The 45,712-nt window shown below is 47.8% G+C and carries 38 protein-coding genes; 28 read left to right on the top strand and 10 right to left on the bottom strand.

Annotated features, from left to right (window positions below):
- Positions 1-176: 176 nt before the first annotated feature.
- From DXA57_RS15525 to DXA57_RS15495, 7 genes are all read left to right on the top strand, one after another.
- Positions 177-1,769: an AAA family ATPase gene (locus DXA57_RS15525; RefSeq protein ID WP_117768174.1), complete on the top strand. Its 1,593-nt coding sequence runs from the start codon at positions 177-179 to the stop codon at positions 1,767-1,769.
- 5 nt (positions 1,770-1,774) lie between these two features.
- On the top strand, positions 1,775-2,458 hold the full coding sequence (locus DXA57_RS15520) for a carbon-nitrogen hydrolase family protein (RefSeq protein WP_199612747.1): 684 nt from the start codon (positions 1,775-1,777) through the stop codon (positions 2,456-2,458).
- A gap of 43 nt (positions 2,459-2,501) precedes the next feature.
- Positions 2,502-2,963, top strand: coding sequence for a GNAT family N-acetyltransferase (locus DXA57_RS15515; RefSeq protein ID WP_117768172.1), 462 nt, complete (start codon positions 2,502-2,504; stop codon positions 2,961-2,963).
- A 5-nt stretch (positions 2,964-2,968) separates the two neighbouring features.
- Complete coding sequence (locus DXA57_RS17650; protein WP_117768171.1) at positions 2,969-3,499, top strand: ATP-binding cassette domain-containing protein; 531 nt, start codon at positions 2,969-2,971, stop codon at positions 3,497-3,499.
- Positions 3,500-3,596: 97 nt separating this feature from the next.
- The gene (locus DXA57_RS15505) at positions 3,597-4,337 is read left to right on the top strand and encodes a peptidylprolyl isomerase (RefSeq protein WP_117768170.1); all 741 of its coding nucleotides are present in this window, start codon (positions 3,597-3,599) and stop codon (positions 4,335-4,337) included.
- A 65-nt stretch (positions 4,338-4,402) separates the two neighbouring features.
- Positions 4,403-5,428, top strand: a complete 1,026-nt coding sequence (locus tag DXA57_RS15500; RefSeq protein WP_117768169.1) for a transglutaminase domain-containing protein — start codon at positions 4,403-4,405, stop codon at positions 5,426-5,428.
- Between the two features lie 30 nt (positions 5,429-5,458).
- On the top strand, positions 5,459-7,333 hold the full coding sequence (locus DXA57_RS15495; protein ID WP_117768168.1) for a serine hydrolase domain-containing protein: 1,875 nt from the start codon (positions 5,459-5,461) through the stop codon (positions 7,331-7,333).
- Positions 7,334-7,403: 70 nt separating this feature from the next.
- Here DXA57_RS15495 and DXA57_RS15490 read toward each other — a convergent pair whose 3' ends face one another.
- Positions 7,404-8,585 (bottom strand): iron-containing alcohol dehydrogenase, encoded by a 1,182-nt coding sequence (locus tag DXA57_RS15490; protein ID WP_117768167.1) that lies wholly within the window; start codon positions 8,583-8,585, stop codon positions 7,404-7,406.
- A gap of 410 nt (positions 8,586-8,995) precedes the next feature.
- Between DXA57_RS15490 and DXA57_RS15485 the strand changes: the two genes are divergently transcribed.
- Together DXA57_RS15485 and DXA57_RS15480 are read left to right on the top strand one after the other, a co-directional pair.
- The gene (locus DXA57_RS15485) at positions 8,996-10,327 is read left to right on the top strand and encodes an aminopeptidase C (protein ID WP_117768178.1); all 1,332 of its coding nucleotides are present in this window, start codon (positions 8,996-8,998) and stop codon (positions 10,325-10,327) included.
- Positions 10,328-10,433: 106 nt separating this feature from the next.
- Positions 10,434-12,548: a glycoside hydrolase family 3 C-terminal domain-containing protein gene (locus DXA57_RS15480; protein ID WP_117768166.1), complete on the top strand. Its 2,115-nt coding sequence runs from the start codon at positions 10,434-10,436 to the stop codon at positions 12,546-12,548.
- 345 nt (positions 12,549-12,893) lie between these two features.
- On the opposite strand, the gene DXA57_RS15475 is transcribed toward DXA57_RS15480, so the two are convergent.
- Positions 12,894-14,246: an MATE family efflux transporter gene (locus DXA57_RS15475; RefSeq protein ID WP_117768165.1), complete on the bottom strand. Its 1,353-nt coding sequence runs from the start codon at positions 14,244-14,246 to the stop codon at positions 12,894-12,896.
- A gap of 241 nt (positions 14,247-14,487) precedes the next feature.
- Between DXA57_RS15475 and DXA57_RS15470 the strand changes: the two genes are divergently transcribed.
- The 6 genes from DXA57_RS15470 to DXA57_RS15445 all read left to right on the top strand — a co-directional run bounded on the left by DXA57_RS15470 (position 14,488) and on the right by DXA57_RS15445 (position 19,634).
- Complete coding sequence (locus DXA57_RS15470; RefSeq protein ID WP_117768164.1) at positions 14,488-16,335, top strand: DUF1002 domain-containing protein; 1,848 nt, start codon at positions 14,488-14,490, stop codon at positions 16,333-16,335.
- Between the two features lie 438 nt (positions 16,336-16,773).
- A complete protein-coding gene (locus tag DXA57_RS15465) occupies positions 16,774-17,253 on the top strand; it encodes a DUF2975 domain-containing protein (protein ID WP_117768163.1) in 480 nt (159 codons plus the stop codon).
- Positions 17,254-17,266: 13 nt separating this feature from the next.
- On the top strand, positions 17,267-17,500 hold the full coding sequence (locus tag DXA57_RS15460; protein WP_117768162.1) for a helix-turn-helix domain-containing protein: 234 nt from the start codon (positions 17,267-17,269) through the stop codon (positions 17,498-17,500).
- Complete coding sequence (locus DXA57_RS15455) at positions 17,490-17,951, top strand: hypothetical protein (RefSeq protein ID WP_117768161.1); 462 nt, start codon at positions 17,490-17,492, stop codon at positions 17,949-17,951. Before DXA57_RS15460 ends, DXA57_RS15455 begins: the two co-directional genes overlap by 11 nt.
- 133 nt (positions 17,952-18,084) lie before the next feature.
- Entirely contained in the window at positions 18,085-18,609 is a 525-nt protein-coding gene (locus DXA57_RS15450; protein ID WP_117768160.1) for an NUDIX domain-containing protein, read from the top strand.
- Entirely contained in the window at positions 18,606-19,634 is a 1,029-nt protein-coding gene (locus DXA57_RS15445) for a S66 family peptidase (protein ID WP_117768159.1), read from the top strand. The genes DXA57_RS15450 and DXA57_RS15445 overlap by 4 nt, the downstream gene beginning before the upstream one ends.
- 3 nt (positions 19,635-19,637) lie before the next feature.
- Here the strand turns inward: DXA57_RS15445 and DXA57_RS15440 are convergent, their stop codons facing one another.
- Genes DXA57_RS15440 through DXA57_RS15430 form a run of 3 tightly spaced genes read right to left on the bottom strand, consistent with a single transcriptional unit; the run spans position 19,638 to position 21,834 of the window.
- Positions 19,638-20,510, bottom strand: a complete 873-nt coding sequence (locus DXA57_RS15440) for a 4Fe-4S binding protein (RefSeq protein ID WP_442857679.1) — start codon at positions 20,508-20,510, stop codon at positions 19,638-19,640.
- Positions 20,494-20,643, bottom strand: a complete 150-nt coding sequence (locus tag DXA57_RS15435) for a CD1871A family CXXC motif-containing protein (protein ID WP_117768157.1) — start codon at positions 20,641-20,643, stop codon at positions 20,494-20,496. Before DXA57_RS15435 ends, DXA57_RS15440 begins: the two co-directional genes overlap by 17 nt.
- Positions 20,644-20,649: 6 nt before the next feature.
- The gene (locus DXA57_RS15430) at positions 20,650-21,834 is read right to left on the bottom strand and encodes a TlpA family protein disulfide reductase (protein ID WP_117768156.1); all 1,185 of its coding nucleotides are present in this window, start codon (positions 21,832-21,834) and stop codon (positions 20,650-20,652) included.
- A 167-nt stretch (positions 21,835-22,001) separates the two neighbouring features.
- Between DXA57_RS15430 and DXA57_RS15425 the strand changes: the two genes are divergently transcribed.
- Positions 22,002-22,838: an SDR family oxidoreductase gene (locus DXA57_RS15425; protein ID WP_158571344.1), complete on the top strand. Its 837-nt coding sequence runs from the start codon at positions 22,002-22,004 to the stop codon at positions 22,836-22,838.
- Between the two features lie 281 nt (positions 22,839-23,119).
- Positions 23,120-23,977: a glycerophosphodiester phosphodiesterase family protein gene (locus tag DXA57_RS15420; RefSeq protein WP_158571343.1), complete on the top strand. Its 858-nt coding sequence runs from the start codon at positions 23,120-23,122 to the stop codon at positions 23,975-23,977.
- An 80-nt stretch (positions 23,978-24,057) separates the two neighbouring features.
- Here the strand turns inward: DXA57_RS15420 and nagA are convergent, their stop codons facing one another.
- From nagA to DXA57_RS15405, 3 genes are all read right to left on the bottom strand, one after another.
- A complete protein-coding gene (gene nagA / locus DXA57_RS15415; protein WP_117768153.1) occupies positions 24,058-25,170 on the bottom strand; it encodes an N-acetylglucosamine-6-phosphate deacetylase in 1,113 nt (370 codons plus the stop codon).
- A 31-nt stretch (positions 25,171-25,201) separates the two neighbouring features.
- Complete coding sequence (gene nagB / locus DXA57_RS15410; protein ID WP_117768152.1) at positions 25,202-25,942, bottom strand: glucosamine-6-phosphate deaminase; 741 nt, start codon at positions 25,940-25,942, stop codon at positions 25,202-25,204.
- Between the two features lie 258 nt (positions 25,943-26,200).
- A complete protein-coding gene (locus DXA57_RS15405) occupies positions 26,201-27,679 on the bottom strand; it encodes a DUF1846 domain-containing protein (protein WP_117768151.1) in 1,479 nt (492 codons plus the stop codon).
- Between the two features lie 194 nt (positions 27,680-27,873).
- Here DXA57_RS15405 and ftsH point away from each other — a divergent pair, with 194 nt between their 5' ends.
- The 6 genes from ftsH (at position 27,874) to DXA57_RS15375 (ending at position 36,728) form a co-directional block, all read left to right on the top strand.
- Entirely contained in the window at positions 27,874-29,841 is a 1,968-nt protein-coding gene (ftsH, locus tag DXA57_RS15400; RefSeq protein WP_117768150.1) for an ATP-dependent zinc metalloprotease FtsH, read from the top strand.
- 75 nt (positions 29,842-29,916) lie between these two features.
- The gene (uvrC, locus tag DXA57_RS15395; RefSeq protein ID WP_117768149.1) at positions 29,917-31,797 is read left to right on the top strand and encodes an excinuclease ABC subunit UvrC; all 1,881 of its coding nucleotides are present in this window, start codon (positions 29,917-29,919) and stop codon (positions 31,795-31,797) included.
- 138 nt (positions 31,798-31,935) lie between these two features.
- Positions 31,936-32,877: an HPr(Ser) kinase/phosphatase gene (gene hprK / locus DXA57_RS15390; RefSeq protein WP_117768148.1), complete on the top strand. Its 942-nt coding sequence runs from the start codon at positions 31,936-31,938 to the stop codon at positions 32,875-32,877.
- Between the two features lie 2 nt (positions 32,878-32,879).
- Positions 32,880-33,815: an ROK family glucokinase gene (locus tag DXA57_RS15385; RefSeq protein WP_117768147.1), complete on the top strand. Its 936-nt coding sequence runs from the start codon at positions 32,880-32,882 to the stop codon at positions 33,813-33,815.
- Between the two features lie 157 nt (positions 33,816-33,972).
- Positions 33,973-34,911: an alpha/beta hydrolase gene (locus tag DXA57_RS15380; RefSeq protein ID WP_243005811.1), complete on the top strand. Its 939-nt coding sequence runs from the start codon at positions 33,973-33,975 to the stop codon at positions 34,909-34,911.
- Between the two features lie 5 nt (positions 34,912-34,916).
- Positions 34,917-36,728, top strand: a complete 1,812-nt coding sequence (locus tag DXA57_RS15375) for a DUF6320 domain-containing protein (protein WP_117768177.1) — start codon at positions 34,917-34,919, stop codon at positions 36,726-36,728.
- A 97-nt stretch (positions 36,729-36,825) separates the two neighbouring features.
- Here the strand turns inward: DXA57_RS15375 and DXA57_RS15370 are convergent, their stop codons facing one another.
- Complete coding sequence (locus tag DXA57_RS15370; protein WP_117768146.1) at positions 36,826-39,507, bottom strand: transglycosylase domain-containing protein; 2,682 nt, start codon at positions 39,505-39,507, stop codon at positions 36,826-36,828.
- Positions 39,508-39,666: 159 nt separating this feature from the next.
- On the opposite strand from DXA57_RS15370, the gene DXA57_RS15365 reads away from it, so the two are divergent.
- The 3 genes from DXA57_RS15365 (at position 39,667) to DXA57_RS15355 (ending at position 41,691) form a co-directional block, all read left to right on the top strand.
- Positions 39,667-40,323, top strand: coding sequence for a YigZ family protein (locus DXA57_RS15365; protein ID WP_117768145.1), 657 nt, complete (start codon positions 39,667-39,669; stop codon positions 40,321-40,323).
- A 108-nt stretch (positions 40,324-40,431) separates the two neighbouring features.
- Positions 40,432-41,259, top strand: coding sequence for a glutamate racemase (murI, locus tag DXA57_RS15360; RefSeq protein ID WP_117768144.1), 828 nt, complete (start codon positions 40,432-40,434; stop codon positions 41,257-41,259).
- The gene (locus DXA57_RS15355; RefSeq protein WP_117768143.1) at positions 41,260-41,691 is read left to right on the top strand and encodes a DUF1934 domain-containing protein; all 432 of its coding nucleotides are present in this window, start codon (positions 41,260-41,262) and stop codon (positions 41,689-41,691) included.
- 41 nt (positions 41,692-41,732) lie between these two features.
- Here the strand turns inward: DXA57_RS15355 and DXA57_RS15350 are convergent, their stop codons facing one another.
- Positions 41,733-42,347 carry a hypothetical protein gene (locus tag DXA57_RS15350; protein WP_330423286.1) on the bottom strand — a complete coding sequence of 205 codons (615 nt, stop codon included), beginning with the start codon at positions 42,345-42,347 and terminating at the stop codon, positions 41,733-41,735.
- 249 nt (positions 42,348-42,596) lie between these two features.
- On the opposite strand from DXA57_RS15350, the gene DXA57_RS15345 reads away from it, so the two are divergent.
- Positions 42,597-44,084, top strand: a complete 1,488-nt coding sequence (locus DXA57_RS15345) for a polysaccharide deacetylase (RefSeq protein ID WP_117768175.1) — start codon at positions 42,597-42,599, stop codon at positions 44,082-44,084.
- A gap of 83 nt (positions 44,085-44,167) precedes the next feature.
- Complete coding sequence (tig, locus tag DXA57_RS15340) at positions 44,168-45,481, top strand: trigger factor (protein WP_117768142.1); 1,314 nt, start codon at positions 44,168-44,170, stop codon at positions 45,479-45,481.
- The last annotated feature ends 231 nt before the right edge of the window (positions 45,482-45,712 follow it).

Here is a 45,712-nt window from a genome sequence, read left to right as displayed (position 1 = left end):
TATTCGCTTTCATCTCGGCAATTAAATTACCGAGGATTCCCGCTTATTTTCCTAAAATTGATGGAAACCATTGGGGACGCTAAAAAAGCCAAAAACACCGTCCCCAATGGTTCTTGTGATTATTGAGAGAATCAAGTATAATATCTTTTATGAAAATTTGACAGGGAGGGATTTGCATGGGAAGTTATCTGAATCCGGGAAATTTTTCATTTCGTGGAAGTCTTCGCTCTAAGATATATGTAGATAAAAGCAAATTGATTGCAAAGACAAATGAAGCTCTTTGTACAGAGCAGAAGTATATCTGCGTGAGCCGTCCGAGAAGATTTGGCAAATCCATGGCAGCCAATATGCTTGCCGCATATTATGATCGAAGTGAAAATACAGAAGACTTATTTCAGAATCTTGTAATCAGTGAAGACAAGTCCTACAAAGAAAATCTGAATCAGTACGATGTTATCAAAGTCAATATACAGGAATTTCTGAGTATGTCAGAAACGATAGAAGAAATGCTGAGCATGCTTAAAAACTATCTTGTTTCAGATTTTGAGGAAATTTACCCGAAAGTGCATTTTCGAGATGAAAAGAATCTGATTCAGGTTATGAAAGATGTATTTTCTTATACCAAGTGCCCGTTTGTCATTCTGATTGATGAGTGGGATTGTCTGTTCCGGGAATATAAACAGGATAAAGAAGCGCAGAAAAAATATCTGGATTTTCTTCGAGCATGGCTGAAAGATAAAGATTATGTTGCATTGGCCTACATGACAGGAATTCTGCCGATCAAGAAATATGGTTCTCATTCTGCATTAAATATGTTTACAGAGTATTCCATGACAGATCCCGGTGAGCTGGCAGAATATTTTGGGTTCACGGAGCAGGAGGTAGTTGTACTCTGTGAGAAATATGAAATGAGCTTTGAGGAAGCAAAAACATGGTACGATGGCTATCAGTTGATCACACATCGTCGGACGGGAAATGCATGTTACTCCATGTACAGCCCCAAATCCGTTGTGGAAGCCATGCTGCGTCACAAATTTGGAACCTACTGGAATCAAACGGAAACATATGAAGCACTAAAAGTTTATATTCAGATGGGCATGGATGGATTAAAAGATTCCGTGGTTCGAATACTTGCGGGTGAGTCTGTTCCGATTAACATTGGAACATTCAGCAACGATATGACTACATTTGCAACGAAAGACGATGTGCTGACCTTACTGGTACATTTGGGCTATCTGACTTACAACAGCATAGAGGGGACTGTGAGTATTCCAAATAAAGAGGTTTCTCAGGAATATGTCAATGCAATCAGTACGATGAACTGGTATGGAGTGACGGAGTCATTGGAATCTTCACGCAAATTGTTGGAATCTTTATGGGCAATGGATGCAGATGCGGTGGCTGTCGGAGTTGAAAAAACACATGAGGAAATTTCAATTCTTCAATATAATGATGAAAATTCTCTTAGTTGCACCATTCATCTCGCATTCTATTTTGCACGGGAATACTACACCATGATTCGGGAATTGCCGACAGGAAAAGGATTTGCTGATGTATGTATGATTCCGAGGAAGCGGCATTTGGATAAACCGGCAGTGATAATTGAATTAAAATGGGACAAGAGTACAATTGGTGCTCTGGAGCAAATCAAAGAAAAGAATTATGGAAGTGCATTGAAAGACTATCAGGGAAAGCTGCTACTGGTTGCTATCAATTATAATAAGAAAACGAAGAAACATGAATGTGCGATCGAGGTTATGGAAAAATAAAGAATATGAAACTCAAAATAGCTTTTTTACAACTGCTTCCTGGTGCAGCTATCGAAGATAATATAGAACTTCAAATGGCAATCGCGATCACACTGCTGGAAAAGCATGAGCCTAATCCCAGAAATACCGTCTGCCTCTTTGACCGGCATGGAAAGCTGGTTTATCGTTATTCCAAGGTACATATCTGTAACTTTGGAGAGGAGGATGATGAGAGCGTCCTTGACGCCGGAGATAACTTTTGTGTGGAAGACCTCGATACGGAAAAGGGTCTGATAAAAGTTGGTTCAATGATCTGCTACGATCGGGAATTTCCGGAAGCTGCCAGAGTCTTGATGATGAAAGGGGCGGAACTTCTTCTTGTTCCAAATGCCTGCCCGATGGAAATCAACCGCCTGTCTCAATTGCGCGGACGGGCCTATGAGAATCAGCTGGCGATTGCTACCTGCAACTATCCGGCTTTGCAGCGCGGCTGCAATGGCCATTCCACGCTATTTGACGGTGTGATATATGATATGGAAACGGGTCTTCCCCGCGATATGCTTGTGTGTGAAACAGGCGAAGAAGAAGGCGTGTTTCTGGCTGAGCTGGATGTAACGATGCTGCGTGAGTATAGAAAACGTGAGAGCTGCAATTTCAAAAACAGACGGCCAGAATTGTATGGGATGATTGCAAGGAAGATAGAAATCTGACCGGATTTTGATTTGCAAAAAGGAAATAATGGGGGAAACATTTATGGAGGTTAAGATTCGTTCGCCGAAACAGCAAGATTATGACAGATTTTCCAATATTATGGATCAGGTTCAGCTGCTTCATGTTGGCTGGAGACCGGATGTTTACAAACCGGCCACTCCTTTGATTACGAAGGAAATGTTTGAAGAAATTCTAAAGGGAGATAACTGGTATGTAGCTGAGGCAGATGGTAAGGTAGTCGGTGTTCTGGAATTAATTATATACCATATTGAGAATCCTTCTCAGGTAACCAGGGACATTTTATTTATCAGTTCCATGGCGGTTGATCAGGAATATCGGGGAAAAGGAATCGGACACCAGTTTTTTGAAAAAGTAAAGCAAATCAAAGAAGAGAATGGTTATGATTCTATTGAATTACAGGTAAATGTTAAAAACAAAATGGCATATGAAATGTATAAGAACTATGGGTTTACGGAAAAAACGATCAATATGGAATTGAAATAGAAATTATGGACGAAGAGACGCCGCTTTCACAACAGAAACAGGTGTCTTTTTTTCACGCCAATAAAAATTCTCAGCTTGCAGCAATCTTTACTTTTCTGGCCCAGCTTTTGAAAGGCTTGCTGGCATACCGGACGGCGGCAGCGGCGAGAACCAGCATGCGCCGGATGATCTTCAAAAAGGTGCTGGAACTGGATGCCGGAGGCATCGAGAAGATCGGGCCGGTGTCTGCCATCACGGCCTCTGTGGATGCGGTGGAGCAGATGCAGACCTATTTCAGTAGCTATCTGCCGAGCCTCATCTACAGCGTGCTCGCGCCAATCTATCTTTTTTTCCATTTAAAAGATATCTCCCTGCCGGTGGCGGCTCTGGTTGGTCTTTCGGGCTGTGGAAAATCCACAATCCTCCGGCTGCTTCTTCGGTTTTATGCGCCAACGGAGGGCGAGATCCTCATCAATGGGATTCCACTGGAAAAAATCAGTTTCCGGGAGCTTCATCAGTGCATTACTTTTCTGGAGCAGCACCTTCGCCGGCTGTGACCGGATCCTGAAAATGGTTGAGGCAAGAAAATAAAGCTGTTGTTTTTCTCCAGAGTCTGTTATACTTTTGGAAGAACAAGAAAAAAGGAGAACAACAATGGAAAACAAAGTATTAGCAACCGTAGCAGGTGAAGAGATCACAGAAGCAGAATTTGAAGCATTTTTACAGAATGTGCCGAGAGAGCAGCAGGCGTATCTTTCCAATCCGGCTATGAGAAGCCACTATCTGGATCAGCTGGTCGCGCTTCATCTTTTTGCAAAAGACGGAGCAGATCAGAAGCTGGATGAAACAGAAGAGTTCAAAAGTATGATCGCCAATGCAAAACGCGACATTCTGGCACAGCTGTCTATGGCAGAGGCTTTAAAGACTGCAACCGTTTCAGAGGAAGAGATCCGTACTTTTTATGAGGAAAATAAAAATCAGTTTGCAAAAGGCGGAACCGTCCGTGCGAAACACATCCTCACGGACAGCGAAGACAAATGTAAAGAGATCCTGGAAGAGATCGAAAATGGAACCAAAGCCTTCGAGATGGCAGCACAGGAGTATTCCACCTGTCCTTCCGGCCAGAAAGGCGGAGATCTTGGCGAATTCGGCAGAGGCCAGATGGTAAAAGAGTTTGAGGATGCAGCCTTTACAGGTGAGATCGGCAAAGTCATCGGACCGGTGAAAACACAGTTCGGTTATCACCTGATCAAGGTTGAGAGCCGCACAGAAGAAAGCATTGCTTCCTTCGATGAAGCAAAAGAATCCATCCGCAGAAATCTTCTGAATAGGAAGCAGAATACTGTTTATAATGAGAAGGTAAAAGCACTGAGAGAAAAATACAATGTAAAATAAGAAAAAACCTGTGGCGCAGTTTGGATGAAAACCTTCTGCGCCACAGGTGTAAAAAGGATGAAGTGATGAAACAGGAATACTATTTTCAACAGATGAACCGGGAAGAAAAACAGGTCTACCGGGCCATGTATGACGGTTTTACAGCTCTGGCGCCGGAATTTCCGGTTCTCCGTCTGGAAGGAAAAGAACTTGCGGAGATTTTTTTCAGGCTCCGGCTGGATCACCCCTCGATCTTTTATGTGAGCAGCTTCACATACCGTTTTTTTGATCAGGCGGATTCTGTTCATCTGATTCCGGAATACCTTTTTGAAAAGAAAAAGATCAAGGAGCACCAGAAGGCCCTGGAAGGGCGGATCACCAGACTGCTTCGTCCGATGCAGGAGCTGACGCCGGAGGAACAGGAGAAAAGCATTCATGATTTTATTCTGGAAAATGTGACTTATGACAAATTACAGAAGCAGTATTCGCATGAGATCATCGGTCCGCTCCAGCATGGAATCGGTGTCTGTGAAGGGATCGCCAAGACTGTGAAGCTTTTCTGTGACCGTCTGGGGATCGACTGCCTGATTGCTGTCAGCGAGGCAGACCCGGAACATGGCGTCCGCTATCGGCATGCGTGGAATCTGGTGAAGATCGGCGGAGACTGGATGCATCTGGATGCCACCTTTGACAATTCCCTGAAACGGTACGGGACAAAGAGATATGATTATTATAACCTGGATGACCGCCAGCTTTTCCGGGATCATCAGCCTCTGATCGCACCGGTACCGGCCTGCACAAAAAAAGATGCTTTTTATTACCGGGTCAACCGCCTGTCTTTGACAAAGACGGAAGAGGTGGGAAAAAGACTGAAAGCCGTCCTCCGGAAGAAACAGCCCTGTTTTGTATTTCACTGGCGGGGCGGTGCATGGAACCGTTCCATCCTGGAGGAGATTTTAAGAGAAGCGGAAGCACAGGCGGCAACAAAAGACAAACATGTGTGGCTTTCCGTCAATTACCAGCAGTCGGTCGTTCAGATCAATTTCACAGATCAGCCGGCAAGGGAAGAGATTCTGACAGAAGAAGCAAATGAGGGAGAGGAAAAAGCCTGAAAGGGCTATCGTTTATCAGGAGGGCAGACTATGGCAAAAGAAGCAGCAACCATTGAACTGATCTGGGATCTTATGAGAGGAAGAACGGAGGGGATCAGCCGGGTGGATTATGTTCCCCAGAAACCGGTTTTTCCGGAGGCACTTCCCTATGAACAGCCCTTTCCAAGGACTTCACCGGAGTCTCAGGGGATCCACTCCCGGCAGATCGAGGAGCTTTTCCGGGCACTTAAAGCCTCCAAAGAGCTTCATATGCATAATGTGATGATATTGAAGGGAGGAAAAGTCATCGGAGAAACGGCTTTTTATCCTTACCGGCAGGAGCTCTGGCATGCAACCTATTCCATGTGTAAAAGTGTGACTTCCATGGCTGTCGGTCTTCTGATATCCGAAGGAAAGCTTACGCTGGATACGAAGGTTGTGGACATTTTCCGGAAAAATGTGAGCCTTTTTGGCTTTATCCGGCAGAAAGATCTGACGGTGCGCCACCTCCTGACCATGACCAGCGGTGTTTCTTTTAACGAGACCGGTGCGATCTCCGGCAACGACTGGGTGAAGAGTTATCTGGAGGCTTTCTGCCATCATGAACCGGGAACGTTTTTTGAATACAACAGCATGAATACATATATGCTTTCTGCGATCCTCACGGAAATCACAGGAGAAACCGTACTGGAATATTTAACCCCCAGACTTTTTGCTCCCATGGGGATCACAAAAGTCTTCTGGGAAACCTGTCCAAAGGGAAATAATAAGGGCGGCTGGGGTCTGTTTCTCTGTGTGGAGGATATGGCCAAGCTGGGGCAGCTGTATTTGGATGCCGGAAAATGGAAGGGGCAGCAGCTCATTCCGGAGGACTGGGTGAGAGAGTCTGTTTCCTCTAAAGTAGTTCCGCCGGAAAATACCGGTTTTCCGGGCTACGGCTATCAGATCTGGACCTGCAAAAGAGCCGGACAGTTTGCATTCAACGGGATGCTGGGGCAGAATGTTTTCGTTTATCCGGATGTGGATATGGTGGTAGTGACCACAGCGGGAAATGAGGTGCTTTTTAACAGCAATGTGCTTCAGGATGTGCTGGAAGAGCATCTGCCATCGGAGAGTGCTTATCTTCCGCCGCTTCCGGAAGATAAAAAGGCATATCAGAGCCTGCTTACCTGTCAGCAGGAGCTTTCCGGTCCTTCCCCGGAGGCATCCATACTCAGGCATGGAGGCTGGAGCCGCAGGATGAGCGAAAGCCGCAGAGACTGCCGCAGCAGGAAAGATCGCAGCTTTCTTTTAAAAACAGAGCGTCAGGGCATGGAAATGGCATATCAGGCTCCGGGAGGAGCGGGCAAGCGCGGTATGGAGCCGGCTGATATCCGGCGTTTTCAGCATTTTCTGGACGGAAAACGCTATGTAATGATGACTCCTCAGGTGGGCTTATTCACCCTGATGGGGCAGGTCTTTCATAACAATTACACCGATGGGATCCGGGAACTTGGTTTTCATCTGGAAAAAAGCCGTTTTTTCCTGGATATCCGGGAGGGAGAGAAGAGCTTTTCCATCCCGGCAGGGTTTGAAAAAGCAGAATATTCCGTGATCGATTTTCACGGAGAACCTTATCTGGATGCGGCAGAAGGCCGCTTTGCTTTCGATGAAGACGGAAGACTGGTACTGGAACTGAACATTTATTATCTGGAAGACGCCATAAGAAGAAGGATCAAAATTTTCTTTGAGGAAGAAGAGACGGAAGTACACTTCAGTGAAGTGCCCGGAAAGAAAATCCTTCTGGATGGCCTGGAATCGCTTACCGCTGCTTTGTCGGAGAACACAGTGGTACGGAAGATACGGGAAAAAGGAAATGTAGATCTGCTCAGACTGGCGATGGAAACGACACTGGAACCGGTGGTGCGTGGAAAAAGGATTGTATAGAGTAAACAAAGGGGGGACGGCTCGTGATTTCGAGCCGTCCCCCCTTTAAGTTCCAGGAACTTACATAACTTTAAAAATCTACCTCGGTACCATAGAAGGTGCAGGTCAGCAGTTTTTCCATATTGGCCGGATCAATGGCTCTCGGGTTGGATCCTGTGCAGGCATCACCAACGGCCAGTTCAGCGATCTTGGCAACCTTTTCTTTGAATTCTTCTTCATTGATTCCGAAATCTTTCAGAGTCTTCGGAATGTTCAGTTTTACATTGAAGGAATCAATCTTTTCGCAGAGGCTGTTGATCAGAGCCTGCTGGGAAGTTCCTTCCAGACCCATTCTGCGTGCGATTTCAGCATAACGGGAGGCAGCAACCGGATCTTTTGCGTTGTATTTGATAACATACGGCAGATAAATAGCGTTCGCACAGCCGTGAGGAATATGTCCGGTAGAGAATGCAGCTCCGGTTTTGTGAGCCATGGAATGAACGATACCCAGGAGAGCGTTGGAGAAGGACATACCAGCCAGGCACTGTGCATAGTGCATCTGCTCTCTGGCAACTTTGTTTCCGTTGTAAGAAGCCGGCAGATATTCAAGAACCATTTCAATGGCCTGCAGAGCCAGCGGATCGGTGAACGGGCAGTTCAGGGTGGAAACATAAGCCTCGATGGCATGAGTCAGAGCATCCATACCGGTATAGGCAACCTGTTTTACAGGAAGTCCCATAACCAGATCCGGATCAACGATGGCAACATCCGGAGTGATGTTGAAGTCAGCCAGCGGATATTTGATGCCGCTCTGATAATCAGTGATAACGGAGAAAGCAGTTACCTCGGTAGCAGTACCGGAAGTAGAGGGGATGGCAGCGAATCTTGCCTTCTGTCTCAGCTCCGGGAAACCGAAGGGAGTGATAAGATCTTCAAATTTCGTATCCGGATACTCATAGAAAGCCCACATAGCTTTGGCTGCATCGATGGGGGAACCGCCGCCCATTGCCACGATCCAGTCCGGCTGGAACTCCTGCATCACTTTTGCACCTCTCATGACAGTCTCAACAGAGGGATCCGGTTCTACACCTTCGATCAGCTGCACTTCCATGCCGCCTTCTTTCAGATAGTTCACAGCGCGGTCAAGAAAGCCCTGACGCTTCATAGAGCCGCCTCCTACAACCAGAACAGCCTTTTTACCTTTCAGATTTTTCAACTCTTCCAGACATCCTGTTCCATGGTAAATATCTCTCGGTAAAGTAAATCTTGCCATGTTTGTCATCTCCTTAAAAAAATAATTTTAGTAAGCTTGATTAGTTGTTTGCATAGCTGTGCAGGTAAAAAACAAACCTGTAAGCTGTTTTTTCGAGAATCTGTTCTCTCGACGATTCTATTATAACTCTGTTAAATAATTAACGCAAGCGTTTTTTGTTTTTTTTTTAACAAAAAAATCACTACGAAAATTATTAACCTTTTTCGAGAAAGTATGCTAGAATAAAGGTACAATATTTTGTAACTGTTCAGAGCCAAGCAGATTTTCATGCAAAAGTGTGAATCATGCTTGTATGAATGAACACTTTTACATGGAAATCTATTTGGCGGATACGCCACACCGACGAAATGCGCAGCATTTTGGAGGTGGTTCTGAACAGTTACAATATTTTTACAAAGGAGATTCTGAAAATGGAAACAACAATTTCTATGGAAAGTCTGGAAACGTTCGAAAAAAACTTTGACGCCAATCGTGCCAATTCTCTGGCAATGAATGCAGTGACTGTAAATGGTGTGAACGCTTCCGCAAAAAATTATGAGACCGAGAGAAAGACGACTTTTGATTTTTCCATCAGCCTGGAGCAGGGAAAGATCACTAACCAGAAGAAGAGCGGCCGCTGCTGGATGTTTGCAGCTCTGAACTGCCTGCGTTTCCAGGTGATCCGGAAACGGAATCTGGAGAACTTCGAGCTCTCCCAGAACTATACGCTGTTCTATGACAAGCTGGAAAAATCCAATTACTTCCTGGAATGCATCCTGAAAACACTGGACGAGCCGACAGAAGGAAGACTGATCGCCCATCTTCTTTCCATGCCGTTAAATGACGGCGGACAGTGGGACATGCTGACTGCGATCGTGAGCAAATATGGCCTGGTTCCGAAGGGAGCAATGCCGGAGACCTTTTCCTCCTCTGCAACCAACGAGATGGTTTCCTATATGACGGAGAAGCTCCGTGAGTACGCCTGCATCTTAAGAAAAGCGCACAAAGATGGCAAAACCGATGCCGAGCTTCGTGCCATGAAGGATGAGATGATGCAGACCGTTTACAACATGCTCTGCATCTGCCTTGGAAAACCGCCAAAGACTTTTGATTTCGAGTACCGTGATAAAGATAAAAACTTCCACCGAGATCTGAACCTGACTCCGCAGGCTTTTTATGAGAAGTACATCGGCCTGGATCTGGATGAGTACATCAGCATCATCAACGCGCCCACCGAAGACAAGCCCTACTATCGCAGCTACAGCGTCGAGTATCTGGGCAATGTTCTGGAAGGCCGCCAGGTAAAATATGTAAACCTGCCGATCGAGGAGCTGAAAAAAGCTGCCATTGCCCAGCTGCAGGACGGCGAGCCGGTATGGTTCGGAAGTGATGTAGGACAGCGTTCCTGCCGTGAGGGCATTATGGATCTGGATCTTTACGGTGTGGACGACCTCTTTGGAACCACCTTCGGCATGAACAAGGCGGAGAGACTGGAGTACGGCCAGAGTCTGATGACTCATGCCATGGTATTCCAGGGGGTCAACCTCGACGAGGATGGCAGGCCCAACCGCTGGAGAGTAGAAAACAGCTGGGGCGAGGATGCCGGTAAAGAAGGTTATTATGTAATGTCTGACCGCTGGTTTGACGAGTATACCTACCAGATTGTGGTCAATAAGAAATATCTTCCGAAAGAGGCGCTGGAGGCTTACGAAAGCGAGCCGATCATGCTGAAACCCTGGGATCCGATGGGATCTCTGGCATAAAAGAGATAAAAAAGGAGCGGCAATGCCCTGAAAAAGGCAGAGCTGCTCATTTTTTACTTTGAGGCATCCGACAGTATGGAAGGAACAGAAAGGAGAAGATTTGCAGATGACGAGAGAAGAAGCAAGAAAACGGGCAGAAGCCCTGGTGGAAAAAATGACGCTGGAAGAGAAATGCAGCCAGTTAAGATATGATGCGCCTGCTGTCAAAAGACTTGGAATACCGGCGTATAACTGGTGGAATGAAGGTCTTCACGGGGTCGCAAGAAGCGGACAGGCGACTGTTTTTCCACAGGCGATCGCTCTGGCAGCCAGTTTCGATACAGAGCTTCTTCATGATGTGGCAGAGGTGATCGCAACAGAGGGAAGAGCGAAATACAATGAAAATGTGAAACAGAACGACAGGGATATTTATAAGGGACTGACTTTCTGGTCTCCGAACGTGAATATTTTCCGTGATCCCAGATGGGGACGGGGGCATGAGACCTACGGAGAGGATCCTTATCTTACCGGAAAACTGGGAACGGCTTTTGTAAAAGGTCTTCAGGGAGAAGGAGAATACCGGAAAGCGGCTGCCTGTGCGAAGCATTTTGCCGTTCATTCCGGTCCGGAGGCTCTGCGTCATGAGTTTGATGCAAAGCCAACGGAAAAAGATCTCCACGAAACGTATCTTCCGGCTTTTGAAATGCTGGTAAAGGATGCAGATGTGGAAGCCGTCATGGGTGCTTATAACCGGACAGACGGAGAACCCTGCTGCGGCAGTGAAAAGCTTCAGCATATCCTTCGCGGTGAATGGGGCTTTCAGGGACATTTTGTTTCCGACTGCTGGGCTATCCGGGATTTTCATACCAACCATATGGTGACCTCCACAGCAGAAGAATCGGCTGCTCTGGCGATCAACAACGGCTGTGACCTGAATTGCGGCGTTACCTACCTCTATGTCCAGAAGGCCTGTGAGGACGGGCTGGTTTCTGAAGAAACCATCACGGAAGCTGCGGTACGCCTTTTCACAACGCGTTATCTTCTGGGACTTTTTGATGAGACAGAATATGATCAGATTTCTTATCTGGAAGTGGAGTCCGAAGAGCATCTGGCACTGGCGGAAAAAGCAGCGGAGGAGAGCTTTGTCCTCCTGAAAAACAATGGAGTGCTTCCACTGAAAAAAGAGAAAATCCATACGCTTGGCATTATTGGCCCCAATGCGGACAGCCGGGCTGCCCTGATTGGCAATTATCACGGAACGGCGTCCAGATATGTGACCATTCAGGAGGGGCTGCAGGATTATCTGGGTGATTCTGTGCGGATCCTTACTTCTGTGGGCTGTGACATCAGCAAAGACAGAGTAGAAGCGCTGGCTTACGCCAAAGACCGGATCTCCGAGGCAAGAACCGTAGCAGAATACAGCGATGCAGTGATCCTTTGCGTGGGGCTGGATGAGACGCTGGAGGGAGAAGAAGGGGATACCGGAAACAGTTATTTTTCCGGAGATAAAAAAGATCTTCTTCTGCCGGAATCCCAGAGAGAGCTGATGGCAGCGTTGGCGGACTGTGGAAAACCGGTGATCCTTTGTCTGATGGCAGGAAGCGATCTTGATCTTTCTTATGCGAGGGAGCATTTTGATGCCATCCTGGTGCTCTGGTATCCGGGGGCAGAGGGAGGAAAAGCGGCGGCAAAAGTTCTCTTTGGAGAAACAGCGCCTACCGGAAAACTGCCTGTCACTTTCTATGAGTCTCTGGAGGAACTTCCGGACTTTGAAGACTATACCATGGAAGGCAGAACGTATCGTTATCTGAAGGGCAAAGCCCAGTATCCCTTCGGTTATGGACTGACCTATGGAAAACTGGAGCTTACCAATGCTGAAATCCAGAAAAAAGGAAGCGGTGCGGAAGTGGTCGTGACCGTTCACAATCGCGAAGAGAGAGAAGTGACAGAAACACTTCAGATCTATGTCAGGAGCGTGGAGTCTCCCTGTGCACCTCTCCATCCGTCTCTTTCCGCGTTCGTCCGCATTACCGTCCGGCCAGGCAAGACCATGGAAAAGACACTGCTTCTCGATGAACGGGCCTTTACTGTGGTGGATGAAAAAGGACAACGTCAGGCTGCCTCCGGAGCGTTCGAAGTCTATGCAGGCTTCTCACAGCCGGATGAACGAAGCGTGGAGCTGATGGGATGCAGGCCGGTACGGATGGAGATTCGTCATGATAGCTGTTCACAGATTTCATAGAGCCAGTCAGCCATTTTGCTGATGGTTTGGAAAGCCTCCGGATGGGAAAAGAAGGAAGTAGCTTCGCTCTGAAGGCGTTCATTGAATGACGGATAAAACAGATTGTATATTGAATTTTGCAAATATATATGCTATAACGCCAATAGGCAAGAGAAGCGAGTAATTCAGGTGATTCGACCATAAGCCGACAAAAACCCCAGAGAGACTGACTCTGGGGTTTTTATGCCCATTTTATGTATGGAATGGTTAAGTCCACTATATTAGCATGATTGATTTGAAAATGCTATTAATAAATTTGCATAAATCATTTTTAATTGTTTGCAAGTCTGACCATTGTCGTTGTCTTTATGCTTCCTTTCTTTCCCCCAGCCAGTCCGTCTTAAAGAGATAAAACAGAAAGACGATCGTGCTTAAACTCCAGGTCAGGGGATAGGCCCAGAAGATGACCTGAATGGAGGGGATGAAATGGAGGGTGATCGTGATGTAGGTCACGCGGATCATACACCAGCAGACCATCATGACGATCATGGGAACAACGGATTTTCCGGCACCGCGGAGAATTCCGGCGGCACAGTGGGAAAAGGCCAGGAGGAAATAAAACAGAGTATCAATCCGGGCCTGGCTGGTTCCACACTGGATGACTTCCGGTGTGCGGTTAAAGGCGGAGATCAGATGGGGAATGAAAAGAAACATAAGGATCCCCACAAGTTCTGCCAGTGTGATGGAACAGAGTACGCCGAAGCGGGCACCTTTTTTGACACGGTCATATTTTTTTGCCCCGATGTTCTGACTGGTGAAGGTAGTAATGGAAAGGGCAAAACAGGTAACCGGGAGAAAAGCAAAGCCCTCGACCTTGGCATAAGAGCCACAGCCGGCCATAGCCATTTTTCCGAAAGAGTTGATGTTGGACTGTACCACCACGTTAGCCAGGGCAATGATGGAATTCTGGACGCCGGCAGGAAGACCGTTGGAAATGATCTGCCGCAGCATGAAGAAATCCAGACGGATCTTTTTGATGGAAACCCGGTACTCTTCCGGGCTTCTCAAAAGCTGGCGAAGACAGAGAATGGCACTCAAAGCCTGTGAAATCGTGGTAGCCAGGGCTGCAGACCCTACGCCGAAGTGGAAGCCGGCTACAAAGATCAGATCCAGGATCACGTTTGTGATAGAGGAAATGATCAGATAGTAGAGCGGATGTCTGGAATCTCCCACTGCCTGAAGGATTCCAACAAAAATATTGTACATGACAAAAAAGATGGAACCGGCAAAATACACCTGGAAATAAACCGTTGAATTCGGAAGTACTTCCTCCGGTGTGCCCATCAGGATCAGGATCTTCGGAGCCAGGATCACGCCGATCAGTGAGAGCGCGATACCGCAGATCAGACCAAAGGCAATGGTGGTGTGGATGGAACGCTGAAGCTGCTCTTTTTCCTGCGCACCAAAGTAGCGGGCAATGACGACACCGGCTCCTACGGCGATGCCGTTGAAAAAGCCGACCAGAAGGAAGATCAGGTTTCCGGAAGAACTGACTGCGGCGAGAGCGTTGCTTCCGAGAAAGTTCCCTACAATGAGAGAGTCCGCCATGTTGTAAAGCTGCTGAAAGAGGTTCCCGAGAAAGAGAGGAATGGCAAAAGCGACGATCCGTTTCCAGATTGTTCCCTCTGTCATCGGTATGGTTTTGTTGTGTGCTGCCATCAGAAAAAACTCCTATCTTAGTAAATTAACTTCATTGTATCGAATAAAACTGCAAACGTCAATGTTCAACCGGGGCGGACATGAGAAAAATATTTGTCTTTCTGAGAAAAGCAGCAGACCTTAAGAGAAAAGACAGGATTTTTCATAAAAAAGATAGGCATTTTTCGAAAAATCTGCTAAAATAGGAAGTAGTCTCCCGAAAGGGAAGCGAAGTTTAGGATATAACAAGTGAGGAGGTTTTATGATGAAGAAAAAATTTACCAGTGTGGCTGCTCTTGGACTTTGCCTGGCACTTGGATTTTCCATGGGTGTCAGTGCAGACAGCAGAAAAGTAGTAACTCTTGGCGCTGATCTCAGTGAACAGCAGAAACAGATCGTTATGAATTATTTTGGCGTGACCGCCGATCAGGTGGATATCCTGACGATCACCAACCAGGACGAGAGAGATCATCTGGGATCCTATGTTCCTCTGGAGCAGATCGGAACCCACACATACAGCTGTGCCCTGGTATCCCCGACAGCTTCCGGCGGAATCCAGGTAAAGACAGCTAATCTGGACTGGGTGACCTGCAACATGATTGCTACCACCCTTTCCACTTCTGGTGTTGTGAACTGTGATGTAATTGCTGCATCTCCCATTCAGGTATCCGGAACAGGTGCTCTGACCGGAATCATTATGGCTTATGAGCAGGCCAGCGGAGAGACTCTGAGTCCTCAGAAAAAAGAACTTGCCACAGAGGAGCTTGTCATTACCGGACAGCTTGCCAATAATGTAGGTCAGAAGGAAGCAACTGCCATTGTCAATGAAGCAAAGACGGAGATCATTTCCCAGGATATCACGGATGTTACCGTGATCCAGAATATTGTCAATGAGGCAGCCAATGACAACAATACACAGCTGACACAGGATCAGGTCGATATGGTTACGGAGCTTCTGGATAAGATCTCCCAGGAGGATTATAACTACGATGATATGAAGGATACGCTGGAGCGTGTGGATGAGAACGTAGGAGTGACCAGTCAGACGGATGAACTGAGCGGAGACGAGTCGAATGACGAAGAGAGTGCCGCCCAGCAGGCTGCACAGGATGCACAGGCAGAAGCTGAGACCGAAACAGAAGAGACAGAAGCCAGCATCCTGGATAATACCAACGATGATGCGTTTGGCGGGGATGTCATCACCGGATCTACCCTGGAGCCGGAAACCGATGCACCGCTTCCTGAGACGGAATCACCGATTCTTGAGACGGAGATGCCTGCAGAAACTTATACCGAGGGCAGTGATGGAATCGATGCCCAGATGCCTGCAGAGACTGAGATGCCGGTTGAAACAGATGGCTACAGTGATGTACCGTCTGAAACACCGGAATTCGAGACAGAGGCTCCGCTTGAAACAGAAGCTCCTGTTCTTGAGACGGAAGCACCTGTAGAAACAGAAGCTCCGGTAGAAACGGAAGTTTCCACAGAGCCGCAGTATACGATAGATGACCTTAGCGATGAGAAGAAAGTGACTTACACCGAGATCAACTGGTATCTGGACAGAGTCCTGGATCTGACTACCGAGGCATCCAGAGTGGAAGCAGAAAACGGTGAACATAAGGAAGAGTACAAGGAGATCAGTGAGATGGATGTGACTGCTTTGGCTGCAGATGAGGAGACTTCCAAAGCACTGAAAGAGGAATTCGATAAATTCCTTCTGAAATTCCTGGTTGAAGGACTGAGTGAAGAAGAGAAGATGCTGGATGAGCTGGATACTGCCGAGTATGGCGCACCGGAAGTCAAGGTTCTTTCTCAGGAAATCAAAGATCTGATCGTTACCGATGCAGCCCAGAAGCTGGTTTCTGTAGATCCGACTGTCCGTCAGACCGTAAGCGATGAAGCAGAAGCATTCTTCAAGAAGATTTATGGCGTAGATGATGCCGGGGACGAGGGAACTTATTCCGAAGAGGAACCGGGTGAGACGGAAGCCTATAGCGAGGATTCCTACGAAGATGAATACAGTGACGAGAGCTACAGCGAAGAAGGCTCTGACGAAATCTATGATGAGAACATGATCCCGGAAGCAACCGATGACGGAACCATGGAGTAAAGCGATCAAAGAGAAAGGAAAAATATCCTGGAGGTTTCCTCCGGGATATTTTTTAACAAATGTAGCAAGAATTCGCCCACCTCTTCAGGTGGTGAGATGAATTGCACATCTGCTCACTTATCTTATCGACTGATTCTATTATACCACGGATTTTGTTACCAAATAAGTGTTCTTTTTTGCAATGCATCTCCCATCCCAGACGATACTCAGCAACGGAGGCATCACCTGGCTGGATAAGAAATATACTTATGGAAAAATGAATTTCTGGGGCTACACATTTTATGGTGTGACCTCCGGAAAAAATTATCTCTATAGGATTCCTGCTCTTGTAAAGAAATAAAAAAATATCGTAAAACAATAAAAATAGATTGCAATACAGAAATAAATATGATAAGATCCTCCTTAGAAAGATATATTTTTGAAAGGAGGATCTTTTTTATGGATCAGAAAACATTGGCGTGGTGGCTGAAAGCAGTCATCCTGGGAATCGGAATCTGCGGGCTGGTTGTTTTTCTTTGGCTGGTTCCTTTTGCAGGAAAAGGCATTCTGGAGGGATATCCCGAGTTTGAAGGCTGGTATCTGCCCTGGTTCATTTTCCTGGAGATCAGCGGCTTGCCTTGCTTTGGCGTGCTCTGTTTTGGTTGGAAGATTGCAGTAAATATTGGCGGTGACAGGTCTTTTTCCATGGAAAATGCGGGCTTTCTGAAAAAGATCGCTTACTGTGCCGGAGGGGATACCGTCTATTTTTTCATAGGAAATATCATACTGTGGCTTTGTGGAATGAATCATCCAGGAGTGCTCCTGGCATCCCTGCTTGTTGACTTTATCGGTATCGCTGTTTCTGTGGCGGCGGCCGGTCTTTCCCATCTGGTGGAAAAAGCGGCGAAGCTTCAGGAAGAGAGTGAATTTACCATCTGAGAAAGGAGCAGCTATGGAAGATGAGATTATTTTTAACATTGATGTGATGCTGGCGAAGCGGAAAATGAGCGTGACTGAGCTTTCTCAGAAAGTGGGGATCACTATGGCAAACATTTCCATCCTGAAAAACGGAAAGGCCAAGGCATTGAAAATCTCCACTCTGGCAAAGCTCTGCCGGGCGCTGGACTGTCAGCCTGGGGATCTTCTGGAATATCGGCAGGGAGAGGGGGATGCGGATGAAAAATAAGAAGCTTTGGGCCTGGCTGGCCATGTTTGGGTGCAGTCTTATAAGCATTGCTATTTATCTGTTTATGACGGTAGAAATCGTAACGAGAGAAGGCTGCGGCGGGGAACTGGACCCGGGTGCAGATTCTTTAGGGATACTGGTAGGAGCCAATCTCCTGGTGGCTTTCTTTCTCCTGGTGTTTACGGCGTTTTTTCACGGGCTGATCGGTTTTCTGGGAAAGCATAAGATCGAGGAGATCAATTTCCACGTGCTGAGAGCTGTCCGGGAAAACAGAAAAAACCGCTGGGTGGCTGTCTGGACGATCTTTCCGGCTTTTCCCACCGCCTTGTTTTTGTGGGAGGGAATCACGGAAAAATTCTTTTTGGAGATTCTTCTGGGGCTCGTGGCCTTAGTCTATACCTACTTCTATATGGTATGGTTTGTAAGTTTTGAAAAAAGAGAGAAAAAGTAGAAAAATATCCTGTTTTGCTGAAATCTGTGTTAGAATAAATTTGGAAAAGAAGAATCCGGAGAAAACAGACAGATTCAGCAGAGCAGGATTTTTTTGACCGAAAATTCTGTTGTCCGGAAGATCGGAGGCGCCTATGGAAAAATGGGATTTGTATACGAGAAACCGGGAATGTACCGGACGGGAGCAGATTCGGGGAGAGACCATACCGGAAGGACTTTATCATCTGGTTGTTCATGTCTGGCTGAAGAACCACCAGGGACAGTACCTGATATCAAAACGGTCAGCGGACAGACCGACGCATCCGCTGATGTGGGAGTGCCCGGGAGGGTCTGTGCTTCTGGGAGAGACAAGTCTTCACGGAGCAGTCAGGGAAGTAGAAGAAGAAGTAGGGGTAAGACTGGTACCTGAGAATGGCAGGCAGGTTTTCTTTATGGTGAGAGATTCGGCTATGCCTCATCTGCTGGATGTCTGGCTTTTTGAAGAAAAAGAAGAGGAATGTTTTGTGCCGGATCTTGGCGCGGCAGAGACAAAAGAGGTGAGTGAAGTCCACTGGATGCGGCCGGATGAGATACGGAAGCTTTATGAGAGCGGACTTACCGTGCCGAGCATCGGCTATTTCTTTTCAAAGATCGAAAAACAGGAGGAATGGAAACAATGAGATATCCCCAAAATCTGAAAAAGGGCGGAACGATCGGTTTTGTGGCGCCTTCCTTTGGCTGTGCCACGGAGCCTTATAAATCTGCGTTTCTCAACGCACAGAAGAAATTTCAGGAGATGGGATACCAGTGCCAGCTGGGTCCGAACTGCTATGCATCTGAGGGAATCGGTATCAGCAATACACCGGAAAAATGTGGAAAAGAACTGACAGAAAGCTATCGAAGCGGGGAAAATGACTGCCTGATCTCCTGTGGTGGTGGAGAACTGATGTGTGAGATCCTGGAACATGTGGATTTTGATGCCATCCGGGAAGCACCGCCCAAATGGTATCTGGGCTATTCGGACAATACCAACTTTACCTATCTTCTGACAACGCTCTGTGATACCGCTTCTGTCTATGGTCCCTGTGCCGCTGATTTTGGTATGGAACCCTGGCATCCATCTCTGAATGATACTTTTGGTATCCTGACAGGAGAGGTTCGGACGGTACAGAATTATGACGGCTGGGAAAAGGCAGATGGTTCATTGAAAACAGAAGAAACTCCGTTGGAACCCTATCACATCACTGAACCGATGATCCTGAAAAAATATCCGGATCAGGATACGGTTTTTGAAGGAAGGCTTCTGGGAGGCTGTCTGGATTGCCTGGTGAATTTAAAGGGAACAGAATTTGATAAAACAACAGAATTTATAGAAAAATACAAAGAAGACGGGATCCTTTGGTTCCTGGAAGCCTGTGAGCTGAATGTATTCAGTATCCGCCGTGCGATCTGGCAGCTGGATCATGCAGGCTGGTTCCAGTATACGAAGGGATTTCTGATCGGAAGACCGATGATGTTTGATCAGCCTGCGATGGGACTGGACCAGTATCATGCAGTAACGGATCTGCTGGCAAAATATCAGGTGCCAGTCATCATGGATGTGGATCTCGGGCATCTCCACCCGGCAATGCCTCTGATCACAGGAAGCTATGCAAATGTCCGGGTGGAGGGGAATTCCATTGAGATCCATATGGAATGCAGATAACGTTTATTTTTTCTTGTTACAGAAACCGCAGGAAATGGCATCCTTCGGACAGGCCTGACGGCATCTGCCGCAACGGATACATTCGCTGCTGTTCGGGGTTTCTACCGGGTTGACACCCATCTGACAGGCACTGGCGCATTTTCCGCAGTGTACACATTTTTCCGTGTCGATGCGGTAACGGAAAACAGAAACCTTATTGAAAACGGAATAAAAAGCGCCCAGCGGACAGAGATACTTGCAAAACGGCCGGTAGATCAGGATGGAAAGCAGGACCGTCACAAGGAGAATGGTGTTTTTCCAGAGATAGAGCCAGCCGATGGCGCTTCGCATTCCTTTGTTCAGGAGCACCAAGGGAAGGCCGCCCTCCAGAGTTCCGGCAGGACAGATGAGCTTACAGAAATAAGGAGCGCCCTGTCCCATAACATCTGTGAGAAACAGTGGAAGCAGGATCACAAAGACCAGGAAGATCACGTATTTCAGCTTTCTCAAAAGCTTGTCTCCACGGAAGGTGCGTATTTTTTTGAAAAACGGGATTTTATGTAAAAGATCCTGGATCAGACCGAAGGGGCAGAGAAAGCCGCATACCAGACGTCCAAGAAGGGCACCGACAAAGATCAGGAAACCGATGACGTAATAGGCAAATTTAAAGTTCCAACTGCCGATGACTGCCTGCAGGGAGCCAATGGGACAGGCTCCTGTGGCGCCGGGGCAGGAGTAGCAGTTCAGACCGGGTACACAGACGTTTTTCAGCTTTCCGGTATATATTTTTCCGGTGATAAAGCCGGAAACATGGGAGTTTGTGAGGGCGGCCCAGCCAGCCTGTATCAAATGTCTGGGCCAGTCTTTGATCTGTTTTTTCTTATCCAATTCCGACACACTCCATACAGATATTTATGGCTTTGGTAAGAACAACGCTCATCTCTCCCCGGAAAATCCCGTAAGCCATCATAAGGATCCCGGCAGCGGCCAGGGCAAGCCCCGGCCATCTGGTATCAAGTATTTTTTTCATGGAAGATCATTCTCCTTTGAGAGCAGCAAGCTGGTTTTCAACCGCTTCTTTCCAGCCATCAAAATCATTGCTTCCCATGATGGGATCGCCGACGATGTTTCCTTCTTTGTCAACGAAGAAAGATTCCGGGAAGGACTGAAGTCCCTGAATCCGTCCGTTCAGGAAACCGGAATCGGGGATCAGGAGCGGGTAGGTAACACCGGTTTTTTCTTTTAAAACCTGTGCTTTTTTAACGGTTTCGTCATTGACGCTTCCATCATCACCAACCGTATCCAGTACCATGCCGACAACACCGACACCCTGTTCTTTCATTTCTTCATAGAGCTTTTCCAGCTCCGGCATCTCATTGACACAGGGAGAACACCAGGTTGTAAAGGCATTGACCAGAGTGAGGTCATAATCGCTGAATACTTTTTCTGTATAGGCATTTCCATCAATATCGGTAGTTTCAAAGGTTCCTACTGTGTCAGCCTCGGAGGTGGCGGCAGAAGGCTGTTCAAAGGAAGACTGTCCGTTGAAGGGAGTCATTTCGGTCAGTGTGGTCTCGATTTTCTCGATCTCATCGGTGAGTTCTTTTTCTGCATCGGTATTGATGCTCAGATAATATTTGAAGTTGCCGTCCGCACTGCTTCCGAGCTCTTTGTGCTCCTTACAGCCGGTCAGTGCGTCGAGATCGTCCAGAACGTCGGTGCTGTAAACGCCAAGGGTTCCGATGCGTTCGATGCTGTCAAGCCATTCATCATAGCCGGTTCCGAGAAGGTTGACATCTTCAGATTTCTGCTCCTCGGTCAGCTTGTTCCAGCTGAGGTAGGCATATTTGATCCCGTCAAAAGCCTCGGTCCAGTCTTCAGCGGAGAGCATAAGTACATCAGAAGAATCGATCTGCTTTTTTAATTCGTCCGGAAGGACAGCGGTCAGTCCCATAAAGGGGAAAGAATAGGAATCTTCAGAAGCCATTCCCATCTCAGAGGCTTTGGCTGTCTTTTTGATGGGAGTTCCGTCATCAGAGACGCTCATCTCTCCATCTGCACCGTCACCGTCTACGACAAAGGCTTCGCCGGCAGGAACAGCAAGGGCTTCGCCGGTAGTGGATTCTGTTTCCGCACTTTCTGCCAGAACGGCGGTTGGATTTATAGAAACGACGCTGAAGATACCAGCGGCCAGAAGGGCCATCAGTTTTTTTCTGTTCATAGTGTTTGATCTCCTTTTATAAAAGATTATATTTTAGTAAAATGAGGAGAAAAGCAGGGGCAACTTTCTCCATGACGTGTGTATTGTAACACACAGAATGTAAGTTGTATACATATAAGGGAAGAATTCACAGAAAAATCACAAGATGATGCAAGGGGGAAATGAAAATGGAAACATGGATGATCACAGGGACCACAGGTTTTCTGGGACCGAGAGTAGAGGTCGCTCTCAGAGAAAAGGAAGAGGTGAAGGTGCTTCCCATGACCAGGCGGGAACTGGATTTTACAGATGAAGAACAGGTAAAAAGAGTATTGGGAAGCTTTCGGCCGGATGTCCTGGTCCATGCAGCAGCCATTTCGGACACCGGAGCCTGCGAACGTGATCCGGAAGGAAGCTGGAAGGTGAATGTCACCGGTGTGGAGTATCTGGCAAAAGTATGCCGCGAAAACGGAACGAAGCTCATTTTTGCCAGTTCTGATCAGGTGTATACCGGATCAAAGATCCGGACACCGCACAAAGAAACAGAAATTTTGAAACCGGCAAATGTATATGGAAGAGAAAAACTGGAAGCGGAGAAAGTCATCGCTGCACTATGTCCGGATGGCATTTCTCTCCGCCTTACCTGGATGTATGATCTTCCAGGAAAACTTCCGGTAAAACCGAATTTTATCACGAATATCAGGAATGCTATGGATAAGGGAGAGCTTCTCTTATTTTCAGAAAATGATTTCCGGGGACTGACGGATGGAAGGACCGTGGCGGAGCGGATCACCAGGCTTGGAAAAATCCCGGGCGGGGTCTATAATTTCGGCAGTCCCAACCGGGTAGATTTTTATGAAACAGCGAGGAAGACAGTCGAAGCCCTGGGTGGAGATCCGGAAAAAATCGTTGGAAAGCAGGAAAACGGTGCGTTCCGGAATCTGGCTTTTTCTACAGAAAAGCTGGAAGCAGCCGGGATTTCCTTTCCGGATACCCTGGAAGGGATCTGCAATTGTCTTCGCTGAAAATTTTGAAATTTTTTGCCGGAAGCTGTCTCTTTTTCTACAGGAAGTGTGTTATAATCTTTTGTAACAGTTCAGAACATCAGCGAAATGAAAAATCAGACTATGCAAACTTGTTTGCAATAGGATGAATTTTCATTTCGGAATGGGCGGAACGCCCATTAGCCTCAGACAAAAGCTGCGAATGCAGCGAGAGCGCATGCAATGCGCGAGTCTGTGGCCTGTTGTTTTGAACGTCCTGAATAGTTACCTTTTTAGATAATCTGAGAAATGAGATGACAGCAATGAGAAAAAAATGGAAATACAGGATCTGGATGCCGGTAGTTGCACTTGGACTTATGAATATCCTGGCTATGAAACCGGCCAGAAAAGGAAGAGTTTCCATGGAAGTGATCCAGCAATATGATTATGCTCACCGGGGACTCTATGATATGAGGGAAGGAATTGCAGAAAATACGATGCCGGCTTTTCAGCGGGCAATCGACAAAAATTCCGGTATTGAGCTGGACATTCATTTGACCAGCGATGGAGAACTGGTGGTTTTTCATGATGACAATCTGGTGCGTGCCTGCGACAGCAGCCTGAAAGTGGATAGCAGCACTTTAAAGGAGCTGCAGAGCTATAAGCTGTTTGGAACGGATGAGACGATGCCGCTTTTTAAGGATGTTCTGTCGCTGGTAGACAGCAAGGTTCCGCTTCTGATTGAACTGAAGACGGACAACAATGTGATGAGTAAACGCTATATGAAGCTTTGTCAGAAGTTGAAAGAGTGCTTAAGCGGCTACGAAGGAACCTATGCGATCCAGTCCTTTGATCCGAGAGTGTTATGGTGGTTTCGGAAAAACTGTCCGGAGGTTCCAAGAGGACAGCTCATGGAGCATTTCCGGAGACATGGAACCAATGTGGTGCCAATCTATGATTTTTTTGCCAGCCACCTGCTGTTTGATTTTATCACGCAGCCCGATTTTATTTCTTATCAGTATATGGACAGAGACCGTCTGGCTTTCCGCATCATCAAGGGACTCTATGGCGTACAGGAATTTTCCTGGACAGTCCGTGATGAAGAACTGGCAGATTTCCTGAAAAAAGAGGGAAGCCTGGTGATCTTCGAGGGCTATAATAATAAGCTGGATGAAGAATAGAAGAAAAAGTCCTGACAAAAACTGAAAATGACCATAAAAAAAGAACCCCGTACAGACGGAAGGGTTCTTTTTTTATGGTCTTATTTCTGAAGTTTGCCTTTGAAGATCAGATGTTTCATGTTCAGATCCTGGTCCAGAAGAACGATATTAGCTTTTTTGCCAGGGGTGATGCTGCCGTAGGTATCATAGATGCCGATGGCTTTTGCCGGATTGACAGCGGCGCATTTGACTGCACTTCCCAGAGGAATTCCCATTTTTTTCACAGCGGTGCGCATGCAGTCCATCAGGTTTGTCGCACTGCCTGCAATGGTGCCGTCAGCCAGGGTAGCCAGATTTCCAACTACCTTTACCGGCTGGCCGCCAAGGGAATAATCACCGTCGGAAAGACCGGTAGCCATCATACTGTCACTGATCAGACAGATCCTGTCGTCACCAAACATCTTGAAGGTGGTGCGCACAGTGGCTGGATGCAGGTGAACACCGTCGCAGATCAGTTCTACCCGTACATGGTCGCTGTCGCAGGCGGCACCGATAACGCCGGGAGCCCGGTGTGAGAAGGGCGGCATGGCATTGTAAAGATGAGTGGCATGACGGGCACCGCGGTCATACGCCTCTTTTGCAATGTCATAGTCAGCGGTGGTGTGGGCAATGGAGATACCTACTTCATCTTTGAGTTCATCGATGAATTCCATGGAACCTTCTGTTTCCGGAGCAATATCACAAAGCTTGATGAGACCGCCGGAAATCTCCTGAAGACGGCGGAACATAGCAACATCCGGATTATGGATGTAGATACCGTTCTGAGCACCTTTTTTTGCCGGAGAGATAAAAGGACCTTCCATGTTGATGCCAACCAGCTCGGCACCGGTTTTGTTTTCATAGGAAGCAGCAGCTTTCATGATACCGGCGAGGATCTCTTCGCTGAATGTCATGGTAGCCGGACAGATGGTGGTGACGCCAACAGAAAGCTCATAATCAGCCAGAGTCTGGATTGCCTCCGTGGTGCCGTCGCAGAAATCGTGACGCATACAGCCATGGAAATGGATATCGGTAAGTCCCGGAATGGCAATGAGACCGGTGGCATCGATCACATCGCCGCTGCCGCTTTCTGCAATCTTATCGCCTTCTACATAAATATCCTGTGTTTTGAAAGTACCGTCTTCCTGAAAAACGGAAGCATTCTTGATGATCATAAATATCAGGACTCCTTTTCAGTCAAAGTCATTAGTCAATTTTGCTTTTCACAAGAGAGAGAGCAGCTTCATCAGCTACGATCGTTACATCTGGATGGAACTGAAGGATGGAAGCGGGAACTTCGGGAGTTACCGGTCCTTCAATCGTTTTTGCAAGAGCCTCTGCTTTGTCAGCACCGCTGGCTACCAGAAGCACTTTCTTTGCCTGCATGATGGTCTGGATTCCCATAGTATAAGCCTGACGGGGAACATCCTCTTCTTTTTCAAAGAAGCGTTTGTTTGCATCGATGGTGCTGGGGGTCAGATCTACACAGTGCGTTTCCTTCGGGAAGTGATCGCAGGGCTCATTGAAACCGATGTGACCATTGCGTCCAAGACCAAGCAGCTGGATGTCAACGCCGCCAGCAGCGTGGATGATCTCATTGTAAGCTTCGCAGGCCTTGTCAGAATCCGGCTCCAGTCCGTTGGGAACGTTGGTGTTTGCTTTGTCGATGTTGACATGGTCAAAGAGGTTATGGTTCATGAAGTAACGATAGCTCTGGTCATTGTCACCGGAGAGACCTTTGTACTCGTCCAGATTGATGCTGTGGACTTTGGAAAAATCAAGATTTCCGCTCTCGTAGGATGCGATCAGGTTTTTGTAAAGACCGATCGGGGTAGAACCGGTTGCCAGACCCAGTGTGCAGGTCGGATTCAGAGTGATGACAGAAGCCATGATATCGGCTGCCTTTCTGCTCATATCGTTGTAATCTTTGGTTTTGATAATTCTCATAATTCTTCTCCTTTTGTAAACTCTCGTTTTTGCTGTCTTTATTGTATATCAATAATGTAAAAAATGCAAACAAACTTGTGGACACTTTCAGATAAAATATTTTCACTTTCGTATCTGCAAACGGAGCAGGCAAGGAGTGTGCCAAAAAGAGGAAAAATATCTGAAAAGGCAGAAAAAACTGACCGGAAAAGGAAAAAAATCCCGTTCCGGCCAGTGTAAAAAACAGAAAAAACAAAATGTTTACAAGTGTTCACTCCATCAGTGATAAATATGGTCATTCTCATACTGCGGCTCCATGGTAAGCTGGATGCCCAGGCGTTTGAAAATCTTGATATCCACTTCAGAAAGCATGACCGAGGTATGAGCCTGACAGCCGGAGAGTCTGGAAAGCTGCTCCAGTGCCTGACGGGCTGCCTGGTCAGATGCGGCGGTGGTGGAAAGAGCGATCAGAACCTCATCGGTGTGCAGTCTGGGGTTGTGGCTTCCCAGATATTCGGTCTTCAGAAGCTGGATCGGTTCAATGGCTGCCGGAGAGATCACATGGTAATGACGGTCGATACCGGCCAGCTCTTTTAAGGCATTCAGAAGCACGGCAGAAAGAGCACCCAGAAGATCTGAGGTTTTTCCAAGAATCATTTTTCCGTTATCCAGTTCCAGGGCGGCAGCAGGAGCACCGGTCTCTTCCGCATAGGAAAGGGCAGCATCCACGACCTTTCGGTCATGAACCGTAACGCCGGCTTTTTTCATGAGGACTTCCAGCTTGAAGATCTCAGATTCGGAGCCTTTGCCGGACTTTCTGGCATCCATGGCGTTATAGTAACGGCGGATGATCTCCTGACGGGAAGCCTCCTGGCAGATTTCATCATCGATGATACAGTTGCCTGCCATATTAACACCCATATCGGTGGGAGATTTGTAAGGGCTTTCCCCGTAGATCTGTGTGAAGATCTCATTCAGGACCGGGAAGATCTCAATATCACGGTTATAGTTTACCGTGGTTTTTCCATAAGCTTCCAGATGGAAGGGATCGATCATGTTTACATCGTTCAGATCGGCAGTGGCTGCCTCGTAAGCCAGGTTTACCGGATGCTTCAGGGGGAGATTCCAGATCGGGAAGGTTTCAAACTTGGCGTAACCGGCCGGGATCCCGCGTTTGTGTTCATGATAGAGCTGGGAAAGGCAGGCGGCCATTTTTCCGCTTCCCGGTCCCGGAGCTGTGATCACGACCAGAGGACGGGTGGTCTCAATGTATTCATTTTTTCCGTACCCCTCGTCACTGACGATCAGAGGGATATTGCTGGGATAGCCCTCAATATTGTAAAGGGTGTAGACTTTGATGCCAAGTTCGTTCAGACGCTGCTTGAAAGCATCAGCTGCACGCTGACCGGAGTACTGGGTGATGGCAACACTTCCCACATACAGACCGCGGTCCTTGAAAACATCAATGAGACGAAGCACATCTGCTGCATAGGTGATGCCAAGATCACCACGGACTTTGTTTTTCTCAATGTCACCGGCACTGATCACGATGACGATCTCAGCCTGGTCAGAGAGCTGCATGAGCATGCGCAGCTTGCTGTCCGGCGCAAAACCGGGAAGAACACGGGAAGCGTGATAATCGTCAAAAAGCTTTCCGCCGAACTCCATGTAAAGCTTGTTACCGAACTGATTGATCCGTTCACGGATATGTTCGGACTGCATTTTCAGATATTTGTCGTTGTCAAATCCAATTTTCATCTGTTATTCATTCCCATTCTTCTTTTACGAAATTTAGAGCCAAAAAATTTAACTCCATTATTCTCAGTATACACAAAGCGCCGACATTTTTCCATACTTTTCTTTCATTTTTTGCAGACCTTTTGAAATCTGTCTATTGATTTCTGGAAGAACAATCTTTATAATGGAAGAGATTAGTTTTTAGGAGGAAAAAAATGAACCATAATCAAATACCTGGCGGAGACCCTGATCAGAGACCAGGCGATCAAAATAATAACCGGAATGGCAAGGGAACGAAGAACGGTCAGACCATTCTGATTTTTCTAGTGATTTCCCTGGTAGTGCTTCTTCTGGTAAATTTTATGAACGGGATACTCAAGGACTCCACGGAAAAGGAGATCACTTATAATCAGTTCATGAAAATGCTGGAAAACGGAGAAGTGGATAAGGTGGTCATCCAGTCCAGCGAGATCGAGATCACACCGAAAAACCAGCCTTTCCCTGGGATGAAGCTGACCTATTATACAGGTGTGATGGCAGATGACAATCTGCAGCAGAAGCTGGAAGCAGCCGGTGTGGACTACACACAGGAGATCCCGGATGTGACGGGAGCGATCCTCTACAATATTTTAAGTCTGGTGATCCCTCTGGTCCTTGTATGGGTGGCATTTGGTTTCATCATGCGGAAAATGGCCGGCGGCGGAGGTGTCATGAATGTGGGAAAAAACAAAGCAAAGGTTTATTCCCAGAAGGAGACAGGCGTAACCTTCAAAGATGTGGCAGGACAGGATGAAGCGAAGGAATCTCTTCAGGAAGTGGTGGATTTTCTGGAAAATCCCGGAAAGTATACGACCATTGGAGCCAAGCTTCCCAAAGGAGCACTTCTTGTCGGGCCTCCGGGAACCGGTAAGACGCTTCTGGCGAAGGCGGTAGCCGGTGAGGCACATGTGCCTTTCTTTTCCATTTCCGGTTCTGATTTCGTGGAAATGTTTGTCGGTGTAGGTGCATCCCGTGTCCGCGAACTCTTTGATGAGGCGAAGAAAAATGCCCCGTGCATCATTTTTATCGATGAGATCGATGCGATTGGTAAAAGCCGTGACAGCCGGTACGGTGGTGGAAACGACGAACGGGAACAGACTCTGAACCAGCTTCTGGCAGAGATGGATGGCTTTGATACCTCCAGTGGTCTCCTGATCCTGGCGGCAACCAACCGTCCGGAGGTACTGGATTCCGCCCTTCTCCGCCCTGGCCGTTTTGACCGGAGAGTCATCGTAGATCGTCCGGATCTTAAGGGGCGTGTGGATATCCTCAAAGTGCATGCGAAGAATGTTCATCTGGATGAGACCGTTAATTTTGAAGAGATCGCACTTGCCACCAGCGGAGCGGTCGGTTCTGATCTGGCGAACATGATCAATGAGGCGGCAATTCTGGCAGTCAAGAAAGGCCGTAACCGGGTATCCCAGAAAGATCTTTTTGAGGCAGTGGAAGTGGTTCTCGTCGGTAAAGAGAAGAAAAACAAGATTCTGAGCCAGAAGGAACGGGAGATCGTTTCTTATCATGAAGTGGGACATGCACTTGTGAGTGCACTTCAGAAGCATTCCGAGCCGGTGCAGAAGATCACCATTGTTCCCAGGACCATGGGAGCACTTGGGTACGTTATGAATGTGCCGGAGGAAGAGAAATATTTAAGTTCCGAGGATGAGCTTCGTGCCCGTCTGGTGGAGTGTGTGGGTGGCCGTGCGGCAGAAGAAATCGTTTTTGATTCCGTGACCACAGGCGCTTCCAATGATATCGAGCAGGCGACAAAGATCGCCAGAGCCATGGTGACGCAGTATGGTATGTCAAAGAAATTCGGCCTTATGGGACTGGAGATCTCAGCAAACCAGTATCTGGATGACCGGACGGTCATGAACTGCAGTGATGTCACTGCAGCAGAGGTGGACGAGGAAGTGCGGAAGGTTCTTCAGGAGTCCTACGATGAGGCGAAACGTCTTCTGACGGAGCATCGGAAGGCACTGGATCAGATCGCAGAGTTCCTGATCAAAAAGGAAACCATTTCCGGTAAGGAATTTATGGAGATCTTTGATCAGGTGGAGAAAGAGGATCAGCCGGAGAGCGCGAGCGAGGCGGCAGAGGTCAAAGAGACGGAAACCATAGAAAATAAAGAAGATACAACCGTGTAAGACACAGTCGATTCCAAGGGCTGCCGTCTGGAGAGATCCTCCGGACCGGCGGCCTTTTCTGACAGGAGGACAGAAATGTTTGATATTCAGGAAGAACTGAAAAAGTTGCCGGGAAAGCCCGGCGTCTATATTATGCATGATGAGAAGGATGCCATTATCTATGTGGGAAAGGCCGTTTCTCTGAAAAACCGGGTGCGGCAGTATTTTCAGGCCAGTCGGAACAAGGGAGCCAAGATCGATCAGATGGTGACCAGGATTCGGCGTTTTGAGTATATTGTGACCGATTCGGAACTGGAAGCACTGGTTCTGGAGTGTAATCTGATCAAAGAGCATCGTCCGAAATACAATACCATGCTGAAAGATGACAAAACCTATCCGTTTATCAAAGTGACGGTCCAGGAAGAGTATCCGCGGATCCTTTTTTCCAGATCCATGAACAAAGACAAGAGCCGGTATTTTGGACCTTATACCAGTGCCGGGGCCGTTAAGGATACGATCGAACTTCTGCGAAAGGTTTATAAGATCCGTTCCTGTCAGCGGAATCTGCCGCGGGATATCGGAAAAGAGAGACCTTGTCTGAATTATCATATCCATCAGTGCAAGGCTCCCTGTCAGGGATATATTTCAAAAGAAGAATACCGGAAAAATGTCAGTGAGGCGATGGATTTTCTGAACGGGAATTATGAACCCATCATGAAGCTGATCACGGAACGGATGAATGAAGCGGCAGAAAATCTGGAATTTGAGGCGGCGATTGAACAGCGGGAGCTTCTCAACAGTGTGAAACAGGTGGCACAGAAGCAGAAGATCACCGTCAGTGACGGAGAAGATAAGGATATCATCGGTGTGGATATACAGGATACGGATGCAGTGGTGCAGCTGTTTTTTGTCCGTGATGGAAGGATGATCGGAAGGGATCATTTTTTCCTCAGGGTAGCTCCGCAGGATACGGAACGGGATATTGTGGGAAGCTTTCTTACCCAGTTTTATGCGGGAACGCCTTTTATCCCGAGAGAGATCATGCTGCCCTGTGAGGTGGAGGATGAGCAGGTAGTCAGTGACTGGCTTTCTGCCAAGCGTGGAGGGAAAGTTTATCTCCGGGTGCCGAAAAAAGGAACCAAGGAAAAGCTTGTGGAACTGGCAGGGAAAAATGCGGCCATGATCCTGAGCCAGGATAAGGACCGGATGAAAAAAGAAGAAGGAAGGACCATAGGAGCCATGAAGGAAATCGCTGAATGGCTTCAGCTTCCGGAACTGACCAGGGTGGAAGCCTACGATATCTCCAATATCAGCGGTTTTGAGTCGGTTGGTTCCATGGTCGTTTATGAACGGGGGAAGCCAAAACGCAGCGATTACCGGAAATTTAAGATCCAGACGGTTCAGGGACCGGATGATTACGCCAGTATGGAAGAAGTGCTGACCCGGCGTTTTTCCCATGGACTGGATGAACAGGCGGAGATCAAAGAGGCGGCTCTGGAAAAAGAATTTGGAAAATTCAGCATTTTCCCGGATCTCATCATGATGGACGGCGGCAGAGGTCAGGTGAATGTGGCGCTGCGGGTTCTGAACAGGCTGAACCTGAAAATTCCGGTCTGCGGTATGGTAAAGGATGACAATCACCGGACCAGAGGACTCTATTTCCATAATGTGGAGATTCCCATTGATACAAACAGTGAGGGGTTCCGTCTGATCACACGGATCCAGGACGAAGCGCACCGGTTTGCGATCGAGTATCACCGGTCTCTTCGAAGCAAGGAACAGGTACATTCCATTCTGGATGATATCGAAGGCATCGGGCCAACCCGGAGAAAATCCCTCATGCGGACATTCCAGAGTCTGGAGGCAATCCGGGAAGCAGAGGTGGAAGAACTGAAAAAAGCCCCCTCCATGAATGAACAGAGCGCCCGGAGAGTCTATGAATTTTTTCATAAAAAGTGTAAAGAAAACGAGGAATAATCCGTTGAACGTACCGGCAAATTATGGTAGACTGATGTCATGCAGAATTGCATGTGCCGCTTTGCGGCGAAGCAATTTCGTAGGCGGCATGACAGCGGAAAGCGTCGTGCCTGCGATCTGAAGAAAAGGAGAAAAGGCATGGGAAGTGTAGCATTATCAAAGATTGTTGAGCAGCTGGATCTGAAAAATGTGACGCCGGATGTGGACATCAGTAAGATCCGCATCACATTGCCGGAAATCAACCGGCCGGCCCTGCAGCTGACAGGATATTTTGATCATTTTGATTCCAAACGTGTTCAGATCATCGGATATGTAGAGTACACCTATCTGGAGCATCTGTCCAGGGAAAGAAAGCTGGAGATTTATGAGCAGTTTCTTTCCTATGAGATTCCTTGTTTGATCTACACCACAAAGACCAAGCCGGACGAGGATATGCTCCGTATGGCGGTCGAACGGAACATTCCTATTTTTACGGCACATAAGACGACCACCTCTTTTATGGCGGAGATCATCCGCCGTCTGAATGTGGAGCTGGCACCCTGTATTTCCATTCATGGTGTGCTGGTGGATGTTTACGGTGAGGGCGTCCTGATCATGGGTGAGAGTGGTATCGGTAAGAGTGAGGCAGCTCTGGAGCTGATCAAGCGGGGACACCGTCTTGTCAGTGATGATGTGGTAGAGATCCGACGGGTCAGCGACGATACTCTTGTGGGAAGTGCACCGGACATCACCCGTCATTTCATCGAGCTCCGTGGCATCGGTATCATCGATGTGAAGACTCTGTTCGGTGTTGAGAGTGTAAAAGATACGCAGTCCATCGATCTGGTCATCAAGATGGAAGAGTGGAACAAAGACAAAGAGTATGATCGTATGGGACTTGAGGAAGAGTATACCGAATTTCTTGGAAATAAGGTAGTCTGCCATTCTCTGCCCATCCGCCCGGGCCGTAACCTGGCCGTCATCGTAGAATGTGCGGCAGTCAACCACCGTCAGAAGAAGATGGGATATAATGCGGCAAAAGAGCTGTACAACCGTGTACAGGCATCCCTTACAAGAAAAAGAAATCCGGAGGAAGAGTAAAGATGAAAGAATATTGTTTTGGTATTGATGTTGGAGGAACTACTGTAAAATGCGGTCTTTTCAGTGTAAAAGGTGACATCCTGGATAAGTGGGAGATCCCCACAAGAACGGAAAATAACGGCGTGAACATCCTTCCGGATGTGGCTGCTGCCATCGATGCGAAGATTCAGGAAAAAGGGATCGCCCGCGACACCATTGCCGGTGTGGGAGTTGGTATTCCGGGACCGGTCAACGAGGATGGTGCCGTGATCTGTGCCGTAAACCTTCACTGGGGTTATGTAGAGCTGGAGAAAGAACTGGAGAAGCTCACAGGTCTGACGGTAAAAGCCGGAAATGATGCCAATGTGGCAGCTCTCGGTGAGATGTGGAAGGGCGGCGGAGCCGGCTACCACAATGTTGTTATGGTAACACTTGGAACCGGAGTCGGCGGCGGAATCATCGTCAACGGAAAGATCGTTACCGGAACCCATGGTGCAGGCGGAGAGATCGGCCATATCCATGTAGAGGATGACGAGACGCTGTCCTGCAACTGCGGAAACCAGGGCTGCCTGGAGCAGTATGCCAGTGCGACCGGAGTTGTCCGTCTGGCAAACCGCATGCTGGAGGCTACTGACAAGGCATCTGTATTAAGAAATGAGGAAGTGACTGCAAAAGCTGTTTTCGATGCAGTAAAAGCAGAAGACGAGCTGGCTATGGAAGTTGCTGAAAAATTCGGCAAATATCTTGGAACTGCTCTGGCAGTGATCGCCGGCGTGGTAGATCCCGAGGTTTTCGTTATCGGCGGCGGTGTTTCCAAAGCTGGTAAGATCCTTCTCGACTATGTGGAGAAATACTACAAGAAATATGTATTCCAGGGCAGCCGTGACTGTGCCTTTGCTCTGGCTGAGCTGGGCAACGACGCAGGTATCTGCGGCGCAGCGAAACTGGTATTGGGCTGATCATTCTCATTCATATTTCCGGGCAGATGGAGGCAAGAGCTTACATCTGCCTGGAATTTTTTTGACTTCCGGGAAAAGGCCTGACTTGTAATGGATCTTTATCTATGCTATAGTACAGGGCAGATAAAAGGAATGAACGTTTATCCTGGAGGAAACCATGATTTCAAAGACCATGCATGCAATTTTACACGCACTTTCGTACGGCAACATTGAGGTAGAAGCATCCAGAAGACTGGTGGACATCAAGAAACTGGACGCCATCCGTATCTTCTTGAAGAAACTGGATGAAAAAGTATACAACGGGGACTATGAGATTCCGATCCGCCTGTATTTTCCAAGTGAGGAAGAGATGAAAAAAGGAATAGAGGAGCAGCAGGAATACCCGGTGCTCCTGTTTTTTCATGGAGGCGGCTGGGTGACAGAGAGTGTGGACACCTATAACCGGGTCTGTGCCCGGATGGCGCAGTCTACCGGACAGATCGTGGTATCCGTAGAATACCGTCTGGCTCCGGAGTATCGCTTTCCGACAGCTCTTCTGGATTGTTATGCGGCGGCAGAAGCCCTTTATACCGGTAAGCTTCCGTTGAAAACAGTCCCGGAAAAAATCACAGTCATGGGGGACAGCGCAGGCGGAAATCTGGCGGCGGCGGTTTCCATTATGGCCCGTGATAAGGGACAGTTTGCAGTAGAACGGCAGATCCTGATCTATCCGGCTCTGAACAATTGCTATACGGAAGCGTCGCCATATCCTTCCGTAAAGGAGAACGGAACGGATTATCTTCTGACAGCCGTTAAGATGGAAGACTATTTAAAGCTTTATGAGAGCAGTCCGAAAGACCGGGAAAATCCGTATTTTGCGCCGTTGCTGGAAAAGGATCTTTCGGATCTTCCGGATACCCTGATCCTGACGGCGGAGTTTGATCCGCTCCGGGATGAAGGCGAGGAATTTGGAAAGAGGTTAAAAGAAGCCGGAAATCAGGTGGAGATGCACCGGATCAAGGACGCTCTCCATGGATTTTTCGCCTTGGGGATTCAATTCCTTCATGTGAGGGAAAGCTTTACTTATATGAATGCGTTTTTGCAGAAAGAAGCGTGAGAAACGTGGAAAAAGGATATTCAAAATGGAGAAAACTGGATAATGCGGCTCTGGCTTTTCCTCTGGTCACAGGAAAAGATGATACGAGAGTGTTTCGTTTCTACTGTGAACTCAAGGAAGAGGTGGATCCGGAGCTCCTGCAGCAGGCGCTGGATGAGACGATGGAAAAGTATCCGCTTTTTCAGGCGGTTTTAAGAAAAGGATTTTTCTGGTTTTATCTGGAACACAGGGATATTCAGCCAGTGGTAAAAAAGGAAAAAAAGCCGCCCTGCAGCAGGCTTTACATTCCGGATAAAAAATCCCTGCTCTTTGAAGTCAGCTATCATAAAAACAGGATCAATTTTGAGGTATACCATGCGCTGACAGATGGAACCGGGGCAATGTATTTTCTGGAAGAGCTGGTACAGGATTATCTGATCCTGGCTCATCCGGAAGCAAAATTTCCAAGGATCGAGCCTCCGGAAGAGATCACGCCGGGAGACAAGGAGGAAGACAGCTTTTCTCAGTATTATTCAGCGGATGTTCCAAGAGATAAGGAACGCAAACCGGCAGCTGTGAAGCTCAAAGGGGAAAAGGTAGTCCATGAGGAAATGCACATTCTGGAAGCAGAACTTCCGGTAAATGAGCTTCATGCAAAGGCAAAAGCCAGAGGTGTTTCCATCACCGTTTATCTGACGGCGGTCCTTCTCTGTGCCATCCATGAGGAGATTCCGAAAAACCGGCAGAAACGGCCGATCGGTCTGATGATCCCGGTGAACCTGAGAAACTATTTTCCATCTCAGTCCATGACCAACTTTTTTGGCTGGATCGAGATCAGCTTTGTTTTTCAGGAGGATACAACATTTGAGGATGTGCTTGCTGCTGTGAAAGAGCAGTTTGTACGGGAACTTACGCCGGAAAAGATCGCCATGCATATGAATGGTTATGTACGGATCGAAAAACATGTTCTGGTACGGATGGTGCCGCTGGAACTCAAACGGTATTTCCTGATGGCGGGGGCCAATCTGGGAAGCCGCAGCATTACAGCTGTTTATTCCAACATCGGGATTCTGAAATTACCGGAAGAATACCGGAGTTATATAGAGCGCTTCGGTATTTTTGCCAGCACGGGGTCTCTTCAGCTCTGTTCCTGTTCTTATGAAGGAAAAATGGTTCTGGGCTTTACCTCCAAGCTCCCGGACGACAGCATTCAGCGAAATTTCCTTCAGATCCTGAAAAAAGAGGAGATTCCCTGCACGGAAGAGAAAAATGATTTTCCGGGCTGTCAGGAGCATTATAAAAAAGAGGACAAGAAAGTTTTTCAGCTTTTTTCCTTCCTTTGTATTGCGGCAGCGGTGTTCTGCGGGATGATCAATTACCTGACTGCGGATGCACTGGACTGGTTCTGGTTTGCAGGTGCAGGTTGTCTGTGTACCTGGCTGATCGTGGCTGTGGCGTACATGAAACGGCGGAATCTTTTGAAAAATGAGATGTGGCAGCTGCTTCTCGTGACAGGTATAGCAGTGCTATGGGATATTTTTACCGGCTGGAGAGGCTGGTCTGTGGATTTCATTTTCCCGATCGGGGCTCTGACAGTACTTTGTTCGATCCCACTGATCGCAAAGGTCCAGCGGCTGGAGAGAGAAGAGTACCTTTTTTATCTGATCCAGGCCGGAATGGCAGGCTGTGTCCCCGTGATCCTTTTATGGACGGGATTGCTGAAGTTCACCTACCCATCAGTGATCTGCAGCGGCATCAGCTTTCTGGTTCTGGCGGCTCTGTTTATCTTCCAGAAGAAGGATACGATACGGGAATTCAGAAAGAAATTAAGGATGTGAAAGAGACCACAGGATCCGGCAAACAAAAAAAGACAGTTCCATACAGAAGAAAATCTGCTGGAACTGTCTTTTTTTGCGTGGCGTTCGTATTATTTTCTCAGGGGAGGCCCAGGCTCACATCGCCGTCTCCGTCTCCAGGGATCGTGACAGGCGTGTCTCCGTCTTCTTCGGCCCGCCGTTCCGTATTCTGTGTTTCGGAACTGTCAGGATCGATTACAGTGGTTCCACTGCTGTCCTGACTGTCTTTGAGGCCATCCAGGATCGTAACCGGTTTGTGCCCGGGGCAGGTCTGGGTGGGTGGCGCATAGCTGGTATCGTCCGTGGTGTCAAAATTATCTTCCGGCAGTTTGAGGAAGACACGGTTGACGGGAGTACAGGTAGAACTGGCCAGAAGACCGGTTTCCTGGCAGACGGTGAGAGATACATGTTTGTCACAGGAACTCTTGGGCTCAGTGCCGCGGATGAAATACTCCTCGTAAACCTGGCTGCCTCTCGGATCCTGGTCACAGATGCCTTCAATGGCGAGCTTGCCGGATTTTTTGCAGACGGTTGCAGTAATGATGTCGTCCGGCTGTTCAAAATCTTTTACAGGAAGATCCTGATGGATCCGGTTCATGACAGCGTTCCAGAGTATTTTGTGATAGGTATGGTAACTGTCACCGTCTACGGAGGGAAGATCATCATTGTTGTCGTAGCCGCCCCAGATCGAGCAGGTGTAATAAGGTGTGTAGCCGGAGAACCAGATGTCTTTATAATCGGAAGTGGTTCCGGTTTTTCCTGCTACGGGCATATCTCCGAGAGAGATCAGCGTTCCGGTTCCTTTTGTCACGACGTCTTCCATGGCACTAGTCAGGAGCCAGGCGTTTCCCTCCTTCAGAACTTTGGTCGTGACAGGGGTACGGTTGTCAATGAGGATCTCTCCGTCAGGGCCTTCGATATGCGAGTAAAATTTCGGTTTGATGTATTGTCCCTTGTTGGCGATCGCAGCAAAAGCACCGGTGAGTTCCATGTTTGTGACACCGTTGGTGATTCCTCCCAGGGCCAGAGGCTGGTTGACATCCAGGGCTTCGCTGTTTTCCAGAGTGGAGATACCAAAGCGCTCTGCGTACTGGAAACCGATAGCCGGGGTGATCTCGGTCAGGCATTTGACGGCCACGATATTGATGGAGTGGGTGATGGCATCCCGGATCGTGGTATAGCCGGTATAGGTGTTGTTGCTGTCCCAATTGTTGACGGGGACGCCGTTCCGGTAGGTATAAGGAGCATTGTAATAAATACTGGAAAGGGTCATGTTGTCATAGTCCAGAGCAGGGGCATAGGTGGTGATGATCTTGAATGTGGAACCGGGCTGACGGGTGGTTGCTGTCGCACGGTTCAGCGTAAGGCTGGCTTCTTTGTTTCCACGTCCGCCCACGATCGCTTTCACATAACCGGTTTCCTGCTCCATGATGACCAGGGAAGCCTGCGGCTGGGGAGCAAGTGAAATCCGTTCACCGAGGATCGTTTCACCGTTTGCCGTTTTACTCTCTTTAAAAGAAGCAAGGGCAGAGCGGGCAGAAGCCTCATCATCGAACATCAGGTTAAAAGAAGCATCGAAATTCTGGCGGTACCAGGAGAGAAAGGTTTCATTTCCGTAATGAATGGTTTCCCCATCGGTTGTCTGCACACTGAGGGCATAATCGACCCCTACCTGCGTTCCGGAAGGGAAATTGGCAGGGTTGGCAAATTCTTCGTCACAGATCTTTTGGATCGCCATATCCTGAACGGAATAGATTTTCAGACCTTTGGTGAAAAGAATTTTGTTGGCCTGCTGTTCCGTGTAGCCCTTCTGCTCCATGAGATCCTGGATGATCTGGTCGATCATGGCATCTACATAATACGTATAGATAGAAACTTCTTCCGTCTGTGAATCGGTCTCCTGGATCCTTGCATAGACATCATCGGCGACTGCTTCATCATAGGCTTCCTGTGTGATATAGCCCTGCTTCAACATATAGTCCAGTACCGTCTGTCTTCGAACAGCATTTTCCTCCGGATGGGTGATCGGATTGTAACGGGTGGGATTCTGGGTGATGCCGGCCAGTACGGCACATTCGGAAAGATTCAGTTCGGAAACACTTTTTCCGAAGTAACGGCGGGAAGCTGCCTGAACACCATAGGTTCCGGCTCCCAGATTGATGGTGTTGAGATAATCCTCCAGGATCTGTTCCTTGCTGACTTTTTTCTCCAGCTGGAGCGCCAGATACTGCTCCTGAAATTTTCTGCGGAACCGGTCAATGAGAGAGGATTCCTTCATCCAGCCTGTAAAAACGCTGTTTTTCAGAAGCTGCTGGGTAATGGTGCTGGCGCCCTCATCAAAACGGCCGGAAGCCAGACCGTGAATACCGGCCCTTAGGATTCCGCGGATATCAATTCCTTTATGCTGATAAAAGCGCTCGTCCTCAATGGCGACCACGGCATGCTGGAGATCCTCAGGGATCTGGTCAATAGTGACGATCGTCCGGTTGGAAGAGCCGAGAGACAGCTTCTGCATGATGGAGCCGTCACTGTTGTAAATGTAGGTGGCAGACTCTGACGGAGCCACGGAAAGACTGGAAATGTCCGGGGCTGTGGCAATGAGTCCCCGGAAAGCACCGAAGCCTGCCGCTGTACCAAGGACCACACCGGAAAGAAGCAGGATCAGGAAGACCTTCAGGCAGAGATAAGCCAGCTTGCGTCCTGCCTTGGTACAAAGATCCGTCTTTTTTAAGTTTGGTAAGTTCCATTTGCTGAAATTCATGTTTGTGATACTCCTGAATGATTAAAACGTGTGAAACGGTCTTGTGTTCGAACCTATTATACCAAAAGTGGCTCCTTTTCAAAACCCCCATTTGAAATATACTCCTTTGTCTGATATACTGTTTCCAGAAAAAGGCTGATTATGCATGGGAGGAAACAAATGAAAACGCAGAAAATCTTATATAAAGGCGGAGAAGGAGAGCTGATCGAAAAAAAATCCCGTTTTATTGCGACGACCCGACCGGTGGAAACCGAGGAAGAGGCGCTGGCTTTTCTGGCAGAGATGAAGAAAAAATACTGGGATGCCACACACAACTGCTCTGCCTTTGTCATTGGCGATCGGCAGCAGATCCAGCGCTGCAGCGATGACGGAGAGCCGCAGGGAACTGCAGGCCGTCCCATGCTGGATGTGCTTCTTGGAGAGGATATCCATAATATGGCAGTCGTAGTGACGAGATATTTCGGCGGCACGCTTCTCGGAACCGGCGGCCTGGTACGGGCCTATTCTAAATCGGTACAGATCGGGCTGGAAGCCTCTGAGGTCATTGAAAAGAGGAGTGGTTTTCTTCTGAAAATGGCAGCAGATTATAACGGCATCGGAAAGATCCAGTATATTTTAGGAAAAAAAGGAATCCCGACCATTGCTTCCGAGTATGGAGCGGATGTGGTACTGGAGGTTCTTGTTCCGGAGGAAGAGGAACAAGGGCTGAAAGAAGAGATCACGGAGGGAACCAGCGGAAGAACCGTTTATCAGGAGGAAAAGGCAGTTCTTTATGCGCTTCTCAGCGACGGCACGCCTCTGATCGAAGAACTCTGACACCGATGGGAAAATGCTGCATGCAGTGTGGAGCGTCCTGGAGTATGCTTGCATTTTTCAGAGAGCCGTTGTACAATGAAAAACGATTCCTTTTCGGGAGGTATGAAAATGAAAAACAGGTGTGAAGCACCCATCGGAGTATTTGATTCCGGCGTGGGCGGACTGACGGTAGTCCGTGAGATCATGCGGAATCTTCCAAATGAAGAAATCATATATTTTGGCGATACAGCCAGAGTTCCTTATGGAAGCAAATCAAAAGAGACGGTGACCCGCTATTCCAGGCAGATCGTGCGTTTCCTTCAGTCCAAGGAAGTCAAAGCCATTGTGATCGCCTGTAATACAGCCAGTGCCTATGCGTTGGAAACGATCAAGAAAGAACTGGACATCCCGATCATCGGTGTCGTGGAGCCGGGAGCCCGGGTCGCCTGTGAAACTACGGTAAACGACAGGATCGGCGTGATCGGTACGGAAGCGACGGTCCATTCCGGTATCTATACCAGTTTTATCCGGAGGCAGAAACCGGATGTGCAGGTGGTGAGCAAGGCCTGTCCTTTGTTTGTGCCGCTTGTGGAAGAGGGCTGGCTCAAGGATCCTATCACCATGGAAGTGGCAAGGCGCTATCTGGAGGAACTGCTTCAGTACGATATCGATACGCTGATCCTTGGCTGTACCCATTATCCGCTGCTTCGTTCCACGGTGCAGAAGATCGTTGGGGAGAAAGTGAATCTGGTAAATCCGGCTTATGAGACGGCCAGAGATCTGAAAAAACTGCTGGAGAGGGAAGGGCTTTCCAATCCGGATCATGAGACCGATCCGAGCGAGATGAACCATCGGTTTTATGTCAGCGATGCGGCAGAGAAGTTTAATAAATTTGCCAATTCGATCCTTCCTTATGATATCGATACAACACAGGAAATTCCAATAGAGGAGTACTAAATGACGAAAGATGTGATGATCCGGATCAAAGGTCTGCAGTACGCAGAAGGGCAGGAGGCAGACACCACAGACCTGATGCTGCCGGGCCAGTACTTTGAACGGGACGGTTTGAACTTTGTAAAATATGATGAGATCATGGAAGAGGACGGAGAGAAGATACGTAATCTGCTGAAATTCAATGACAGACAGTTTACGGTGATCCGCCGTGGCAGCATGGAATCCACCATGACTTTTGAAAAAGGAAAAAAACACAGGAGTCTTTACCGGACACCCTTTGGAAATCTGGAGATCGGAACCTTTGCCACCAGACTACTGATCCTGAAAAGTGATGAGAAAATCCGCATCGAGGCAGATTATGATCTGGAGCTGAATGGCTCTCATGCGGCGGAAAACCGCATTGCCATCACGATACAGTCTGTAAAAAAAGCATAAAAAAATCCATCTGCTGTAAAATCAAGGCAGATGGATTTTTTTTACTTTCTCTTCTTTTTCTTAGAACCAGATTTCTTTCCGCCGGAAGCATTGGCTGTATTCTTTGCGGCAGTCTGTTTCTGCGGGGCCGGTGCTGCGGCACTTTTCGGTTTCTGAGCAGGAGCCTGCGCCTTGGAATCAGAGGCAGTCTCTGCTTTTTTGTTCTTACCGGTGACCTTGTTCTTCATGCGCTTGAAGAATCCCTCTTTTGCCTTGGGAGCCTCTAAAACCGTACCGCGCACGCCTTTTACATCGGTTATGTAAAGACCGCTGATGGTGGCTTTGATCTCCTTTTTCACGGGGATCATCTCAAAAACTCTGGCATCGGCGATGAAAGTCATGATTCTGGGACCGACCTTCGCTTTAACGATAGGAAGCTTGGTGCGTCTCATAAGCTTCGGTGTACTGTCAAGTACCATCTGGGGAAGTCCGGAATCTTTCATCTTCATCTTCTTCTTGTCGATGACCAGCATGGAAACCGTCTGCTTGGCAGCCTCCATTTGCTCCTGCTGTACGGCCTGCTTCTTCTGAAGCTTTCTTCCTACAAAGTAAAGAACAGCCAGCAGGACAATTACGATCGTCAGAATGATCAAAAGTACATTTAAGACGGTAGGCATAATTTCCCTCCTGTATGAAATATTACATTATTTTATTCTACCATCGTTTTCCAAAAAGTGCAATAATTCTTTATTTTTTCTTAAAACGCATAGAAACAGGGAAAAGAGGCTACTATTTCAAATAAATTATGATATAATAAGTTGCAGATTTACGAGAACTGCTTTGCAACGGAGCAATCCGCAGGCATTGGGGTGCAGGAATTCCTGTGGCAGGAAGCGGTATATCAAAAGCAGACGGAGGAGAAGAATATGGATGAGAACGAAAGACAGCGTCGCGCACGGATTCGGATGGCGAAAAGAAAACGCCAGGTCCTGATCGGAAGACTGATCGTAGCGGTGCTGCTTGTACTTCTGGCGGCATTGTGCATCTTTGTGGTCAAAGATCTTGTAGGTGGCAAAAAGAACAAGGTCACGCCGGAAGGAAAAGCGACTGAAGCGGCATCCGTACCGGGAGGTACAGAGGCGGCTTCGGGAGAGAGTGAATCAGAAACTGCTGCGGAGACAGAAACAGAGAGTGTTGATGTGATGGCAGAGGCAGAGCTTAAAGCAGCCCAGTATGATTATGATGCGGCGATCGCTCTTCTGAAAGATTCACCGGATTATGAATCAAATACAGAAATGCAGCAGGCGGTTACCGATTATGCCATGGCAAAGAATTCTCTGGTAGAATATCCGATTGATCAGGTGACACATGTATTTTTTCACTCCATGATCGTGGATACGGACAGGGCATTTGGAAAAGGAGCTGGAGATCCTACGACAGATGGTCTCAATCAGGTCATGACTACCATGAAGGAATTTACACAGATCATGCAGTCCATGTATGACAGAGGCTATGTGATGGTAAGTCTTCATGATATGTGCAACGTGGATGAAAACGGAAATGTGACCCGAGGAAAGATCCTGCTTCCGGAAGGAAAGAAGGCATTTGTGCTTTCACAGGATGATGTAAGCTATTATCATTATCAGGATGGCTACGGTCTGGCAGACAAGCTTCTCATTGATGAGAACGGGGATGTGAAGAACCAGTATACCGATGCGGATGGCAATGTCCTGATCGGCGATTACGATATGGTTCCCTGGATCGATACCTTTGTAAAGGAACATCCGGATTTTGCCTATCATGGACACAAGGGAATCATTGCACTGACAGGATATAATGGGATCCTGGGCTATCGGACCGATATCGCATATAAAACAAGAGAAAATCTGGACAGCTTTCAGCAGGCCTGGTTTGACCAGCATCCGGATTTTGACGAGGCAGCCTATAACAAAGAATGTGAGGATGCCAAGGCTGTTGCTGCTGCCATGAAAGCCACCGGCTGGGAATTTGCCAGCCATACCTGGGGGCATATCAATGTGGGTCAGAAATCTCTGGAGGGCATTCAGACCGATACGGAAAAATGGCTCAACTATGTATCGCCTCTCATCGGAGGAACGGATGTGATCATCTTTGCCTTCGGTGCGGATCTGGGAGACTGGACCGGTTATACCACAGATAATGAAAAGTTCAATTACCTGAAAAACCAGGGCTTCGACATTTACTGTAACGTGGATTCCACCCAGTACTGGGTACAGTTCGGAAGTGACGTGGCCAACGGCGGGCAGTATATGCGTCAGGGCCGGAGAAATCTGGATGGATACCGGATGTATTACAATCCGGAAATGGTAGAGGATCTCTTTGATGCAAGAGCGATCCTTGATCCGGCAAGACCGACACCGGTACCGCCGATGTAACAGAAAAAATAATATTTCCGGTTTTGCTCCGGAAGTGTTATAGATATCATCTTATTTATTTATAGAAAAAGGAGATAAAATCAATGAAAAAGAAAGTGATCATGGCCCTTCTGCTGGGCCTGTGTGTAACAGCAACCGGATATACAGGTGCGTATGCTTCTGAGACCGAGACAGAAACTGTGGCAGAGACAGAAACCGCAGCAGAAGAAGATACTACGGAAGCAGCTTCCGAGACTTCCAGTGAAGCAGCCTCCGAGACCGCTGAGACAGAGGAGCTTGGTGAAGAGCCAGAGTATAAGGCACTGGATTATGTGACTCTGGGTCAGTATAAAGCCTTGGAAGTGACTGTTTGCTCTCTGGATGTGACAGAGGATGAGATCCAGCAGCAGTTCTACGATGACTGCAGCAGCCATGACAAACTTCTTCAGGTAACAGAAGGAGAGGTTGCAGAAGGCGATGTGGTAAATATCGATTATGTGGGAAGCATCGATGGCGTGGAGTTTGACGGCGGCACAGATAAAGGTGTGGATCTGACGATCGGTTCCGGTACCTTCATCCCGGGCTTTGAGGACGGACTCATCGGAGCAGCTATCGGAAAAGAAATCAATGTAAACGTAACGTTTCCGGAGAACTACAAAAATACCGATGTTGCCGGAAAAGATGCGGTTTTTGCGGTGACGGTTAATTTTGTAAAAAAAGCGCCGGAGATGACCGATGACATCGTTGCAGAGATCTCTGATCATAAGACGGTGGACGAGTACCGCAAAGGAGTCGAAGAGCAGCTGAAGGCAGATAAAGAGGCACAGCAGAATTCCGATAAGATCAATGGTATCCTGAATCAGATCTACAGTGCATCCACGATCAACGGTTATCCGGAAGAGGTGGTAAATTACCGTACCGCCCAGATGAAAGCATATTATACCCAGGTCGCAGAACAGTCCGATATGACGCTTGCTGATTTCCTGAGCAATCAGCTTCAGATGACGGAGGAGCAGTTTGACCAGCAGTGCCCGGCTGTTATCAAGCAGAGCATGATCCAAGAACTCCTGCTGAAAGCCGTTGCCGAGTCCGAAAATATGGAGATCAGCGATGAAGAGTATGAAGCAGGTATCGAGAAATACATTAAAAGTACCGGTGCGGAAAGCAAAGAAACTCTTCTTTCCCAGTACACAGAGGCAGAAATCCGCAGAAGCCTGATCATGGATAAGGCACTGGATTTCCTGAAAGAAAATACCACTGTAAAAGTAGAGGACGAGAGCGAGACTTCTTCGGAAACAGAGGCAGCTTCTGAAGCAGAGAGCACTTCTGAAACCGAGACAGTTTCTGAAACAGAGACGGAGGTAGCTTCCGAGACGGCAGCAGAAACCGTAGCAGAAACCGAGACTGCAGCAGAGTAAGATTCTGAACGCAGATAAGCATTCCCCCGCTTCAAGTGCGCGGAGCACTAAGCGGCGGGTGAGGGGGGATTTTGCCCCGTGGCAGAAAATGCTGCGGGGTATTTTTCTGGGAGGTTGTTAACAGTTAAATATAAATTATAAAATTATATAAGACGGTGTTGAGTTTTATAAAATATTAGAGTAGAATATTATTGAAAGGAGTTGATACTTTGAGTAAATATTATTCTATAC

This window comes from Blautia sp. OF03-15BH, from assembly GCF_003463065.1.
GTDB lineage: Bacteria > Bacillota > Clostridia > Lachnospirales > Lachnospiraceae > Limivivens.
Note: the sequence above shows the minus strand (reverse complement) of the source record. Positions and strands in the feature narration are given on the sequence as shown.

Coding starts and splice junctions, on each gene's coding strand:
- DXA57_RS15525 (WP_117768174.1), top strand. CDS start 177: ATGGGAAGTTATCTGAATCCGGGAAATTTTTCATTTCGTGGAAGTCTT.
- DXA57_RS15520 (WP_199612747.1), top strand. CDS start 1,775: ATGAAACTCAAAATAGCTTTTTTACAACTGCTTCCTGGTGCAGCTATC.
- DXA57_RS15515 (WP_117768172.1), top strand. CDS start 2,502: ATGGAGGTTAAGATTCGTTCGCCGAAACAGCAAGATTATGACAGATTT.
- DXA57_RS17650 (WP_117768171.1), top strand. CDS start 2,969: ATGGACGAAGAGACGCCGCTTTCACAACAGAAACAGGTGTCTTTTTTT.
- DXA57_RS15505 (WP_117768170.1), top strand. CDS start 3,597: ATGGAAAACAAAGTATTAGCAACCGTAGCAGGTGAAGAGATCACAGAA.
- DXA57_RS15500 (WP_117768169.1), top strand. CDS start 4,403: ATGAAACAGGAATACTATTTTCAACAGATGAACCGGGAAGAAAAACAG.
- DXA57_RS15495 (WP_117768168.1), top strand. CDS start 5,459: ATGGCAAAAGAAGCAGCAACCATTGAACTGATCTGGGATCTTATGAGA.
- DXA57_RS15490 (WP_117768167.1), bottom strand. CDS start 8,585: ATGGCAAGATTTACTTTACCGAGAGATATTTACCATGGAACAGGATGT.
- DXA57_RS15485 (WP_117768178.1), top strand. CDS start 8,996: ATGGAAACAACAATTTCTATGGAAAGTCTGGAAACGTTCGAAAAAAAC.
- DXA57_RS15480 (WP_117768166.1), top strand. CDS start 10,434: ATGACGAGAGAAGAAGCAAGAAAACGGGCAGAAGCCCTGGTGGAAAAA.
- DXA57_RS15475 (WP_117768165.1), bottom strand. CDS start 14,246: ATGGCAGCACACAACAAAACCATACCGATGACAGAGGGAACAATCTGG.
- DXA57_RS15470 (WP_117768164.1), top strand. CDS start 14,488: ATGATGAAGAAAAAATTTACCAGTGTGGCTGCTCTTGGACTTTGCCTG.
- DXA57_RS15465 (WP_117768163.1), top strand. CDS start 16,774: ATGGATCAGAAAACATTGGCGTGGTGGCTGAAAGCAGTCATCCTGGGA.
- DXA57_RS15460 (WP_117768162.1), top strand. CDS start 17,267: ATGGAAGATGAGATTATTTTTAACATTGATGTGATGCTGGCGAAGCGG.
- DXA57_RS15455 (WP_117768161.1), top strand. CDS start 17,490: ATGAAAAATAAGAAGCTTTGGGCCTGGCTGGCCATGTTTGGGTGCAGT.
- DXA57_RS15450 (WP_117768160.1), top strand. CDS start 18,085: ATGGAAAAATGGGATTTGTATACGAGAAACCGGGAATGTACCGGACGG.
- DXA57_RS15445 (WP_117768159.1), top strand. CDS start 18,606: ATGAGATATCCCCAAAATCTGAAAAAGGGCGGAACGATCGGTTTTGTG.
- DXA57_RS15435 (WP_117768157.1), bottom strand. CDS start 20,643: ATGAAAAAAATACTTGATACCAGATGGCCGGGGCTTGCCCTGGCCGCT.
- DXA57_RS15430 (WP_117768156.1), bottom strand. CDS start 21,834: ATGAACAGAAAAAAACTGATGGCCCTTCTGGCCGCTGGTATCTTCAGC.
- DXA57_RS15425 (WP_158571344.1), top strand. CDS start 22,002: ATGGAAACATGGATGATCACAGGGACCACAGGTTTTCTGGGACCGAGA.
- DXA57_RS15420 (WP_158571343.1), top strand. CDS start 23,120: ATGAGAAAAAAATGGAAATACAGGATCTGGATGCCGGTAGTTGCACTT.
- nagA (WP_117768153.1), bottom strand. CDS start 25,170: ATGATCATCAAGAATGCTTCCGTTTTTCAGGAAGACGGTACTTTCAAA.
- nagB (WP_117768152.1), bottom strand. CDS start 25,942: ATGAGAATTATCAAAACCAAAGATTACAACGATATGAGCAGAAAGGCA.
- DXA57_RS15405 (WP_117768151.1), bottom strand. CDS start 27,679: ATGAAAATTGGATTTGACAACGACAAATATCTGAAAATGCAGTCCGAA.
- ftsH (WP_117768150.1), top strand. CDS start 27,874: ATGAACCATAATCAAATACCTGGCGGAGACCCTGATCAGAGACCAGGC.
- uvrC (WP_117768149.1), top strand. CDS start 29,917: ATGTTTGATATTCAGGAAGAACTGAAAAAGTTGCCGGGAAAGCCCGGC.
- hprK (WP_117768148.1), top strand. CDS start 31,936: ATGGGAAGTGTAGCATTATCAAAGATTGTTGAGCAGCTGGATCTGAAA.
- DXA57_RS15385 (WP_117768147.1), top strand. CDS start 32,880: ATGAAAGAATATTGTTTTGGTATTGATGTTGGAGGAACTACTGTAAAA.
- DXA57_RS15380 (WP_243005811.1), top strand. CDS start 33,973: ATGATTTCAAAGACCATGCATGCAATTTTACACGCACTTTCGTACGGC.
- DXA57_RS15370 (WP_117768146.1), bottom strand. CDS start 39,507: ATGAATTTCAGCAAATGGAACTTACCAAACTTAAAAAAGACGGATCTT.
- DXA57_RS15365 (WP_117768145.1), top strand. CDS start 39,667: ATGAAAACGCAGAAAATCTTATATAAAGGCGGAGAAGGAGAGCTGATC.
- murI (WP_117768144.1), top strand. CDS start 40,432: ATGAAAAACAGGTGTGAAGCACCCATCGGAGTATTTGATTCCGGCGTG.
- DXA57_RS15355 (WP_117768143.1), top strand. CDS start 41,260: ATGACGAAAGATGTGATGATCCGGATCAAAGGTCTGCAGTACGCAGAA.
- DXA57_RS15350 (WP_330423286.1), bottom strand. CDS start 42,347: ATGCCTACCGTCTTAAATGTACTTTTGATCATTCTGACGATCGTAATT.
- DXA57_RS15345 (WP_117768175.1), top strand. CDS start 42,597: ATGGATGAGAACGAAAGACAGCGTCGCGCACGGATTCGGATGGCGAAA.
- tig (WP_117768142.1), top strand. CDS start 44,168: ATGAAAAAGAAAGTGATCATGGCCCTTCTGCTGGGCCTGTGTGTAACA.